This is a genomic window from Leptolyngbya sp. PCC 6406 (genome assembly GCF_000332095.2).
Taxonomy (GTDB): Bacteria; Cyanobacteriota; Cyanobacteriia; order Phormidesmidales; family Phormidesmidaceae; genus PCC-6406.
In genome coordinates this window covers 1,421,101-1,470,372 of sequence record NZ_KI913949.1, presented here as the reverse complement: position 1 = coordinate 1,470,372, position 49,272 = coordinate 1,421,101, and the positions used below count along the sequence as shown (strand labels likewise).

Below are 49,272 nucleotides of genomic sequence, written 5' to 3'. Positions count from 1 at the left end.
TCAACTCGGCTCTTGGGGGGTGTTGTCTCGTCAGCCGTGGCAGGTTCTTGTGCCCCTAGCCCCGCTGCGGTTTGTTGCGCCGATAGGGCATAGCCGGTCTTCTGCCCCAGATCAACCACCGCCACCACTGACCATTCCAACCCCCGTTCGGCCCGCTGCGTTTTGCCGTTGTAGAACCAGTCCAGTCCGTAGGTGTGACGACCACTTTTCTCAGTAAAGGTGCAGTCCACCACTGCAATCTGAGTGCTGGTGTCTGCAATCACCTGCTCAATTAAGGCTTGGTTCAAGCTTTCTAGGCCCAGTCCAGCCTCAAAATGTCGCCGGTAGGTTCGTTCACAGCGGTCGCTGTATCGACTCAGGTTGGTGTAGTTGACTTTGCCACAAACCACAAAAATCGTGGTCATCAGCGTCATCAGAAACTGGCGCTGCGGTTTGCTAAATGGCCTGCTGTCGTCAGCAGACCGGCTAAGATGCGGTTGAGGCTATCCATCGGTGCACCGTGTTTTTCGTACACCTGCACTCTATGCGGTGGATAGCTTTTCTCCAACCTACCCCGAAAAACTGTCCGGAGTGTTGTTTGAAGTAACTGATAGCTCTGCCTTAACACCTTCAGAACTTATCAGAAGATATGTATAATCTGACATTAGCTTCTCAGATAGTTCAACTCGCATACTCCCTGATCCACATAACCAGCCAGAGTGCTGCTGACGCACAACTGCACATCGCCCTAGCTCACCTCTCCGAGCCAAAATTAAATCACTTTCTTTAAGATGGTGTCTTGGTAGGCGCTCTTTTGTTTTCTCATCAACTGAGACATTTTGATCTGGTACTATTTGCCCTTCAATTATGTGAGCAGGGTTAATAAGGGGAATACCATTTTCAATATAATCCTCTGCATGTAATTGACTCCCAAAAGGGCCAGTCTGCATCAAGTTAGTCGCAAACTTGAATTGCATGACATCCCAATGGACGGGGACTTGGCCTAGCCACTCGACGCCGGAATCTTTCATGGGGGCGGTGGGGTCGAGACCCTTGGTGACAGCATGGGAAATCACCGCCTGCCGCTTTTCCTTGAGCAGTTCGATCAGCCGCTGCTGCTCCGCGATCAATGCGTCAATACGCGCCGTTTCATGGTCTAGGAAGTTGGATATTTGTATTTGCTCTGCCTGTGGAGGCAAAGGCATTTCAATATTCATGAAAGTTTCAGGGCGTACGACCTTTCTCAATCCGGTATAAAAAGGTCTTAGCCCTTTCCGTAAGTCAATATTGAAATAGTAATAATAAATAAAGCGAGGATCCGCATAAGAAAGTGCAGTTGCGACTGTATAAGCCCCGGTGATCATCCCAGAATTACTGGACAGCCCCACTGTTCTAGGAGTCTCATCAATATCAAACAAACAGAAAACTATATTTCCTGGCTCAACTATTTGATATGTATCAAACTCTGCTGGAAACTTTCCTTTTCCACTGTCAATATCTCTAGGTATTACACCACGAAGAGTCAATGATAAAAGTTGAAATTCCGTAGATTTTTTTCCTACAGTTTTACTCACGATATTAAAAACACGTTTGTTCCTGCTGATACCCCAATGCTCGGGCACTTCCCCCAACCATTCCACCCCAGAATCCTTATACGCCTCATACTTCGGAAAGCTCATACCGTTTCACTCAAAAAAATATCTTGTAGGTTGGGTGGCGCGTTAGCAGAACCCAACAAAATCCGGTCTGGTGTTGGGTTTCACTTCGTTTCACCCAACCTACCCTTACTTGCCAAAAATCAGCCGTTGTGAAGGATTTCATCCAGATCCCTCACATTATCAGCCGCAATATCAGCCTCAGCCCTGGCAATCAGGTGATCTAACCTACCTGCTTCTACATCAGAGGGTGTCTGAAAAGCTGGAATGTAGGTATGAATTAGCACGTTAGTCGCCTTAACATGACTCGAATATTGGCCACATAAATCCATGCCTCAGCGGTCTCTGGTAGGCGCTCATAGTCTTTACTCAAGCGGCGGCAAAAAGTAAACCAGCCAAATGTGCGCTCCACCACCCACCGCTTGGGTAACAGCACAAATCCCTGCGCACAGTCGGGGCGCTTGATCACCTCAATCACCCATCGAAAGCGGTCCATGATCTCTTTCATGAAATCGTTACCGCTATATCCCCCATCAACCCAAATGACACACAGGCGAGTGAACCACTGACTAACCTGATGCATTTTTTCTAGCACCTTTCGTGCGCCATCCCGCTCAGGGAGACTCGCTGCGGTAACCACAACCATCAGCACTAAACCCATTGTGTCGACCACCACGTTTCGCTTCCGACCTTTGACCTTTTTGTTTGCATCGAAGCCGACCGACTCCGAAATGTAGACATCGCTGTTCACCGACTGACTATCCATCACCGCTGCACTGGGAGACGCTTCGCGCCCCTCCGTTAACCGCACCAACTCCCGCAATCGGTGATTGATGTGTTCCCACACCCCATCATTGCGCCATTGGCGAAAATAATGGTAGACCGTTTTGGCCTTCGGGAAATCATGGGGTAAGCACCGCCACTTGGTGCTATTGTCCAGAACGTACAGAATCGCATTGACCACTTCTCGCATATCCGTGCTCCGAGGTCGTCCACCAGGCTTCGCCGGAGGAATCAAGAGAGAGAGAATATCCCATTGTTCATCAGTCAAATCGGTGGGGTAGGATAATCGCATTGCCCTCAAAAACCCTATCAAGTGTATTTACTGACTGATAGAGTAGCGTTTTTGAGGGCCTTTCTACTTCTCAGACACCCTCTCATCCTCAATCTGCCGATCCCACTGTTCATCCAGATAACTCTGCAACCACGTTGAGAGTTCTCGTACCTCTGCTTCCGGCAGTTCTTGAATAGCAGCAGCAATTTCTAGCAACGTCGTCATTGGCAAAACCTGCTGTGTACTGGTTCTATGGTATCCCTGCTTCATTGGCGTCCATACTCCCGCACGACAAAAACCGGTTGGCTTGCGCCGGGTTGATTTTTCCGCAAAACCCGCAACAAACGGTTATGCAAAGTCTCCTGAGCCGTGAGATAGTCGTGCAGCACCTTTCCTAAATCCCCAATATTGCTGTCGTCCTTACACACCACAATGCCGCTGTGGTCTACCCCACTGCGATGCAGGGCCAGAAAATCATCTCGATTAAACGTGAGCACTGCCCTACCATCAGTCGTTGCCGTGGTTAAGACCTGATCATCGGGAATGCGCTGATTAGCGTTACCAGCTTCATAAGAGGTCAAAACATCGTGGCCCAATTGCTGCAATGTCTCGACTAATTCCGCAGCCAAGTTTTCGTTGGCATAGAACCTAAACTGCATCCCAAGCATCCTCACTGTGATGAGAGGCAATCAGGGCATCAATTTCTGCCTGGTGAGCCTGGTAATAGACCCGAGCAGCCAAGAGGTCAAAGGGAGTTAGCCCAGGGAAGTTTTTGATCAGCCCTTCATCATTCATCCCTTGCTGAGCCAGAGAAATGAGCGTCCACACCGCGATTCGCGTGTTGCGAATACAGGCATGACCCCCAGCGACCCCCGGCGTTTTTTTCACCATGTGCTCCAGCAGTGCAGCCTGAAATCCCTGGAAGTCCTCCAGGGACAACGCCGATACAGCTTCTGCTAACGAATTGGCCAGTTGAGTATTCATGGGTCGTTTTATAGGAAAGTTTCTACGTCCTCAGTCGGCGATAGATTCACTGTTGTCTCGCAACCAATCTGCCAACTGCTGCATACAGATATCCTGGGTTTCACAACTTGCCGCTAGATTCCAAAAAAAGGTGGCGGCCTCGACCTCCGAAGCCGTCAGCTCCACCCCATTTACCGCCAAAAATGTGTACACCGCAATCAACGCGATACGCTTATTCCCATCCACAAAGCAGTGGTTTTTCACCAACCCATAGCCGTAGGCTGCGGCCAGATCGAACAGCGTTATCGCCTCACCGTAAAAATAGAGTTGCTTGGGCTTGCTGAGGGTGGCCTCTAGGTTCCCCTCGCTTAAAATCCCCATTGCGCCCCCCGACTCGGCGATAATTTCGCCATGAATGACCCGGACATCTGGCCCTTCTAGCCAGCATGGCTCCTTCATTTCGCTAGCTCATTCAAAGCATTACGATACTTCTTCATGCCGCGACGGGCTGCTTCGATTTTTTTGACAAACTCCGGATCATAGGGCGAAATTTCGTAACCCGTCGGCGTTTTTGTGACGAACAAGGTATCACCATCGTCTACCTGCATACTTGTCGCCATTTCCTTCGGAATAATGACGCTGAGAGAGTTGCCGCGTTTCCTGACGGTTAAATACATGATTGCCTCCAGAATAGGCGTTACCACAAATGTTGCAACATTAGACACCTCAATACTATCAAGCCGATAAATCTTCGATCATCTGTTTAATGCGATCGGTGCAAGCCTTGAGATCCTGGTCAATCTCCGCCAAGGGGCGCGGTGGCTGAAACACATAAAAATGACGATTAAAGGGAATCTCGAACCCGACAATGCCCACCTCTCCATCCAGGGCATCGCACTTGTCCCGATCGATCCAGGCATCGGGCACATGGGGTTTCACCTCCCGCTCAAAGTACTCATCGATCGACTCGCCTAGGGGCACATTCTCATAGTCTCGCAGCCCCGTATCTGGCTCCGGATCGCCCTGGGGCTTATCCTTCACCCGGCAAATCTCTGCCTCGGGGTGGCGCTCCCCAAAGGCATTCAGCAACACCTTCAGGAGGACCGCACTGGGGGTAACATCATGCACCGCTAGAGCCTGTTTCAGCAGCTTGCTAAAGGGGGCACGGCTGAGGTGAAGCGGCTCATCCTCCAGGGTTTGCAGCGCCGTAATTAGGTGGCTTTGGGCCTCGCCATCCAGCTTTTGCACCCCCTTTTCTGCCAGTACCGCCTTTACCCGTTCCGCCGTTACCTGAAAGGCCAGCCGCAGCGGGCGTTCAATGGTGATACGGCGATAGCCAAACGCCTCCACCGGAAAAATTTTGCTCTGGGGCGTTTCCTCAAACCGACCATAGAGGCGCACCAGCGCGTCAATTTGGGCCTCATTCAAAAACTGGCGCTTGCTGCCCAGGGATTTCCGCATTTTGCTGAACTGCTGGCTGCCGTCGATCAACTGCACCTGGCCCCGGCGTGGCGCTGGCTTGTGGTTCGACAAAATCCATACATAGGTAGCAATGCCGGTGTTGTAGAACATATCGGTGGGTAGGGCGACGATCGCTTCCACCAGGTCGTTTTGCAGTAGATAGCGGCGAATCTCTGACTCGCCACTGCCCGCCCCGCCGGTAAACAGCGGTGAGCCATTGAGAATGATGCCAATGCGAGAACCGCCCTCGTGGGGAGCGCGCATTTTGCTGACCAGGTGCAGCAAAAATAACAGTGAGCCATCCGACACGCGGGGCAGACCGGGGCCAAAGCGGCCTGCAAATCCCCGTTCTTGGTGCTCATCGGTGACCTGCTTTTGCACCTTCTTCCACTCCACCCCAAAGGGCGGATTGCTGAGCATAAAGTCGAAGTGGCCCCCCGCCAACTGGTCGTCTGACAGGGTATTGCCCAGCTTGATATTGCTCACCGTCTGCCCCTTGATCAGCATGTCTGCCTTACAGATGGCGTAGCTCTCGGGGTTCAGCTCTTGTCCGTGGAGCGACACGGTGACCTTTTCGCTGATCTGCTGAATGTACTCATCCCCCTCGGACAAAAAGCCCCCTGTCCCCGCCGTGGGGTCATAGATGGTGACAATGCCGTGGGGCTTAAGCTTGGGGTCTTGTCCAGTAATCACCAGGGAGGTGGTCAGGTGGACAATATCGCGGGGGGTGAAGTGTTCCCCGGCGGTTTCGTTAGAACTCTCGGCAAACTTGCGAATTAGCTCCTCAAAGATGATGCCCATGCCGAAGTTGGGGATGCTCTGGGGGCTCAGATCCGTCACGGCAAAGCGCTGCACCACCTGGTAGAGCAGGTCGCTGGCCGCTAGCTGCTGCACAAATTCCTCAAAGTGGAAGTGCTCAAAGATTTCTCGCGCATCGGTGCTGAAGGACTGGATGTAGCTGATTAGGTCATCAGCGGTCTGGGTATCCGACAGGGTGCCTAGGGTTAACGGCGAAGCGTTGTAAAACTGCTGGTCTGCCGCCCGTAGTAGCAGCTTTTCTCGAACCGAATCGGACTTGTCTTGATGTTTCTCGGCTGCTTTTAGGACATCCTTCTTGGTGGTTTCCAGCACACATTCCAGCCGTCGCAACAGGGTAAAGGGCAGAATGATGCGGCCATACTGGGACTGCTTGAAGTCGCCCCGCAGCAGATCGGCGATGGACCAGAGAAAGGCAGCGGTTTGGGAGTGGTTGATCGGATTCATGGCTTTGGCGCTGGATTTGCCCTGTCTTGATTAGATCAGCACGCTGCCGTTTGCCGCTGCTGTGAATTCATTTTGCTTCAAGCAATTTAGTGAAGACATGAATAATATCCTACCCAGCGGCATACTCCCCATGGAGCCCTAAGGAACCGGGAATACCGGCACGGGGCAGGGCGGGTTTTGCCAGCCCATTCCTGAATCACCCCCCCAATCCCGGCTAAACCCGCCCCTACAGTTCTTCCCTGTCACCTGTCACCTGTCACCTGCCACCTGCCACCTGTCACTCCCTGCATTGGGCGCGGCATCTCTACGGTGCATTGCTTCGCGTGGGCGAAGCCGCGCCTTAGCGCTATGCACCCTACGGGAAATTCAAAATTCAAAACTCAAAACTCAAAACTCCTGCCACCCCATCACCCCTAAGCCCTCCGGGCAGGCTAACTCCCAGGGAGTGGCTTCGCCAACGCCAACACCCCATCACCCCTAAGCCCTCCGGGCAGGCTAACTCCCAGGGAGTGGCTTCGCCAACGCCAACACCCCATCACCCCACCCCATCACCGGATTACTGTAGGATTTACCCATCTATCCCAGCCCTCTGCTCCAGTCCTCTGCAATTCAGTCCCGCACCTGAGTCTTGTCCCCATTTCAAGCCCGCCCCCGAAAACGTTTTGGCCAGCACTGGCTGCGCAGTGAGGTGATTCTGGACCGCATTGTGGCGGCGGCGGCGCTGGGCTTGTGCGATCGCGTTTTAGAGATTGGCCCCGGTACGGGCTTGCTGACCCAGCGGCTTATGGCTCAAGCCGGGTCGGTCGTGGCAGTAGAGGTAGATCGAGACCTGTGTCGGCGGCTCCGGAGTCAGTTTGGGGACCGTGAGACCTTTGAGCTGATTGAGGGGGATGTCCTCAAGTTAGACCTGCGGTCGATGCTAGCGGAACAGCCCAGGGACTCCCAGTTCAGGTCTGATCCCCATTCCAGCGCTAATCCCAGTCCCCATAAAGCCAGTCCCCATAAAGCCAGCCCCAATAAAGTTGTCGCCAACATTCCCTATTACATCACTGGCCCGATTTTAGAGCGCCTGCTGGGGACGATTGCCCAGCCCAATCCCTACCCCTTTGAGAGCATCGTGTTACTGGTGCAGCAGGAGGTGGCCCAGCGCCTCTGTGCCCGACCCCACAGCAAAGCTTTTGGAGCTCTCACGGTGCGGGTGCAGTATTTGGCGGATTGCGAAGTCATCTGTCCCGTGCCTGCCAAAGCCTTTCAGCCCCCCCCCAAGGTGGCCTCAGCGGTGGTGCGGCTCACCCCGCGTCCCATCCCCACCCCCGCCCAAAATCCCCAGCTTCTCGCCCAGATTGTTACCCTTGGGTTTGCCAGCAAGCGTAAAATGCTGCGGAATAATCTGGAGGGGCTAATCCCCCGCGATCGCTTACTTCCCCTTCTCGCTGCCCTAGAGATTCCCGAGACAGCCCGAGGCGAAGACCTCAGTATCGCCAACTGGGTGGCATTGAGTAATAAAATCCTGGAGGAACAATCCCCTTCCGGGGGAGCCGCGTCCTGAGGCGTAGCTCCAGTCTCTCTCCAGAGCCCTTAGGGACTTGCAGGAAAATAAACTACCCGCCGATCGGGCTTTCTCCCTTCGGGAGACGCTAAAGCGAACGACTCCGCTCAGCCCTCGATCACTGAAGGTTGAGCGAAGTCGAAACCTGGCCACTGGGTACACTATTAACCCGCAGATCCCTTAATATCCCCGTCCCCAAGGTGTAATGCGTCTGTATTCCCTATTGGCAGCGGCCAAAATCAATCTTTATCTGGAAATTATGGGCCATCGCCGGGATGGCTTTCATGAACTGGTCATGGTCATGCAAAGTGTAGACTTGGCCGACCGCGTCACTGTTCGCAGCCTACCCAGTTCCGAGATTCGGGTCCAGTGTGACCACCCCCTCGTGCCCCAGGATGCCACCAACTTGGCCCACCGGGCAGCGGCATTGATGGCGGCTAAATACCCCCAAGCCCATCACCACCACGGCGGCGTGGAAATCAGCATTGAAAAACAGATTCCCGTCGGCGCAGGGCTGGCGGGGGGCTCTGCCAATGCGGCGGCGGTACTGGTGGGGCTGGATATGCTGTGGCAGTTGGGGTTAACCCAGGGGGAATTGCAAACCCTGGGGGCAGAGTTGGGCTCTGATGTGCCTTTTTGCATCGGCGGCGGCACTGCGATCGCAACGGGTCGCGGCGAGCAGTTAGATTCCCTCCCGAGTCCCCCCAACCTATACGCCGTGCTGGGGAAATACCAGAGCCTTTCTGTGTCCACTCCCTGGGCCTATGGCACCTATCGCCAGCAATTTGAGGCCACCTATTTGCAGGGGGACGAAGCCCATAGCCGCCGTCGTCAGGCGCTCCATTCTGGTCCCATGGTAAGTGCGATCGCGCATCAGGATAGCCCTGCCCTGGGCAAAGCCCTCTACAACGACTTAGAAAAGGTAGTCCTCCCCGCCCATCCAGCGGTGGCGGATCTCAAGGCGGCCATGGTCGCCGCAGGGGGCCTCGGTACCCTAATGTCCGGTTCCGGCCCCACAGTGTTTACCCTCACCACGACACGGGAAGCAGCAGAGACGATTCAAGAACAGGTACGAGATCGCCTCGCCGACCCCGATCTAGCCCTCTGGGTAACCCGCTTCAGCAGTACCGGAGTACAGTTGACGGCGTAGTCATGGTGTTGTGACGATTATTTCCCACCGCCCCTATAGGATCCTCCCCCAGCTATGCAGGTGCAGTTTCGCGAATGCGACTTTTTCAATATTTGGATCTGGCTGCGATTTAGCAGCACCCCCTCTAATATGGAACGCCAATATATCGAAGAGGTCTTCGACTCCTGGTTTTTCCTCGGCAAGTTGGGGGGCTTCAATGCCGAAAACCTCCAAGTGCAGGAAGAGGGCATGGAGATCAGCTACTTTACCTACACCGATCCCGATAGCCGCGATACCCTGAGTTCCCTCATGCACAATATGGGGGAAATGGAATACGAAGGGGTCTGGGCACGATGTTGGTTTGACCTAGGCACCACAGATGCGATCGCACTAGACATTCTCATCAACGCCCTCACCCAGTTCAGCCGAGATTACGTCACGGTAGAAGAAGTCATCATTGGCGGCGACAATAGTGACTGGCCGATTCCCGACAGCTATCGCGCCGACTTCATCCCCGATACAGACGCTTAAAAGCCAGAGGCCCAGGGAGCGCGATGCGCTCCCTGGGCCTTTAATCCTGGGCCTTTAATCTTTGTAGCACTGCCCACCATTGGAGAAGATATAGCGGTTCCCTAATGTATGAGGTACCCCTCAACTTAACGACACTTCGGCAAACAAGGGGCTTAAGCCCCTTGCCTGTCCTTCACCCGATTGGAAAACCGCTATATTTTCTAGAAACCGCCTTAACGGAACATACTGCTGACGGAGCTTTCTTCGTGGATGCGCCAGATCGCCTCCCCAATTAGGTTGGCCACTGACAGCATGGTGAGCTGGGGAAAATGGTTTTCGTCCGGCACTGGGATGGTGTTAGTGACAATAACCTCCTCAAACAGGCCACTGGACAGGCGCTCAATGGCGGGCGGCGAAAAGACCGCATGGGTGGCGCAGGCATAGACCTCCCGCGCCCCTTCCTTCCGCAGCAGGCGGGCTCCTTCGCAGATGGTGCCAGCGGTGTCGATCATGTCGTCCACCAGTACGGCGGTTTTGCCCCGCACATCCCCGATCAAATTCATCACCTCCGCCACATTATGGGCCTGACGGCGCTTGTCAATGATCGCCAGCGGCGCATCGTCTAACTTCTTGGCAAAGGCGCGAGCACGGGCTACCCCCCCCACATCAGGAGAGACCACCACCAGGTCTCGAATCTCCTTGCGGGCAATGTAGTCAATGATGACGGGGGAACCGTACACATGGTCGCAGGGAATGTCGAAATAGCCCTGAATCTGAGCTGAGTGGAGGTCCATAGCCAGTACCCGACCCGCGCCACCCTGGGCTATCAGGTTGGCCACCAGCTTGGCCGTGATAGACTCCCGGCCAGCGGTCTTGCGATCGGCCCGTGCGTAGCCGTAATAGGGAATCACCGCCGTGATCTGTCGAGCTGACGCCCGACGGCAAGCATCTATCATGATCAACAATTCCATCAAGTGGTCGTTGACCGGATAGCAGGTGGGTTGAACCAGGTAGACATCACAGCCGCGAATGGATTCCTGGATCTGGATATAGAGTTCACCATCTGCAAATCGCTTGCGGACCATTGGCCCTAGGTCTATGCCTAGGTAGCGAGCCACCTCCCGAGAGAGGTTGACATTTGCCGAGCCCGAAAATAACTTCAGACGATTGTTATCGCTGAGGGTAGGCAGTGTCGCCTGGAGAGGCAGAGTTGCAGAGCCGATCACAACAAACCCCAAATCTAAAATCAATACGGCAATGCTAGCATCCTTGCCTCAAAACCTTCTGAGCATTTTTCCCGAAAAGTTTTTTCGCTGCTAGCCTGACCCAGCAGCTATGCCACCGGGCCACCTGCTCCCCTCCTTGTCCGCTGGAGTTGAGCCTAGGAGAGGATACCCCTCTACTCTTGAAATAGGGTTTCGAGTTCCTCTCGCAGGGTGGTGAAGTTGGCCACTCGACCCACAATCAGGCTATCCTCATCTGCCCGTTGAAACTCCGCTCGCCAATGGTTGATGGCTTCTCCGTGGCTGACCCAGAAGGAGACGATGTCATTCACGACCGCATCCCAGTCCCAGTCAGGTTTCTCGTGGATGAGATCCGTGGCAGCAATGAAGCTATCGAGGGTGCAGTGGTGGCTGCCTAGATAGGCGCGACTGCGGTGGGGGGTACTTTCAACCCGTTGCTGGTGGGTAAAAAAGTTCCACAGGGGGGAAATGCCGACGATTTCAAAGGTGTAGCTCATAGGACGGTTTTGAACACAGAATTACGAAGCTGACGGCCAGTATGGCTGCCATGAAAAATGGCACGGGCGAACCCGTGCCATAGGAGAGCTGTTTATCTGCAATAATCCCGTGACACAGTTCCCTGCGCCTAAGACCAACGGCGGTGCTAAGAACGAGAAACAGTGACAAAAGATCATAGGTATGAAACCAACTGCCTACACTGAATCTAGATTTCAGAGGGGTTTCCAGAGAGGAAGAGCAATACCTGCTCTAGGCAGCGATCGCACTTTCCTAACATTGGAGAACCCACTGGCGCTGATGCCTTGAATATTAGACAGATTGCCCTAGAAAAAGTGTTACTGACTAACTCTAGGGACAAAGTTTTGTAACATGCTCCGATAATGCAGTCCCCTTCTCTTCTCCTCATCCACCCATGTCAGTCAGCCCAATATCGATCACCCGCCCACCGGACAACCTCCCTTCCTATGCCTCCCCCAGTCGGCCCTTGAGCAAATAGGTGAGCATTTCCCCCTTGCCCTTCACATCGATCATGCCCCTAGACTCAAAGACATAGCGGTTTTTCAGGTGTTCGTAGACGGTTTCTGTGACCTGAATGTTATCGGCTATTCCCTGGGATTCCATGCGGCTGGCGACGTTGACGGCGTTGCCCCACAGGTCATAGGAAAATTTCTTCAGGCCAATGACCCCCGCCACCACTGGACCCGTGTCAATGCCGATGCGGAGGCTGAAGGGGATGTCATCGTGGCGTTTGAAGTGGGAAATAGCGTCCTGCATATTGAGGGCCATTTCTGCGATCGCTTCTATATGGTCTGGCATGGAGTTGGGAATGCCCCCCACCACCATGTAGGCATCACCGATGGTCTTAATTTTCTCCAGACGGTGGCGCTCCGCCAGATGGTCAAAGGTGGAGAAAATCTCGTTCAGCAGGTTTACCAACTCCGTCGGTGATAGGGCAGAGGAGAGGGCTGTGAAGTTGACGATATCGGCAAAGAGGATGGTGGCTTCCTCAAAGCGATAGGCTACGGACTTGGTGTCCTGCTTCAACTGCTCAGCGATGGAGACAGGCAGAATATTGAGCAGCAACCGTTCGGATCGCTCCTGCTCTACCCGCAGCGCCTCTTCAATTTCCTTCCGGTCTGTGATGTCGGTGAGAAAGCCCTCAATGGCAATGGGGTCGCGATCGCGGGAAAAGACCCCAATCCCCTTTTCCAGCACCCACTTTTCCTGACCATTGGCGGTGAGGATGCGGTAGGTCATTTGGAAATGGTGTCCATGGGTTAAGGCCCGGTTCATCTCCCCCTGGACATAGGCCCGATCGTCGGGATGCACCATTTGTTCAAAGGGCACCACATCATTCCCCAATAGGTCCGCCGGAGAATAGCCCGTCAGTTCGTAACAGCCATCACTGACGAACTCCAGCGGCCAATCGGCAGTACAGCGGCGACGGTAGGCCATACCCGCCAAGTTCCCCAAGAGGGTCGCCAGGGTTCGTTGGCTTTCCCTGAGCGCCTCCTCCGCCTGACGGCGCTGGGTAATATCCGCCATGGTGCCCTCGTAGTAGGCTAACTGCCCATGGGTATCCCGTACCATCCGCACATTTTCCGACACCCAAATCACCTTGCCGTCGGCCCGGTAGACGCGGGACTCAAACTCAAATACCGCCCCCTGGGTATGGAGCCGCTGGAGCATCATCCGTCGCCGAGACTCGTCCACATAGAGCTGGTCAATGTTCTGCACCTGCTCGATTACGTCCGCTGGGCTCAGGTAGCCATACATGCGAGCCAGGGCTGGGTTGACACTGAGGTAGCGAGCATCAGGGCTAGCCTGGAAAATACCCTCAGCGCTGTTCTCAAAGATACTGCGGTACTTTTCCTCCGCCTGTTGCAGGGCCACATCCGCCCGCCGCTTTTCGGTGATATCCCGTGCTACCCAGATCACCCGGTTGTCTGGCATGGGGGAGACGATGGCGGTGTACCAGGCGGTATTGTCAAAATTGTCAATTTCCGCCCGCCCACTGGCATCCCCTTCCCGATTCCACGCGCCAATGGGCAAGCTGTACTCTAGCCGCACCGGACGACGGGTATTGAGGGCCTGCTGGATGTAGCGCATAAATAGGGTGGCTTGGTAGGGGGGTAGCACCTCATAGACGGTGCGGCCAATACGCTCTATGCCGGGATTAAACAGAAGCTGGGAATTCGTAGACACGATGTTGAGGTAGCGACCATCGGCATCAAACACCGTGATCACATCCGTCATGGCGGCAAATAGTGCCCGCAGTTCCGCCTCGGAGCTGCGGAGGGCTTCGCCAATACGGTGCCGTTCGCGAATCTCTGACAGGAGCCGCTGGTTCGATTCCGTCAGGGCGGCGGTGCGGCGGGCGACGCGCTGCTCCAATTCCTCGTTGGCCCGTTGGAGGGCGGTCTCGGTTTCTTTGCGGTGGGTGATGTTTTCAACGGTGCCCTCGTAGTAGAGCACCTGGCCATCATCTCCGTAGACGGAGCGCGCATTCTCGGAAATCCAAATAATGGTGCCGTCTTTGCGGTAAACCTCGGACTCAAATTCCTGAATTGAGCCCGATTCCTCCAGATGCCGGACAAATTCTTCTCGGCGGGAGGGATCGACATAGAGCTGCTGTTGAATGCTGGTGAGGGACACCATCATTTCATCGGCATTGTCGTAACCGTAGATGCGGGCTAGGGCTGGGTTGGCGCTGAGGTAATGGCCTTCGGTGGTGGTTTGGAAAATGCCCTCGACCGCATTTTCGAAGATGTTGCGGTACTTGGCCTCCGCATCCCGCAGGGCGATCTCCGCTTGGTTCCGCTCGGTAATGTCGATGCCGACGGTGAAGGCGGCTTTTCCGTGATTGTACTTCTGGGCCACGATCAGGAAGCGCCGCTGGAGCCCCCCAACTTGGGCGCTGATTTCTCGGTAGGCGTCTGGCTGGCTGCTCTGGAAAAAGTCTTTGACGAACTGAATAAACTCGCCGCTGGTGTGGAGAAAGCCAATGTCCTGGTTTTGGAAGGCTTCCACTGGCATGTTGAAGGTCTTGGCCAGGTGCTTGTTGACCCCCAGGTAGCGAAGGTCGTCGCTGATCCAAGACACAATGCCAGGAACGGCATCCAGGATAGCTTGAAGTTGGTCTCGGGCTGACCGCAGGGCGTTTTCGGCCTGACTGCGTTCGACAATCTCCGCTACTAGGGTATCGTTCGATTCCCGCAGGGCTGCGGTCTGCTCCACAAACCGCCGTTCTAGGTCGGTGGTTCTTTGCTGGGTCTGCTCCAGGCTACGATTGCGATCGCTCAGGGCGGCACGCAGTTCCAGCACCTCCTGGCGCAGGCTTGCGACTTCCTGATGTAGATTAGGTCCGTCTGAGTTCCCCGAGGTCATATCCGACAAAGCATTCAGTTCTTTCTGGGCTAACGATCGCTCAGTCATGGTAGATGGAGTCCGTAGTCGAACAGCCGATGCAGCGGCATTCGTCTGTGGTCACAGAGAGTGTCTCCGATGAGGTTTGTCTCCACAGGTTCCCAGAAGCAGCCTCCTTGCGGGAAGTCAGATACTGGATGATCGGGGAGAATACCTCCGAAACTGCCGCCATTGGCCCTGGCTATTCCTTCAGCCCTCGGCAAAGCAGTCCGGTAAATCTGGTTAATGGTTGGATGATGCCGTGACCCAGATGAATGGTGTGCAGCCCTGAGATGTGCAGCCCTGAATCCGATTACTCGTCCCTATATTGTGACCTAAAGCCGCAAGCATTGGGATTTGCATAAAAACAGGGAAAAAATCCAGCCAATATTGCCTTAAATTTAGACCATCACCATGGGAGAATAGCGGCACTAGATTTTGTCGGAGGTTACTTTGTGAAAGCTCTTGTGATTGGCAGCGGCGGACGCGAGCACGCCCTAGCCTGGAAGCTTTTGCAGTCGCCTCGGATCACGGAAGTGGTGTGTATTCCGGGCAATGCCGGCACTGCTACCCTAAAGGGCTGTACAAATGTGGCCCTGAACCCCAGTGATTTTGAGGGTATTGCGCGGGTGTCTTTGGTGAATAACCTGGCCCTGGTGGTGGTGGGGCCAGAGCAACCCCTGGCTGAGGGAATTGTGGATGCGCTACAAGCTCAGGGGATTGCGGTCTTTGGTCCTACCCAGGCGGGAGCCCAGGTGGAGGCTAGCAAGGCTTGGGCCAAGGATTTGATGGCGGCGGCGGGTATTCCCACGGCGGCTTCGGCGGTGTTTTCAGAGGCGTCCGCTGCGATCGCCCATGTCGAAGCCCAGGGAGCCCCCATTGTGGTGAAGGCGGATGGTTTGGCGGCGGGCAAGGGGGTGACGGTCGCCCAGTCTGTGGAGCTAGCGAAAGCGGCTATCGAAGCGGCCTTTGGGGGGCAGTTTGGCTCCGCTGGGCAGCGGGTGGTGATTGAGGAATATCTGGTGGGCCAGGAGGCATCGGTGCTGGCGGTGACCGATGGCCGCACCATTCGTCCCCTGGTGCCTGCCCAGGATCACAAGCCTATTGGTGTGGGAGACACGGGACCGAATACTGGGGGGATGGGAGCCTATGCCCCAACGCCAGTGGTGCCGCCGGATTTGCTGGTCCGGATCCAGGAGACGATCCTAGAACCTGCGATCGCGGCTTTTCAGTCCCGAGGCATTGACTATCGCGGTGTGCTCTATGCCGGGTTAATGATCACCCCCGACGGTACGCCCAAGGTGGTGGAGTTTAACTGCCGCTTTGGCGATCCCGAAACCCAGGTGGTGCTGCCCCTCTTGGAAACGCCCCTAGACGATATCTTTATGGCCTGCATTGAGCAGCGCCTCGAAGATTTGCCCCCTCTAGAGTGGAAGTCCCAAGCTGCGGCCTGCGTCGTAGCCGCCGCTGAGGGCTATCCCGACACCTACCAAAAGGGGATGGTGATCTCGGGTCTGGCCGCAGCGGAGGAGGTCGGAACCCTAGTTTTTCATGGGGGTACCCAGCTTAAAGAGGGCCAGGTTATCGCTAATGGAGGCCGGGTTCTGGGGGTGACCGCCCTAGGAGATACGGTGGAGGCAGCGGTGGCATTGGCCTATCAGGGCATGGCAGAAATCCAGTTCGATACCCTCTATTTCCGTCCCGACATCGGCTACCGGGTGCGGGCAGAGAGCTAAGGGACTTGCAGGAAAATAAACTACCCGCCGATCGGGCTTCGACTCCGCTCAGCCCTCGATTACTGAAGGTTGAGCGAAGTCGAAACCTGGCCACTGGGTACACTATTAACCCGCAGATCCCTAAGGGTTTCGCGGTCAAATCCTACTCCGTTCGCGCACCATGTTAAGGATTGCCCCGGACCCTGGGCGTGATGGGGGCTCCGTGGTAATCTATCTGGGCTTGGCTTCGATGGGGATCAGCCATCGAAAATTCAGTCGCTTTAGGACAGGCAAATCCAGTCCTGGGGCACTGAATGGGGGAAAGTTCGGTGCAAGTCCGACGCTGTCCCGCAACTGTAATCCAAGGGGAAATCCCTTTTCCAGTGACTATCCGCCTGGGGCGCAACTGGAGGTAGGGAGCGAACTTGGTCAGTCAGAATGCCCGCCAGCCCTTACACAGTCTCGAAATCTGCGAGGTACAGATGACTAAACGGTTTTGGCAATCCCAGGGATCTGGGAAAGTTTTTGGCATGGGGATCGGACGGATGAGCACCGTTTCCCTCTTCGGCATGGGGCTGCTGCTGCTGGCTTCTCCTGCCTTTGCTCACCATCCGACAGGGGGTGAAATCCCTAGTACTGTCTTTGAAGGCTTTTGGTCAGGGTTGGCCCACCCTGTCATTGGCCTGGATCATTTCGCCTTTATTGTCGCTGTGGGGCTTCTGGCCACCATCCAGAGGGCCTGGGGCTGGGTCTTGCCCGTTGTCTTTGTGGCGGGAACCTTGGGGGGCACGGGATTGCACTTAGGACGTGTTGATCTGCCGGGGCTGGAGCTGGTGATTTCTCTATCCGTTCTGACCTTTGGGCTAATTTTGGCCCTGGGACGGGGGGTGAGTGGCATCACGATGGTCCCTTGGGTTCGGTCTCTGACCATCACAGTTCTGGGCGCGATCGCGGGTCTATTCCACGGCTATGCCTATGGGGAGGCGGTGATTGGGGCGGAGATGACGCCGATTTTGGCCTACCTGGCGGGGTTTGCCCTGGTGCAACTGGGAATTGCGATCGCAACCCTGACCCTAGCCCGTCGCTGGTGCTCAGCCCCCGAAGCAGCAGAACTTCCCCTCCGGTTTGCGGGCTTCACCCTGCTGGGCATCGGAGCCACCTTCCTCTCCAGCGCGGTATTGGGATAGATCACCATGCATAAAATCCCCGTTACCGTCATTACCGGATTTCTAGGCTCCGGTAAAACCACCCTGGTGCGCCATCTGTTGCAACACAACCAAGGGCGGCGCATTGCCGTCGTGGTAAATGAATTTGGAGAAGTGGGCATCGATGGTGACCTGCTCAAGTCCTGCCAGGTCTGCGATGAGGAGGGGAAAGCCCTTGACCCAGGGAACGCCCCCACCGCCAACATTGTCGAACTCACCAATGGCTGTCTCTGCTGCACCGTCCAGGAAGAGTTTTTGCCCACCATGGCGGCCCTCGTCGCTCGCCGAGAGCACATCGATTGCATCGTGATCGAAACTTCGGGGCTGGCCCTACCCAAACCCCTGGTTCAAGCCTTCCGCTGGCCCGAAATCCGCACCCACGCCACCGTGGACGGGGTGATCACCGTTGTGGACTGTGATGCCCTAGGGGCGGGCCGACTGGTGGGGGATTTGGCCGCTCTGGAGGCCCAGCGCCAAGCCGACGACAGCCTGGATCACGAAACCCCCATCGAAGAACTGTTTGAGGATCAGCTCAACTGCGCCGATCTGGTGCTGTTGACCAAAACTGACTGCGTGGATGAGACCACCCAACACCGCGTCACCACTTGGCTCCAGGCCCAAGCGCCCCAGGGCGTCAAGATTGTGCCTTGCGATCGCGGCCAGATCAGCCCCGATGTTCTCCTGGGGTTTAACGCCGCCGTCGAGGACCATCTCGATAGTCGTCCCAGCCACCACGACCCCGAAGAAGACCACGACCACGACGACCACATCAACGCCATCCCCCTCACCTTTGAGCAAGGGTTTGACCCCCAGGCTTTGGTCCAACGCCTAAAAGCCCTAGTGGAAACCCAGGAAATCTATCGCATCAAAGGCTTTGTCAACGTCCCCCATAAGCCCATGCGCTTGGTCCTGCAAGGGGTTGGTCCCCGCTTCGACACCTTCTACGATCGGCCCTGGCAGTCTGAGGAATCCCGCCAAACCCGGCTGGTTTTCATCGGCCATGACCTCGCAGAAGCCAGTTTACGGGCAGCGATTGAGGTGTAATGGATTACCCGGCACGGGGCAGGGCGGGTTTTGCCAGCCCATTCCTGAATCACCCACCCAATCCCGGCTACCCTCCCTACAGAGCGGCATCTCTGCGGTGCATTGCTTCGCGTGAGCGAAGCCGCGCCTTAGCGCTATGCACCCTACGGGAAATTCAAAATCCTGTCCCCTGTCCCCTGTCACTCCCTGCATTGGGCGCGGCATCTCTACGGTGCATTGCTTCGCGTGGGCGAAGCCGCGCCTTAGCGCTATGCACCCTACGGGAAATTCAAAACTCAAAACTCAAAACTTAAAATTCCTGTCACCCCATCACCCCATCACCCCATCACCCCATCACCCTCACACCCCTCCACCCTCACACCCCTCCACCCCATCACCTCCCTTAACGCGACTAACAACCGCCCATTCTCCTCCGGGGTTCTGACGGCAATACGGAAGTAGCGATCGCGCAGTTCTGGAAAGCTAAGGCAATCTCGAATCAGGATGTGATGGTTGACAAGGAGGCGGTGCTGGAGGTCGGGACCGGAAATGCCATCACCGCTTTGGGCCGATCCCTGACCATCGCACCGCACCAGCAAATAGTTGGCAACACTGGGGCAGGGTAAAAAACCGGGGATTGCTTGCAATCCGGTAGCGAGGGCGGCGCGGGCAGGGGGCAGCCATCGCCAGGTGGCCTGCTGGTAGTCGCTATCTTGTAAAGCTGCGATCGCGGCAATCTCCGCCAGCGTGTTCACAGGCCAGGGGTCGCGCCACTGCTGCCACCGCTGTAGACGCTCAGGCTGGGCAATGGCATAGCCCAGCCGCAGTCCCGGTAGACTATAAAACTTAGTCAGCGATCGCAGTACTACCAGATTGGAGTGGTCCGCCACCAGAGAAATCACACTCTGCTGCTGTTCTGGGGGCAAAAAGTCCATAAAGGCTTCATCCACGACGACCAATGCGAATTGGTCGAGCCAAGAAGCGATGACATCCGCAGGAATCAGCAGCCCTGTGGGGTTATGGGGTGTATTGACCAGTAGCCCCCAGGCTTGGGGAGACCTTTGAAGGGGCAAGCTGTGCTGTAGGACGGCCTGCCAGTCCACCATTCCCGCTATGGCCTGCTCTAGGGGCAGGGGGCAAGGGTGGGGGCGACCGCCAAAGGCCCGTAGCGATCGCGAATAATCGGCAAAGGCGGGGGTAATCAGGGCAGTAGCGTCCAAAGCTGCCAGGTCGCGCCCAATCCAGGTCAGCAGCTCCGCCGCCCCATTACCAGGTACCACCCAGTCAGGGTCAATGCCATGGTGGGCACCAAGAGCCTGCCGTAGGGCTCCATAGGTGGGATTGGGATAGCGGCTGAGGGCAGCTATCCCAGCTTGGATGGCCGCTAGGACCGACGGGGGTGGACCCAGCGGACTGACACTAGCGGAAAAATCCAACAACCCATGGGGAGAACAATTCGCAATCTGGGCTGCCCAGGCTACGTTGCCCCCATGGGTTGGTCGAGTATTGCGGGAGGGATGTGCCAACGGTTGAGAGCTACTCGCTAGCCGTTGCCGCCACTTTTTCCTTGAACTGTTTCCCGGCGGAAAATGCGGGGACGGTAGTGGCAGGAATAACCATAGTTTCGCCCGTTTTGGGATTGCGCCCTTCACGCTCTTTACGTTGGCGGGGCTCAAAGGAGCCGAACCCGACTAGGGTGACTTTCTCGCCCTCGGCAACGGTTTCGATGATGGCATCAATAGCCGCCGTGAGAACGGCATCGGCCTGCTTCTTGGTTACGTCGGTTTTTTCCGTAACCTTATCAACGAGTTCACCTTTATTCATATCGGTCAATCTCCTTTGGGGGACGTAGGACAAAAGGGGGCGATCTGGTGTGGAAACCAGTTATCAAGCGGCTATGGCCTGAAATCGCTGAAACCCCTAGAATTTCAAAATTTCACTGACCTATTCTAAGGGCTACTTTCTGAATATGGATCGCCAAAACCTTTAATTTATATAGATCCCGGCCTTTGTAACAGAAGGTAACGCAGCAAGGCCAGTTCTTAGACCTGTCTTAATCGAAAAAAGTGACACAAGGCCACCCCAACTGGTTTCCCCATGCCACTTCTCTTGTGAATAGTTATTTGGATGGTTGAGATTAGATGCAGATAACCGATGTTGGATTTACCATCAAAACATCTTTAGAAAAGATCCCAGAAAACAAGCGCTTCCCCCGTCAATCTTTCCACCATTCTCACCACAAAAGCTAAAAGCCATAGGGTGGGCAAAGGGCCTTAGCTGGTGCCCATCCTATTACTTCAGCTTCTGGGAACGGTGGTGAACACGCTTTGCGTTGTCAATCCTATGTACGACGACTATCTCTCTTGTTGAGGTGAACGATTAATCAGCTCCTGAACCTCTTCACTCGGTGTATAGCTATAGCCATACACAGATTGATCGGAATCATCTAGAACTTGCGGTGTAAGCAAAACGATCACTTCCCGTCTTTGAGTGTCGCGAATTGTACTGCGGAATAAAGCACCTAGAAGAGGTAAATCTCCCAGGATGGGGATCTTAGTTACATCTGTCCGATCGATTTCCTGAATGATGCCGGAAAGTATCAAGGTCTGACCATCCCGAACACGCACCTGACCAGAGGAGAGCTGACGCTCAGCGAGAAGGGTAAATGTACCTGCACCAGTGTCAAAGGTACTTGCAGGAGCCGATATGCTGGGTGCAACGGACAAAGAAACAAATCCATTGTCATCAATACGATCAACCTCCACTAGCAGGATTAGACCAGCCGGTGTCACTTCAAATTCACGGGTTGTCAGGGCAACGTTATTGACAACTTCCCTGGTTTCTGTGATAAGCGTAACAACATCTTCCGTAAGGGCAACGGTGGCTGATTGTCCTTCTTGAACAATTAGAGTTGGGTCCGTTAGGATTTTTGAATTTCCATTTCTAATTGTTCCCAGCAACTGAGCCAGAAAATTGGCTCCAACGTTGAAAGCAGTGGGTGCGCCAGCTCCGATTAAGGGAATAGGAGCTGCTCCTGGTACAGTCCTTGTTGCTCCAGGAAAAGGAGTGTTGCCACCCCCGAGGTTAACAATTCCAACCCCACCGGCACTAATGAAACCAGTATTACCTAGAGAGAAGGAAAAACTGGTGCCAAAAGCATCAATAGCATTGAGATTGATATCAATGACACGAACATTGATAGCAACCTGACGTTTCCTTAGATCCAGACGAACAAGTTGTTCGGTTGCTAAACTCAATAATTGAGGAGAACCCACTAAGGTGATTGAATTTGTCCGCTCTTCTCCAACAACTTGAAGTCCTCTAAAAATAGGGTTGATATCCTGATAATCGACCCGTTGAACTTCAACCCGTTGCTCAGTCGTTGTTTGCGTTTCTGTGATGGGAGGCGTGCCCTCACCGACAGAGACCGCGTTTACGCTGGTAACTAGGCGCTCGCGGCTGATGGCGCTTTCTGCACCCAGGGCGACGAGAAAATTGACGGCTTCACCGACGTTGATTTGATTCAGGCGCAGGCTACGGACGGAGACATCCTGGGCGGAAATGGGGAGGTCGGGGCCGACGTAGATAGTGCGACCGACGCGATTGGCTTGGAGGCCCGTGATGCGCAGAACGCTGTTGAAGGCGTCTTGAACTGATTCGTTTTGAATGTCTAAGGTAACCGGTGGCCCTTCACTGCTTGCGCCTTCGCCTTCACCGCCCACAAACACAAGGTTCAGGCCAGCGGCGCGAGCTAGGAGGGAGAGAACTTCCCGAGAGGGGGCGTTGCGTAGGACGAGGCGGGGTACCCGCTCGGCGGTGCCGAGGTCAATGGCACCGAATTGGGGCTGAAATTCGGAGACTGCAATGTCGCCAACGGGAGGGGCGACGGCGCGGGGGAGGAAGGGCGGCGCGATTTGGACCTGTTGGGGGGCGGCGACGGGGGTGCCGTCGATGGTGACTTGGGGGTTGGGAACCAGGACATCCGGCTGTTGCTGGGTTTGGACCGGACCTTCAGGGGCGGGTTGGGCCTGGGGTTCAGGGGCAGCTTGAGCGATTTGGGTGCCGCCAGGGCCAGGGACTGTGGTGATCTGGTCTGGGACCGGAGTGCTGGCCTGGGACGCACGGTTGCGGGTATCGATATCGATGACGATATTGCCATTGCGGGCTTCCGTCACGGAACTGACGGGGACATGGTCTTGACCATTCACCGTCAGGCGCACCCCGTCGTCCCCGACAGGGATGAGGGCGATGGACTCAATGCCGGGGGCCGGGTTGTTCTGGAGGAACTGATTGCGTCCCTGCAAGCGCAGTTCCATCTGGGTCAGATCGGTGCGGAGCGTTTTGCCTTCACTGATGGAGAACACCTGGGGAGTGCCGTCGGCCTGAGTGTTGAGGGTAATGCGAACACCGTTGTTCGTGGGGGCAACGCGCACCCCTGTAATTGCGGTGGCAGCCCCATGGGCGGGTTGGGTGACCAGAGCCAAGAGGGCTCCGCCGACTAACCAGTTGTCAAATCTCAATAGACGTTTCACAGTTCACTCCTTGGGCACAAATCATTAGGGCTGGCGCTATCCGATCGGTCTCGCGTGGGCTGGTGGAACTTGGGGTTAACCTCCCTCAGGCGGGGCTTCTCCCTCAGGCGGGGCTTCCCCTTCCGCTGGAACCCCCTCACCCTCCGCTGCGGGCGGCGGTGGTGGTGCCGGAATCTCGGTGGGATCGGCGACGGGCACCAAGACCTCTAGGGTGAAGCTGGTGGCAATCGGGCGCACCACTCGATTCAAGACATCTTCATCAATCTCATCAGGGGCAATCGCCCAGGTTTGGTTAAAGTCTCGAATGATGACTAGGGGTTCTAGGCGCTCCACATTCCGCAAGATGGCTTGGGCTTGGTCAAACAGGGAAACAAAACTGATGTTGACCGACTGCCGTTCTAACTTGCCGTCAAGCTCTGGGCCATAGGTACCATCCGTAATTAGGCCCGCATCTCCTGCGGGATTAAACTGCCGCAGATCCGCAGTGTAGAGCGCCCGCACTACGGGATCGGATGCCCCTAAAAGCTTCAGCGTCTGAACCGTTGTGGCTAAGCGACCTGCTAAGAGCTGGGTTAGCCCTCCATTACTGGCTTTGATCTGTTGGTTGATGTCCAGAAGTAGGGTGTCTAGACTGCTGGAGTCGCCTAGAAGGCCATAGATACCCACCCGTTGCTGAATGACTTGGTCAAGTTCGGCCTTGACCTCCTCCTGTTGGGCAAGGCTGGCTTGCTGGGATTCTAGTTGCAGTTCTTTGTCTGCAATGCGGGTCTCTAGCTCGGTCACGGATTGCTGTACTGGAGCCACAATCCGCGTGAACAAGACCACTGCGCCGACAATGCCTGCCACCGCGATCGCAATTCCCTGGACCTTGGGAGTCAGCTCAATACCAAAGGCTGTGGGGTAGGCTGGCCCTTCCCCTAAATCATCCATTCCCTCAACGGGGACAAAATCATCAGTAAAGGTCATGGCGTGGTACCTATTCCTGCGTCACGAATAGCCCGGATACGGGTGGCTAGACCCACGGCTCCTTGGCGATCCAGCACCTCCAGTAGCTCGTTGGCGGGGGTTGTGGTCATGTCTGCCCGGATGGTGAAGTCTACCAGAGCGGTCAAGGTGCCTGCGGGGGTTCCGGGACAACTACCATCGGTGGTGGGGTCCAGGAATTCCAACTGCCGTTGGGACTGACCAATGGCAACGGTATTGCTGGTGAGGAGGGGAGACTGCTGGAGGACCAAGACAAAGTCGTTCACATCATCAAAGGAGCAGGCTGTCCCGATAATTTCAACCCCTCCGGTAGGAGTTGGTGTTGCTTCTCCCTCCACTGGAGCCGCTGCTTCTGGAGCCGCTGCTTCTCCGCCACCCGTACCTGCGGTCTGGCGCATAGTTACGATGCGAATACGGGCAGGGGTGCGATCGCGGATTTCTTGCAATAGGGCTGACCAGGGCCGAATGCGGTTAAAAACGTTGGCAAAGGCCATATTTTCCGCCCGCACGATGTCAATCTGGGCGCGGATATTGGAAATTTCCTGAAGCTGGCTCTGGATGGCGGCAATGTCACTATCTAACTGTTGCTCCCGCGCCCCTAAACGCTGAAGCTGCTGTTGCAGCACGAGCCAATAGCCCCCCACCGCTGCTAGCGCCACTACTGCCACCACCAGCCCCAAAACGAGGGGTCCACGGTCACCAGGGGTCGCGGGGGCCGTCCCTGTCGTCGTGGCTATGGGGCGAATTTCGCGATCGCTGAGAAAGTTAATGTCAAGACTGTACATGGCTAAACCTCCCTCAGGCCGAGGCCAATCACCGTTGCTAGGCCCGGTCGCTGTTCTGGAGGAATCTCCTCCGTCACCTCCAGAGACAGGGCCGCTACTGGATCAATCTGACTGGCGGGCAAGCTCAGGCGTTGGGCAAAGAACTCATCCAGTTGCCCAATTGAGCCCCCCGGTCCCGCTAGCAGTAATTGAGCCACCTCCATGTCTTCTCCCTGATTCAAGTAGAAGTCGATGGAGCGTCGTAGCTCGTCCGCCAATTCCCCCAGAATCCGCAGCATCGCCGCCGTGCCGGGGTTGCCCCCAACCCCCGCCGACATCGGCTGGGGAGAGCCCACGGTGTCCATGGAGCCCGTGGGGACCGTCATGCCCTGGAGCAGATCGGTATTGCGGGATGGAGGCAAATTCATGGCCCGACTTAGGGCGCTCTGAATTTGGAAGGTGCCGATGGGAACCGCCCGAGAAAAATGGGGAATGCCATCCACAACAATGGAAATTTCTGTACTTTCAAAACCAATGTCTACGATGGCCGCTGCCTCCTGGGGAGTGAACTGGCGCAGTTGCTCCCGGATGGTCCGAATCAGGGCGAAGCTGGTGGTTTCCAACACATTCAAATTCAGCCCCGCCTGCTGGAATGTCTCCACGTAGGAGTCTGTAACCTCCTTACGAACGGCGACCAGCAACACTTGGACCTTCTCGATCCCGTCTTCGTCTACAAAGAAACCTAATTTCTGATAGTCTACGTCGGCCTCTTCTCGGGGAAACGGAAGGTATAGGCTGGCTTCTTGCTCCAGCACCATGGCCCTCAACTCACTCTCTTCCAACTCTGCCGGTACAGGGATCACGCGGGTAATGGCCCGCCCTGGAATCGCAGTGGTGGCGTACCTGACCTTCAAACGACTCTCCGCCATCACGGTTTGGATGGCTTCGGCCATAGCGGGCGCGTCCAAAATCTGCCCTTCTTGGAAAACGCCCTCTGGAATCTCTACCGAGGCCAAATTTTCCAGCTTGATCTTTTGCCCCTGCTTTTTCAACCGGGCCACATTTACCCGCTCAGGTGTGAGTTCAACGCCAACACCCCGCTGCTTCGATGAAAATAGGGACTTAAATATGTTCACCGCCGTCTCCGTTCACACCCGCATGAATCGTCCATCATATCCATCGCTAAAGCTAGAGCACATACTCTATGTCAACATCGCTGAAAGGGCGAAGTTTACAAAAATTGTGCTAACGCATGGTACACAATTTAGGCCAGAATCGCCATAGCGACGAACAAGACACAAACCTTAAGAAACCCCTGCTAAGATCCCCTCGATTTCCGAGGTGGAAGTCGGAATAGATCTTGGCGCGATCTCGGCTTCTCCCCATGCACCCCTACCCGTCTGGCTCTGGGTCGCTATGGCGTCCCAGAAAGCCGGATTCACCTGAGATAGTACACACAATTGCGAAAAGTGGGTCATCTCTTCTAAAAAAAGATCTGTAAAAAGATCGATAGTAGCCTCTGCACCATCCTGCGCCGACCCCTGACCTCAAGACAAACCCACAGGAGACTCCTATGGATCACTTCCCCTCTCACCTGGCTACATCCCCCTGGGGAGCACCGGGTTCAGATCAGGCTAAACGCTTGCTAATACTGGGTTCTGGCGAATTGGGCAAGGAGCTGGCCCTAGAGGCCATGGCTCTAGGCTTAGAGGTGATTGCCGTGGATAGCTACGCCAATGCTCCCGCCATGCAGGTGGCTCACCGTGCCTACGTCATCGATATGTTGGACGGGACGCGGGTGCGCTATCTGGTGGAAACGGAAAAGCCAGGATTAATTGTGCCGGAGGTGGAAGCCATCGCCACCGACACCCTGATGGATCTAGAGCAGGAAGGCTGGACCGTCATTCCCACTGCCCGCGCTGCCCGCCTGACCATGAATCGGGAAGGGATTCGCCGGCTTGCCGCTGAGGAACTGGGACTCCAGACCTCCCCCTATCGTTTTGCAGAAACCCTGGAGGAATACCGGGCAGCGGTTACCACCGTGGGGTTGCCCTGTGTGGTCAAGCCGATTATGAGTTCCTCTGGTAAGGGGCAAAGTTTGGTGCGGCAGGCCAGTGAAATTGATGCGGCTTGGGACTATGCCTGCAAGGCGGGGCGGGGCAAGGCCCAGCGGGTCATCGTGGAGGGCTTTGTCACCTTTGAAACAGAAATCACGCTGCTGACGGTGCGGGCTCAGGACGGCACCCACTTTTGCCCCCCTGTGGGTCACCGCCAAGAGGCGGGTGACTACCGGGAATCTTGGCAGCCCTGCCCCCTCCATGACGATACCTGGGCCGAATGTCAGCGCATGGCCGCTGCTGTCACCGAGGCGTTGGGGGGGTGGGGCTTGTTCGGGGTGGAGCTATTCATTGCCGGAGATGCGAGTCAACCCCAGACGGTTTACTTCAGCGAAGTGAGCCCCCGCCCCCATGACACGGGGCTGGTGACCTTGGTGAGTCAAAATATGTCGGAGTTTGAGCTACATGTGCGGGCGATCGCAGGATTGCCCATTGGCAAGATCACCCTCACCCAGCCCGCTGCCTCGGCGGTGATTCTAGCCACCGACAGTAGTGAAGCGCCGCGCTTTACGGGCATGGCGGAGGCGCTCCAGGTGCCCACTAGTAAGCTGCGCCTGTTTGGGAAACCCCGCTGCCACCGCAATCGTCGCATGGGGGTGGCCTTGGCCCTGGGGGATACGGTGGAGACTGCCCGCGATCGCGCCCGCACCTGTGCCAGTAAGGTACAGGTTTTGCTCTAGGCTAGAATCTTGCTCTGGTAACAGGTCTCAGGGTTGGCCATGGGAATTAAGGGAGGGTAAGGGAATGATGCGATCGCAACGGGCTTGGAAACGATTTGGACTGTTGGCCCTAATGGGACTTTTGCTGAGCTGGATTGTGAGCTGTGGCTCTCCCGGTGACAATGCCAGCGGTCCCGCCGAGGGCAGCCAAGAGGTGGAGTTTTGGACCATGCAACTCCAGCCCGACTTCACCGATTACTTCAACGACCTGATCGCCCAGTTTGAATCGGAAAACCCCGACATTACTGTGCGCTGGGTGGATGTGCCCTGGGCCGACATGCAGAGCAAGATTCTGACCGCCGTGTCAGCGGGCACCGCCCCCGATGTGGTCAACCTCAACCCCGACTTTGCCTCCCAATTGGCCAGCCGCAACGCCTGGTTGTCCTTGGACGATCGCATCGCCCCTGAAGACAAGGCCGTCTACCTGCCCAAGATTTGGGAGGCCAATACCCTCAATGGCAGTAGCTTTGGCCTGCCCTGGTACCTGACCACCCGCGTCACCCTCTATAACCAGGATCTGTTTGAGGCGGCGGGGGTGAGTCAGCCTCCCCAGACCTACGAGGAGCTGGCGACGGTGGCCAAACAAGTCAAGGACGCCACGGGTAAGTACGCTTTCTTCCTGTCCTTTGTGCCGGAGGACGCCGCCGATGTGCTCCAGTCCTTTGTGCAAATGGGGGTGCCCCTAGTGGATGAGGTGGGCAACGCCGCCTTTAATACCCCCGAGGGCAAAGCGGTGTTTCAATACTGGACCGATCTCTTCCAGCAGGAACTCCTCCCTCGGGAGGTGCTGACCCAGGGCCACCGTCGCGCGGTGGAACTGTATCAAGCGGGGGAAACGGCCATTCTCGCCTCGGGGGCGGAATTCCTTAGCACCATCGAGACCAATGCTCCCGCGATCGCAGCCGCCACCGCCAGCGCCCCTCAGATCAGCGGCTCCACGGGCAAAAAGAACGTCGCGGTCATGAACTTGGCCATTCCCCAGGGCACCGACAGTCCCGATGCGGCGCTCAAGTTTGCCCTCTATGTCACCAACGACGCCAATCAGCTCGAATTTGCCAAGGCTGCCAATGTCCTCCCCTCCACCGTCGCGGCCCTAGAGGATAGCTACTTCACCGATCCCCCTGCCGACGCCTCCCCGGTGTCCATTGCCCGCTCTGTCAGTGCTGGACAAATGCAGGACGCTGAAGTCCTGATTCCGGCCATGGAGGACATCAAGACGCTGCAAAAGGCCGTCTACGAAAATCTCCAAGCTGCCATGCTGGGCCAGAAGACGGTGGATCAAGCGGTCGCCGATGCCGCCGCCGAGTGGGATGGACGATAGGGATGGTAGGAGCGCACGGCTGTGCGCCCTCAGGGATGTACGCAATCCAACTACATGTCGCTATAAGCAATGAGGGTTTTATTAAGTAGGTGGGTGCAATTAAATAGAAGATGTGAGTGGGGGTGGAGGGGGTGAAGCCCCCTGCCTGGGGGCGCAGCCCCCAAACCCCTTCTTACAATTAATTAGACTTGGCTACTTAAAAGTCTTGTAGGTTAGGCATCCTGCCTGACCGTGGACAGCGGAGGCTCTGCCGGGATCAATCGTCTCGCTTGGGTGGCAAAGGCATGGCCTACGAGGTATAGGGAACCGCAGAGGACTGTCAGGCCAGAATTTTCATGGAAAGCTGCGGCTAATCCAGTTTCCAGATCCGGATGGGTGTGGCACGTAGCCAGATCGGGGCAGACGGTGGTCGCGATCGCGGCTAGTTCCTCTGGGGTGGCGGATAAATGACCAGGGACAGGAACGAGGTGGAGATGATCGCCGGGACGCAGGAGAGCCTGGAATACCTCGGTGTGGTCCTTAGTGCTGAGCATACCCATGAGCCAGGTGACGGCGGGGCCGACCTGGGTTTTCCCCCTAGCCTCGGGACTTGCCTCTTCCCTGATCTCGGCCCTAGTCTTGGTCCCGGTTTCGGCCCTGGTCCCCCCATTAGTTTCAGGACTGGGTCCAGGACCGCTCAGGGAGGGCAAGATCGTATCCACGTATTGGCGGAGAACGGCGGCAGCGGCGGGATTGTGGGCTCCGTCAATGAGCAGGGGATAGCATTCTCCCCTAGGAGCCTGCCAAGTCAGCCATTGTAGGCGACCGGGCCAGCGGGCTGCTCCTAGGCCAACGGTAATGGCGGTATCAGGGATAGCCCAGCCCTGATACCGCAGGAATTCTAGGGTCGAAACTGCGATCGCGGAATTAATCAACTGGTGCGCCCCCGGCAGCGGCAGGGGATAGGTCAGCGTCCCCAGTTGGGCCATCCCGTTCCCGAGGGCAACAGCGGGCTCAGGGCGACGCATGGGGCAGTTCAGGGCGGTGAGGCGGGCGGTGACCACCGCCTCCGCTTCCGGGGGCAGGGGACCGACAACAGCAGGGCATCCCGGCTTGAGAATCCCCGCCTTTTCCCTAGCGATATCCGCCAGGGTAGGGCCAAGACGCTGCCAATGATCGCGACTGAGGGAGGTGATGACCGCCACCAGGGGGCGATCGCCCACATTGGTAGCATCCAGACGCCCCCCCAAGCCCACCTCCATCACCGCCACATCCACCCGCTGTTGGGCAAAGTACAGCCATGCGGCGGCGGTAATCACCTCAAATTGGGTGGGGGCTTCCCTATCCGGCGCAATTGCCGCCTTAACCTGATCCAGTACCGTTGCCAATTCAGCCGGGGCAATGGGTCGCCCATTTAGGGTGATGCGCTCACACCAACTCACCAGATGGGGGGAGGTATAGCGCCCCACGCGATAGCCTGCTGCCGTTAGGACCGAGGACAGGTAGGCGCAGACGGATCCTTTACCATTGGTGCCCGCGACATGGATAAAGGGCACTCGCTGGTGGGGGTGCTCCAGAGCCGCCAGCAGGGTTTGAATCCGTTCTAGACCCAGGTGCACCCCAAAGCGACCGTAGGGCTCTAGTCGATCCGAGATGGCGCTATCGGCCAAGGGGATGGGGAATTCCCAACCCTCAGGATCAGGAGGCTGATGGGACATATTGCAACTTGCCGTGGAGTAGCCGACATTCTGTGGAGCACAAAAATTCCTCGCCCTATAGCGGTTCTCCCTCGGGTTAAGGACAAGCAAGGGGCTTAAGCCCCTTGCTTGTCAAAGTGTCATTAAGTTGAGGTGTCCCTCATACATTAGGGAACCGCTATATCTCTCCCGTAACCATTCTGGCGGAACCCAGAGGGAACATTAGTGAACAGGGAATTTTAATAAACGGGGAATTAAAATGCGATGGCCCCTTGGGGCCGGTCTCTGACCATCGCGCCCCCCTCCAGCCGGAAAAGGGCGCGACGGTAGAGATTACACTGCTGCGGTATTCTTTTCGCCCGTGCGAATGCGGATGATCTCATCCACAGGGGTTACAAAGATTTTGCCATCGCCGATTTCGCCCGTGCGTGCGGCAGCAATCACCTTTTCCACCACCATGTCTACCTGATCATCGTCTACGACGATTTCCAGCTTCAGCTTCTGCAAAAACTCCACCGTGTACTCAGATCCCCGGTAGCGCTCGGTTTGTCCCTTTTGACGGCCAAAGCCCCGCACCTCAGACACCGTCATGCCCACAACTCCAGCATTGACGAGGGCAATTTTGACCTCATCTAGCTTAAAGGGGCGAATAATCGCTTCAATTTTCTTCATTGCTATGCATAACCTCCCTATAGAACGCTGCACAATGGCAGCGCAGCCCTATGTCTATCGAGGCTGCCTGTTCAATACTGTAGCTTGAGATACGGTTCTCGCCCTAACGGTTGCCGCCCCCTGGGGATCAGGCTGACGGGCAACCACCCTACGGCGGCATCCTGCATTGGGTACGAAGCCTCGCGCCCCTACGGGATTTACCCCATCACCCATACACCCCATCACCCATACACCCCACCACCCTCACACCCCATCACATCCCCTAACGGTTCAGTAGGGGGCGCATGATCAAGAACCCTGCCCCAAAGGCGGTGAAAACCACCAGCAGAATTGTGGTTACTAGCCAGAGATTACCCAAATCTTGGGATCGGGGACTGGGAGCGTGGCTGCGGCGATAGTCGTCCCGCTGTTCAGTAAAAAGCTTGGGTTTGGGGCTAGAGACCTTGGGTCGGGGCCGTTGGCCGTCTCGGGGAGGACTTTGGGCCTCCCGCTCCCGAGGCACGATGGCAAGATCTTGGGGAATTACTGATGGGGCGGTAGCCGTCAGTTCCAGACTGGGGTCATCCTCTAGATTCTCTATCTCTACCCTCGGTATGCTCCGAGCTTCAGGAGCCACTGCCGAATCCTGGGGAACCAGACCCGCAAACTGCCCCAGTTGCTCCGCCGACTGGACAAAGCGGTAAATCTCATTGCGCAAGAGCTTGTTCTGCCGGGTCAACTGTTGATTTTGGCGACTCAGGGCATCCACCATAGCCTTGGTGGTTTGCAATTCCGTGGCCAGCTCTCGATACACCGAAATGGGGACTGAAGGGGCATAGTTGCCCGCCGAGCTGGCCTCAGTAGCGGTGGTGTAGGGCATGGAGTCAGACTTCAGGGAAGGGTTCATAGAAACTGAATGTTCTGAAATATTCTGAGGCGTGGATCGGGGCAGGAATGCCAATGCCGGGGCAGGGCTAACCATCTCAACGGCAGAGGTTATTTATGGGGGACTTTAGCAGCGACATAGACATTCGTCAAAAAAAGAGTAGTTCAAGTTAGCGCAAATAGAACACTTTCAGCTCAGAAACGTTCTAAAAGTTTTTGGCCAAGGTGCATTGCCCCCTAATGTTGGCCCCTGCACTACCCCGGAAAAGGTCGTTTTGGAACTTTATCTGGAAATTTCCTGAAACTTTTTCGAATTTTGGATTGAATTCTGGCTCCTAACCAGGGGAGATTACTATGGCAGTGATCCTTGTGAGTCCCATCGCGATCGCAGCCCATGCCCACCGTCACCTTTCCCCTGGCCTACCTGCAACGACTGACCCAGACCCCTCCCCAACAGTTGGCCCAACAAGCCTTTGACTATGGCCTCGACGCCACCCTCCACAATCAGGGGTTAGAGGTGGAGGTGACGGCGGAGCGGCCCGACCTACTAGCTGCCGAAGGCTTTACGCGGGCTATCAACATCTACAATGGGCAGCCCCGCAACCTGACGGATGATCTTGGTCCCTCGGGTCGCACCCTCCACGTTTCGGCTAACGTCACCCCCCTGCGACCCCACATCGCCGCCCTAGTCGTGGAAAACGCCTCCCTGCAAGCGGGCGGGCTAGAGGTGCTGATCCAGTTCCAGGAAAAGGTGACCCAAACCTTTGGCCGTCAGCGCAAGAAGATTGCCATTGGGGTTTACGACCTAGATCAGGTCACCGGAGATCTCTACTACACCGCCCTGCATCAGGATGAATTGTCTTTCATTCCCCTCCAGGGCCACCAGCCCATGACCGCCCGCCAAATCCTGGCGGACCATCCCGCCGGACGGCTCTATCGCCATACCCTGCCATCGGGGAATCTCGTCCCCGTGTTGCGGGACGAGACCAGCACCGTCCTATCCATGCCCCCCATCATCAACGGAGCAGGACCAGGACAGGTGAGCGCCGACACGCAAAACCTGCTGATCGACGTGACCGGGATTCAGCCCCAGACCGTTCTGGATACCCTTAATATCCTGGCCCACAACTTCCTGGATACGGGAGCAGTGGTCAAAACCGTAGTCGTCCGTACCGAGGAAACCAGCCAAGTCACCCCCAGCCTCACCCCCAAGGCCGTCCCCTTTTCCGCCAAATATTTGAATGAGATCATGGGCAGTGCCATTCCCAAACATGCCCTAGGGAAATACCTGTCGCGTATGGACTTGCATCCCACTGGAACGGATGTGGTGCTGGTGCCCACCTACCGCACCGACATTTTGAGTCAAGTGGACCTAGCAGGGGATCTGTTAGTGGCCATCGGTATCGACACGATGCGTCCTGACCCCACCGCTGTCCAGTTCTATACAGGAAAGGCCGATGTCCTGAAGGGGTTTGTGGCTCAGGTGGGGGATTTAGCCCAGCGCATGGGGCTGATGGAGGTGAAAAGCTTTATCCTCACGGACCCGGAACTGATGGCGCTGTTTGCAGATACCGAGAATCCGGGGGGAGTGAGCAACCCGGTGCAGATTGGCAATGCTAAAAGCCGCAGCTTCAGTACCACCCGCACCACCCTGCAAGCGGGGCTGCTGGAGATTCTCTCTCGCAATATCAACGCTCCCAAGCCCATCAATATCTATGAAACGGGTGAGGTGCTGCAATTGCGATGGTCAAGGACAGACCCAAAGGGGCCATTGCACCTTCCTAGTCCTACCGATGTGAATCCTGAGTCCCTGCCTACCATCACTGAAACCCTGTATTGGGGCTTTGCCAGCCTCGATGCCCGTGCCGCCTTCAGTGGTGCCAAGTCCTATGTGCAGACGCTGCTAAAGGCATTGGGGGTGTCCTATAGCCTGACGGAATGCCGTGCTCCCTACTACTTACCGGGGCGGGCGGCGACGGTGTGGATCGGGGACCAGCCTGCTGGACAGTTTGGCGAAATCCATCCCCGTGTGCTTCAGCACTTTTCCTTCCCCGAGCCCGTGTGTGCAGGGGAATTGGACTGCTCCGCCATCATGACGGCGGCTCAGGGGGCAGGAGGTGAAGGGGCAATGACCTCCGCTTCGATAATTTGACCCGGTTGAATCGTCACAATTTGGGGGCCTGTGGCGTAGCCTGTGGCGGCTCCTAGAACGGCTCCCCCCAACAGTCCCACCCCAGAAAAGCCAGACAGGACCGTAATGGCAGCGGCCCCAATGCCCGTATTGGTGAGTAGATTGCCGCCGCCCTGGGGTGTCCCCGGTAGGGTAGGAGAAGTGGCAGACAGGGGTTCGCGATTGTCTCCTTGCAAGATCACCTGGGAGACAAAGCGCTGCCCCCGGCGATTATTGCCCTCAAAGCGCCCCAGTACCGGAGTCCCCTCCGCGACCAACACCACTCCTGTTGTGGGATGGCGCACATCCTCCGCCACAATCAAAACCTCATACCAGGGATCGGGACGATCTAGCACTAGGGGGCTGCTGCCGGGGTAGCGCAACTGGAGACGGGTTCCCAAGGGTAGTCCCGCCTCTAGTCCCGCCTCTGGGGCGGGGGCAACACGTACCTGACTTGGTAGGGGTGCGCCAAAGGGAATGGTGTTCTCTGTAGCATCCCCACTCGGAGCGGGGCGGGGGGGCGGCGCTGGAGGTGTTGTACCAGTCCCTTCCAGGAAGGGGGGCGAGGAAGATAGGGGGGCAACGGTCGTTGGTGATGCGGGGGGTGAGGGCTCCAACTCTGGAGCTGCCACTGGGGACGCCGGGGGAGATTCTGGGGCGCTGGTCACCGCAGGACTGGGTCTCACTGGAGACTGGGGCGAAGTTAGAGGTTCAACGGCAGGGGGAGCCGTTGGCGGCGGCACCGCTAGCGTGGAGGGGCGCTCGGGGATTGGGGATGTCGGGGCTGGAACTGCCGAGGGAGGTGTTGCCGGAACCGGGGCTGCGGGAGCTACGGGAACGGTTGAAATTGGCGGCACCACAACCTGAGGGGGATTCGAGGATGGCGGGGCACTGCTGTCTAGGGTTGGCACCGTTACGATGGGTTGTCCCGAGGAGCCAAAGGGCGCAATGGGCAGCGCTTCCGGCGGCTGATCCATCGGAGTGGCGGATCCCAAGAGGGCACTGGCGTCGGTGCGGATGCCATCATCAGCGGTGTAGGCTGGGGCGATGGGTGACTGTGCTGCACCCACGGCGACAGCGGTTCCTGTTTCCGGCAGTCCCGGCAGGGCTGGGGAAACCCCACTGGATGCCGGAGCTGGGGTACTCGTGACCGGGCTAGGACTGGCAGGGCGTTCCGGGGAAGCCGGAGCCACAGTGGTAGGGGCTGTGGGCGGAACTGCCGCTGTCGGGGGTGTGGTCGTTGCCGGGGCAGTGACCGGGGGAGCAGCCGCAGGGGGAATTACGGGAATCTCGATCGGGTCAGGGGTGATGGAACTGGCGGTGTCAGGGACTGTCACCGGGGATGGGGTGGGATCTGGGGCGATGGTCACGGACTCGCCCAAGGGGGCGATTGCAGTTGGCCCAGGACTGGCACTAGGCGGTGGCGACACCGGAGTCGGGGGAGTCGAACTGGGAATGGCGGGGGGGGGCGGAATGGGCGTGGTCGCGGTTGGTGGTGCCGTCGCCACCGTCGCTCCCGCATCCGCGACTAAAGGTCGCAACACCCAGCGATTTCCGCTGGGGACGCTGGTAGAAGATAACTCTGCATGGCGTGGATCTAAAACGGTGTTGGGGGCCAGTTCCACCACGATGCGGGTGGTGTTGCCGTCAAACTGGGAAACCCGAATCCCCCGAATGGCTCCGCTGTAGTACCGCGATAGGGGGACATTGCCCAGTTGGGTATTGGGAATTGTCAGGACGATGCGGGCGGGTTCCGCCAGCAGGAAATAGGTGGGGGTGATGTTGCTGGGTAAGGTCAGTACCAGTTGGCGACTATCTGGGTCAAAGGACCAGTTCTCCAGCACCGCGCCCTGGGCTGGTAGGGTCAGGGTCACCGCCGCGATCGCACCTGCCATACCCAGCATCCAGGGCAGGTCTACGATCAATCCATATCTAGTTGTTTTGGCCCATGGATGGGGATACATTGCTTTACCCCTAGTGTTCCATTCCTGAATAGTGAGTTACTGGATAGCCCGTAGCCACCCCAAGCATACGCAGTTTATCTATAAATTCAAGAATTGCCTTTCCTCGTTACCCCTTGTAACTGATGGCAATTGGGGGCGAGAATAATTTTAGAAAGAGCTAGGCTAGCCAAACGCTAGGATAGTTCGGACAGGAAATTAGGGAATTAAAGAAGAGGCAGGGTCCGTGCTAAAGACATTGCAAGCGGATTTTCGGATCATTTTTGACCGTGACCCGGCAGCCCGCAACTGGCTGGAAGTCCTGTTCTGCTACCCCGGACTGCAAGCCTTAATCTTCCACCGGGTGGCCCATGGATTATGGTCGATGGGACTGCCCTTTTTTCCCCGCCTGATTTCCCACGTGGCGCGGTTCTTGACGGGGATTGAAATTCATCCCGGAGCCACCATTGGCTGTGGAGTATTCATCGACCATGGCATGGGGGTTGTGATTGGCGAAACCGCCATCGTTGGTAACTACAGCCTGATCTACCAGGGTGTCACCCTGGGGGGCACGGGCAAGGAAGTGGGCAAGCGTCACCCGACCCTGGGCGAAAACGTGGTAGTAGGGGCGGGGGCCAAGGTTCTGGGGAATATTCAATTGGGCGATAGTGTCCGTATTGGCGCAGGCTCCGTAGTGCTCAGAGATGTTCCTGCCGACTGCACTGTGGTGGGGGTGCCGGGACGGATTGTCTATCGCTCTGGAGAGCGGGTGGAGCCTTTGGAGCATGGTCGCCTACCGGACTCCGAGGCCCAGGTGATTCGGGCTTTGGTGGATCGGCTGGAGGCTCTGGAGCAGGAGATCGAAGCGCTAAAAACGGGAGATCTGCCGAGGGATCTACAAATGGGAAATCTGCCACAGACCGAGAAGGTGCTGGCAATGGCGGGGGCAGGGGATGTCTCCTCAAGCTGCCGCCTCCAGGATCGCATCATTGAGGAATTTCTAGGTGGCTCTGGAATCTAAACTAGGGTGTGTGGCGTAAATACTCTGACCGTTCCATCGTGGCACACTCGGCCCCTCTCCCTAGCCCTTTCCCAGGGGGCGAGGGGACCGGAAAATGTTGGGCTGGTGCAACAATAGTGGGCTGATTTACGCCCTGCGGTACTAGTTAATTGCTACCACTGCAAGGCTCAGTAATCCTCTAAACAAGCGCCGATGGTGGCGACGATGGATTGGGCTAGGGCCGAGTAGTCATAGCCTCCTTCTAGGCCAAACATGATTCGGGGCTGCACGTTTTGGCACAGACGGGTAAAGAGGCCATAGTCCTGGGGTTGTAGGGCAATGCTGGCCAGGGGATCTGCCTGGGTGGCATCATAGCCCGCACTGATGATCAGCAGATCCGGTTGAAAGGATTGCAGAAACGGGATCACGGCGGTGTCAAAGGCGGCTTGGTACTCTGTCACGGTGCTGCCGGGAGCCATGGGTAGATTCAAAACAGTCCCGTGGGGGCCGCGATCGCGGGCGGCTCCAGTGCCAGGGTAGGCCGGAAATTGGTGCAGGGAGCAGTAGGCGATGGCGGGATTGTTTTGCACTAGGGCTTGGGTGCCATTGCCGTGGTGAACATCCCAGTCCAGGATGGCGACGCGCTCAATACCGGCCTGGGCCAAGGCGTAATGGGCCGTGATCGCAGCATTGGCAAAAATGCAAAACCCCATGGCGCGATCGCTGAGAGCATGGTGACCCGGGGGACGAGCCAAGACAAAGGCAGGCTCCCCCGTCATCACCACCTGATCCACCGCCGCCAGCCAACCATTCACCGCCAGCAACGCCACCTCGTAGCTGCGGGGCGAAACGGGGGTATCCGGATCCAAGGAGCCGCCCCCAGTTTCCGCTAGATGCTCCACATCGCTGATGTAGTGCAGGCTATGGAGGTAACGAATTGCCGGCAGCGGATCCCGATCCTGTAACCTCGGGGGCAATCGCCAGCGCAATTGGGAGGCAAAAGGGGCAGCTTGGAGCGCCTGCACCACAGCGGTCAGACGACCGGGATTTTCGGGATGGAAGGAACCGGTATCATGCTCCAGAAAAACATCCGAGTAGAACACCGACAGCGTAGGGGGCATGGGGTAAAACCTCAGGAATAGCAACGGCTAGAGACCGGATAGGGCAAGAGCGATCCCCGCGATCCGCCACCCCCAAACCCTGGAAAATGTGATAGGATATTATACGCAGTAATGCAGTTTCTGCAACGTATTCGGTGCTATAGAGTCCTATCCGACTCAACTTCCGGACTTTTGACTGAATACTTGCGATTTTGGAGCTTTTTACCCCATGAGTATCATCCCCACAGATTTGCGGAACGAGATGTCTCGCTCCTATCTGGAATACGCCATGAGCGTGATCGTGGGGCGCGCTTTACCGGATGCCAAGGATGGACTCAAGCCCGTCCATCGCCGCATTCTCTACGCCATGCACGAACTGGGATTGACGGCGGATCGCCCCTTTCGGAAATGCGCCCGTGTGGTCGGGGAAGTGCTGGGTAAATACCACCCCCACGGGGATACAGCGGTATACGATGCCTTGGTGCGCATGGCCCAGGACTTTTCCATGCGATGGCCATTGATCAACGGCCACGGTAACTTCGGTTCCGTGGACAATGATCCCCCAGCGGCGATGCGATATACAGAATGTCGCCTCCAAGCCCTCACCACCGATGCCCTACTCCAGGATATCGAGTCCGACACAGTGGAGTTTGGCGATACCTTCGACGGCTCCCAGCAGGAGCCCTTGGTGCTACCGGCCCGGATTCCCCAACTTTTACTGAATGGCTCCTCCGGCATTGCCGTGGGCATGGCCACCAACATTCCCCCCCATAACCTAGGAGAACTGCTGGATGGGGTGATTGCCCTGATCCACAACCCGGAGATTACCCTAAATGAGCTAATTGCCCTAATCCCTGGCCCCGACTTCCCCACTGGGGCACAAATCCTAGGTATCAGTGGCATTCGCGATGCCTACACCACGGGACGGGGTTCCGTTACCATGCGGGGGGTAGCTGCCATTGAAACCCTGGAACAGCGGGGTCGCCCCGATCGCGATGCCATTATCATTACGGAGTTGCCCTACCAGACCAACAAGGCGGCGATGATCGAGCGCATCGCCGAAATGGTCAACGAGCGGCGATTGGAGGGCATTTCCGACATTCGCGACGAGAGCGATCGCGACGGGATGCGCATCGTCATCGAGCTAAAGCGGGACGCTTATCCCCGAGTGGTGCTCAACAACCTCTATAAGCAGACCCCCCTGCAAAACAACTTCGGGGTTAACATGCTGGCCCTGGTGGACGGGGAGCCCCAACTGCTGGGGTTGAAGCGGATGCTGGAGGTGTTTCTGGATTTCCGGGTGGAGACCATTACCCGCCGTACCCGCTACGAACTGCGGAAGGCCGAGGAGCGAGATCACATCCTCCAGGGTTACCTGATTGCCCTGGACAACATGGATGCCATCATTGCCCTGATTCGCCATGCCGCCGATACCCCCACCGCCAAACAAGAACTGATTAGTTCCTATGGCCTCTCGGAAATGCAGGCGGATGCCATTTTGCAAATGCAGTTGCGGCGGCTCACGGCCCTGGAAACGGACAAAATCCAGCAGGAACACGAAGACCTGCGGGCCAAAATTACTGACCTAGAAGACATCCTGGCTCGTCGGGAACGGATTCTAGGCATCATTGAAACGGAACTGGCCTACATTCGCGATCGCTATGCCAATCCTCGCCGCACGGTGATTGAGCGAGACGACTCCGAACTGACGGACATTTCCCTCATCGCCAACGAACAAGTGGTGATTCTGGTAACGGAATACGGCTATATCAAGCGGATGCCCGTCACCACCTTCGAGGCCCAAAGCCGCGCCACCCGTGGCAAGGCTGGAGCCCGAATCAAGGAAGACGATGGTATCCAGCATTTCATCACCTGTTGCTGCCACGACCATGTGCTGTTCTTCAGCGATCGCGGTGTCGCCTATTCCCTGCGAGCCTACCAAGTCCCCGAAGGCTCCCGCGCTGCCCAGGGAGTGCCCATTGTGCAAATGCTGCCCATCCCCAAGGAGGAGAAAATTACCTCCGTCCTCGCGGTACAGGGCTTCACCGATGACGAGTACCTGATCATGCTGACGCGGGGAGGCTTTATTAAGAAAACCGCCCTCTCTGCCTTTAGCAATATTCGTGCCAATGGCCTGATCGCCATTTCCCTAGAGGAGGGGGACGAACTGCGGTGGGTGCGTCTAGGCCGCACCAGCGACAGCATCCTGATCGGCTCTAACCACGGTATGGCCATCCACTTCAAGGCCGACGACGACCAACTGCGGCCCCTGGGGCGGCCCACGCGGGGGGTGCGGGCCATGAACCTGCGCAATGGGGATGAGTTGATCAGCATGGATGTGCTGCCCTCCCAAATTACCGATGCCGTGGCCCTGGCGGAGGCGGAGGGCAATGACGAAGACAGTGAAGAGGCGGCAGCCAATAGCCAAGGCCCCTGGGTGCTGGTGATCACAGCGCGGGGCATGGGTAAGCGGGTACCCGTTTCCCTCTTCCGTCTGCAAAACCGGGCCGGGATGGGGCTACAAGCCCTGAAATTCCGCCTGGATAATGACAGCCTGGTGGCACTACTGGTGGTGAATGAGTCGGAGGAACTGATGCTGGTGACCAACCGGGGCATCATCATTCGCCAGCGTATCAATGCCATCTCGATCCAATCCCGCGCCGCCCAAGGGGTACGGGTGCAGCGGTTGGATGAGGACGATGCGATCGCCGCCGTCGCCGCCGTGCCCCAGATTTTAGATGAGGATGAAGAGGATGGGGACGGAATTAATGGTGCTGATGTAGCCAACCATGGAGATAGTGGAGACGCGATCGCCCCGGATGTTGCCGTCAATGAAGAGTCCCCAGAATAAATCCAGGGAGATTAATCTAGGGACACTTCGACGAACAAGGGGCTTAAGCCCCTTGCCTGTACTTAACCCGCTTAAGCCCCTTGCCTGTACTTAACCTGAGTGAGAAAGGCTATCCATGGTCAGGCAAGATGCCTGACCCACAAGAATTACACATTATAAGGATCCGGGTTCCTAAGAATTCAGAATCTCCATCAGAGCTCGCCAGACCGCAATGTAGAAATTCCCATCCACCTCCCCCCGCAGTAGCTCAAAAGGCATCCCCTGACTGCCGACAAAGGGACGTAATCGCCAGCCCAACTGCATCCCTACCACGGCATAAATGGCCATCCAAATCCTCAACAGCGTGTTGTTAAGGGGCTGCTCCATACGAAAGGCAATGTAGGCAGAGCCACGATAGAGATAGCGCACGCCATAGACACCGCACAACCCAAAAATCAGGACGTGCAGCAGCAGTAAAAACTGGTAGTTATCTGGGGTGGTGAGGGTGAAAAAGAGGGCAATGGGGGCCAGACTTACGAGCAAAATGCTGGTGGTGGCCAGGGTAATCACCATCAACGCTAGGGTTTGGAGAAAGCGGAATCGTTGCCCCAGCAGCACATTGAAGGTGTAGAGGGAGGGCACACAGATCAACGCCGTCAGCAAAAATAGAATGGGCAACTTGATGCCGGAGGAAATGGCCTGAAAAAAGCCGTTGTAGGAGCCCATCACCACGCCGTACAAGCCCGAGAGCAGCATACAGAGCAACGCCATGGCGGGAATGATGCGCGGTAACTGCTTACGGCTGTGGATTTGCTCAAAGAGGGCGGTCTGCGCCCGCAAAATGTAGTCTAAAAAATAGAACGCCAACTGCACCAGGTGACTATCTTGGATCGCCCGCCGCAGAGCCTGGAGATCCTCTAGGGCATAGGTATAGGGGGGACTGTTGGCGGCGGATTTAGGGAGTTTGATCCGGTCTTCTAGGGGCTGGTGGCCCGGTCCTGATGGGCTAGCTAATGGACTGGCGAACGGCCCACCTAGTCTGTCGGGGGTTGAATCGAGTGCGAAGGCAAGCTCTGGTTCTAGCTCAGGCGGTAGCTCCGGATCCTCATCTAAGGATTTTTTAGAGGATGGCTCTGCCGCACCTGAAGCCTCTACCTGCCCCGATAGGGGGTGGTCATCACTGCTCATAGGATCTTCCTCAATGATTGTGGGGAGCTACCCCTTCTCTCCAGGCAATTACAGAATTTAGACCCAAAATCGATGGGGCGGGGTGGACAAATTTTTGTGCGGGATACTGATCGACGGTGGGCGATGCCCACCCTAAGCTTAAGTTTTACATTGGCAACACCGTTTTTTTTGGTTCACCCGATGGGGCATTTCAGATCAACATCTTTCTCGGGATAGGATTCGGATCAAAAATCGACGCCCCGCTTCAGATCAACGCCTTTCTCGGCATAGTGCTTGTGGTTAAATACCTCCGAAAAGGTGCTGGCCAGCTCAAAGTAGGCAGGGGGATTTTTGCAACGGCCTGTGATAATCACCTCCGTATCCCGAGGTTTCCGTAGTAGTGCTTGGACAATGGGCTCCTCTGGCAGGAGTTCTAGATCTACGGTGGGGTTGAGTTCGTCCAGAATGATGGTTTTGTAGAGGCCGGACGCGATGGCGGTGGTGGCCAGTTCCCACCCCCGCTCCGCCTCTACATAGTCGATTTCCTGCTGTTGGCCCCGCCAAACGATGGCATCTCGACCACAGCGCTGGTGATCTACCAGAGCGGGATAGCTCTGGCGTAGTGCTGCGATCGCGGCATCCTCCGTATACCCCTGTCCTCCCTTGAGCCACTGCATGATCAGCACTCGGTGGGATTTGTCCTGACTAATGCCGCGTCCAATGGCCTGAAGTGCCTTACCTAGGGCACTGGTGGACTTACCTTTACCGTCCCCGGTGTAAATTTCCACGCCCTCAATGCCGGGATAGTCAGCAGCACGGGGGTTGCGGGACTTCATTTCTGAATGGAGGGCGGCGATATCCAGTAAGGGTTGGGGGGCTCCCCGTCCCGTGGCAATAATTTCCAAGGTTTCTGGCTTGCGCTGGAGTGTCCGCACCACCTCGTCGATGGGTAATAGCCCTAGGTCCAAAACCGGGTTGATTTCGTCTAGCACTACCACAGAATAGAGGCCCGATGCGATCGCACCCTTGGCCACATCCCATCCCCTCTGGGCTTCCTGCTTGTCAAAGCGGGTAATGCCATCGGCATCAAAGAACTCTGCTCGCCCGGTGCGGACTTGATCAATTAAATGGGGAAATCCCCGCTGGAGGGCTTCAATGGCGGCATCTTCGTCATAGGTGCGTCCTGGACCCTTGAGAAACCGCAGCAGCAGCACCCGACTCTCCATAAAGGTCTGAATCCCCAGCCCAATGGAGCGCAGTACCACCCCCAGTGCCACCTGGGACTTGCCCTTGCCCTCTCCGTCGTAGACATGGAGTTGTCCTGCCAGTCGCTCGCTAGTGCGTTGGGCCGTGCGAATCCCGATGCCAGTTCTAACCATGCGCTCTAAAACCCTACAAAATCCCTAAACATCGATTTATCCTTACCCCAAAGCCCCAGTCCCAAATTCTAGCGAAACGCCTCCAGAGGAGATACCCTTATGCCTAAGAGTATTCCATCTAGAAAATCATCCCGTGGGTCGATTACGCTTACTGCTCTAGAGGTTGTATCCCTGGAGTTGTATCCCTGGATCGTTGGATGACCATGCTGGACAAGTCTTTAGCTGGGACACTCTCTGGGACACTCTAAGTAGGCTAGGGTGAGCCCTGGACCTTAGGGTGAGCCTTAGATTAGGGCAACAAAGCCTTAGATTAGGGCAACAAAGAGATGAGGCTCTCCTGGGTTCCTGAGCCATCGTACCTGGGGCCAAATGCCAAGAACATAGCCGCAAAGGCAAGGATGATACGGGTGTAACGGAGCGATGCCATTCGATTTACTGGTGAATGAGGCAGCGGTAGTACCGCTGCGGGCGGTGGTGTTCCAGAGCTTGTTGCTACTGGTTGCGATCGCACTGGAGGCAGGTATGCTGCGGCAAAGATTGCGGCTGGGCTTTCAACCTAGCATTCGCTATGCCGCCAGTCTGAATCTTTTTGCCACAGCACTGGGATGGCTGCTGTTTTTAAGCCTAGAACCCCTGGTTCCAGCAGCCCTACGCACCCAGATCATCAGCTACGTTCTATTTGGTCGATTTTACGACAACGCCTTGCTCAACAGCCTAACGCCCTTAGTGGTCGCAGCGGGCCTAGGCGTATTTTTTCTGACTTTTGGGCTGAAGGTTAAGGGTCTGGAGTGGTTGACCCAACTCCTAGGGGTTCCGATTCGTCCCACCCAAGCCCCCAAGTTATCTCGCCGACGAGGCTTTGGAGATTTGCGTCAGAACCCTCAGACTCAGAAGACAACCCCAGCCTACATCCTTGCCATTCTCCATGCCAACGCCTTAAGCTTCAGTGCCATTTTGGTACTGCTACTCCTGCGCCATCGTTTGGAGGGGGGCCTGTGATTAAGATCTTGCAAGACTTGTGGAACAAGATCACCGGTTTCTTTCTGCCCCAGCAGTACTTTGCTTGGCAGACCCTAATGTACTTGGCCCTGTTTTCCTGGGCCATGTCCTGGATTGCGCGCTTCTCTGGTACCACGGAGATCACCCAGTTCATCATCACCACCAGTAGTTGGGGCTTTTGGACCTTGGGCATCGCCTGGTTTCTAGAGGCCAGGAAGGTGCGCCCCTTCGGGATTCCCATTGCCCCTTGGGTAGCGGGGGCAATTGTCTGTACCTATTTTCATGATCTGATTCCCGGCGCTGAGTTTGCCAACGCTCTGGTCCTCTGGCCACTGGTGTCTGTGGGGTTGGCAGCCCTGCCCGTCCTCGTAGATTGGGAGCTTAAGCCTAAGAACCCCCTACCGGGAGTACGCCAGAAGTTGGTTTTGATGCTACTGCTAGCGGTGTTGTTTAGTAGTTGGTTTCAGTTTTATTTTCGGCTACAGAGTTGGCTCAAGGAATACCCCACCTTGGCTACAGACAACTTCACTGGCAGCGGCTTTGTCACACGCCTAGCAACAGACTCCGGAAGTCGATCTGGGGGTATTCCCCTGCTGATTGCCGCCGAAGAACGCATTAAAGCGGAACTCAACGACACTCCTTGGCCCTGGGTAGAACGCTGGCTGCTGAACTTGAATGGCCAGATGGAGAAAATTCGCGCCGAAACTCAAACTGTGTTGGTTAATTCCGCCGAGGGAGAGATGTGGCATCTCCAGGCCCGTCCCCATAGTCGGGAGAATGGCTATGACTTGTCTCTCATGGCAGTGTGGAACGGTCCTAGCTCCAGCCCTGAAGGGTACTATTTGGAGAAGATCTGTCTGATTCGTCCCCAAGCACCCCGACCCCAAGCCCCACGGTCCGAAGGATCGCCGCCGCCGCCGGACGCGCCGCCGCCTACGGTTTTGGCCCAGGTAACCTGTAATCTGGAAATTCCCAAACGTCTAGGTAAACCCCAGTCCATTGCAGGCTGAGGGGGATTAGGGAAAATGGGGGATGCTGGAGGTAGAAAGACACCCAGCTTTGATTGAAAATCAAGAGTTGAATATTACGTGACCATTTACGTGGCTATTGCAGTATGGCGATGACGGTATTGCGTATCTGGGTGATTGCCTGCAATGTGTTTCTGGAGGTAATTCGCGATCGCGTCCTCTACCTGGTGGCCCTCTATGCTTTGGTGATGGGGGCCGCAATGCTCCTGTTGCCGGAGGTGGCAGCGGGTGCCCACGACAAAATCACGCTGGATCTCGGCCTTGCTGGCATTCACGTTCTGGGGCTGTTGGTGGCCATTTTTGTCGGCACTGGACTCATCAACAAGGAAATCGAAAAGCGCACTGTACTGGTGCTGATTGCCAAACCCGTTAGTCGAGGAGAGTTTATCCTCGGCAAACACCTGGGACTGGCAGCGGTGTTAGTGGTGCTCTTGGGCCTACTGCTGGTGCTTTACTTAGGAGTCCTGAGCCTCAGTGCCATTTCCTACAGTTTCACTAGTCTGCTGCTGGCGGTAGTCTTCACCTTCCTAGAGATGGCCCTATTGACAGCGGTGGCGATGCTATTTGGCGTCTTCACCAGTTCTCTACTCGCCACTTTGATGACCTTTGCGGTGTATCTGATGGGGCACCTCAGCACCGATATCCTTGCCCTCGGGGAAATCAGCGAAAATCCGACCATCCAACGGGTCACCAGTGGCCTATATCTGGTGCTGCCGGACCTAGAGCGCCTGAACCTGCGGAATCAGGCAGTCTATGGCCTCGATCTATTGCCCACTACCGGGGAGTTGCTGGGGAATCTGCTCTACGGATTGCTGTACATTGCCCTGTTGCTAACTCTAACCAGTGCCATTTTTGCGCGACGGCAGTTTTAGAAGGGGTTCGTTAGGCTAGGCGGAAGACTGGAGTTAGGAGGTCAGCGGTGGGTACGGAAGCGGGCGCTAAGGAAAACAAAGCGAAATTAGCGGCACTGCGATCGCTATTGGCGGAGATGGGGCCAGTGTTAGTGGCCTATTCGGGGGGCATCGACAGTACCCTCGTGGCAAAGGTAGCCTATGACGTACTGGGACATCGTGCCCTAGCCATCACTGCCAATTCCCCCTCCCTGATGCCAGATGACCTAGAATCAGCCCAGATTCAGGCCGCAGAAATCGGGATTCGCCACGAGATTGTCCAGACCCACGAACTGGACAACCCCCAATACGCCAGTAATCCTGTCAACCGCTGCTACTTTTGCAAAAGTGAACTCCACGACACCCTCAAACCCCTGGCCTTAGACCGGGGCTATCCCTATGTCGTGGATGGGGTGAATGCCGACGACTTGGGAGACTATCGACCGGGAATCCAGGCGGCGAAGGAGCGAGGGGCACGTTCCCCTCTAGCTGAAGTTGGTATCACCAAGCTGGAGGTGCGAGAAATTGCCCGCGCCCTAGGGCTGCCCTGGTGGGATAAACCCGCCCAGCCCTGCCTCAGTTCTCGGTTTCCCTATGGGGAAGCCATCACTCCAGAAAAGCTCCAGCGTGTCGCTCGCTGTGAGCGCTACCTGCGGCAGTTGGGATTCCGGGACTTGCGAGTGCGATCGCAGGAGAATACCGCCCGCATTGAACTGCCCACCCAGGAGATTGTCACCTTTATCCAGAACACCGATCTCCCCGCCCTTGTTACCACCTTTCAAGGCTATGGGTTCACCTACATCACCCTCGATTTAGAAGGATTCCGCAGCGGCAAGCTGAATCAAACCCTCCCCACCGCTCTCCTGGCAAATACTTCAGATCACTGAATTTCCAACAGCCCCTCTCAGGTGCATTGCTCTGCTTTGCGTTTCGCAAGCGACATAAAAGGCGAAATCACGCCTTAGCGTGATTCACCGCTACGGAATCCCGAAAATCAAACTTGACGCTGTACCAGCCCCATATTTTCCGGTCCCCTCTCCCCTTGGGGCAGGGCTAGGGCTTCGGCGTGAGCTCAGCCGAACGGTGAGGGGCCGAGGTGTGCCGCAATAGAACGGGTAGAGTCTTTACACCGCCCAGGACTAGTCATCTTTAATCCTCATCAAACACCGTACCAAAGAACTGGATGGTGTCCTTCAGGGCGGTGATGAACAGGTCAATTTCCGCACAGGTGTTGTAGAAGTACAGGCTAGCGCGGGCAGTGGAGCTAACGCCGAGGATGCGGTGCAAGGGTTGGGTGCAGTGGTGACCGGAGCGAATAGCGATACCGGACTGATCCAGCAGGGTCGATAGATCCTGGGCATGAACCCCCTCCACGGTGAAGGTGGCCAGGGCAGCGCGGCCACTGCCATCGGCCTGGGGTGGGGGGCCGTAGAGGGTGAGGCTTGGAACTTGAGTGAGCTGTTGGTACAGATAGGCGGTCAGGTCATGTTCGTAGGCCGCGATCGCATCCATACCCACAGACTGTAAATAATCCACCGCCGCCCCTAGGGCGATCGCCTCACAAATCGCCGGGGTGCCTGCCTCGAATTTATGGGGCAGCTCTGCATAGGTGGCGCTCTCCAGAGAGACCTCAGCGATCATTTCGCCGCCTCCCAAGAAGGGGGGCATAGCCTTCAGGATGTCCAATTTGCCATGAAGAAACCCAGCACCAGTAGGGCCACACATTTTATGGCCGGAGGCGACCAACCAATCGCAGTCCAGGGCTTGCACGTCCAAGGGCAGGTGAGGGACACTCTGGCAGGCATCAATCAGTACCTTGGCCCCGTAGTGATGAGCCAGGGTAACAATTTCCGCCACCGGGTTGATGCAGCCCAAGGTGTTGGATACATGGTTCACCGCCACTAGCTTGGTGCGATCGCCTAGCAAGCTGCGAAACGCTTCCAGGTCAAATTCCTGGGTCTCCGTCAACCCCACAAACTTCAGCACCGCCCCCGTGCGCTGGGCCACGAACTGCCAGGGCACTAGATTACTATGGTGCTCCATCACCGACAGGATAATTTCATCCCCCGCTTGCAACTGGCTCATGCCCCAGGCATAGGCCACTAGGTTAATGGCCTCGCTGGCATTGCGGGTAAACACAATTTCATCCCGCGACGCAGCCCCCACAAAGGCCGCCACCTTATCTCGCGCCCCCTCGTAGGCATCTGTGGCCCGTCCACTCAGGGCGTGAACCCCCCGGTGGACGTTGGCATTGTCCTGTTCGTAGTAGCGCTGAATCGCCGCCAACACCGCCTGCGGCTTTTGAGAGGTAGCCGCATTGTCGAAATACACCAGGGGATGGCCATTCACCTCCTGCTTCAGGATGGGAAAGTCATCGCGGTATTGGGTGGCGAGGGTAGGGGTGGCGGTGAGGGGCATGGGAGTGGGGGAGTGGGGGAGTGGGGGAGTGGGGGAGTGGGGGATTGGG

The 49,272-nt window shown here is 56.6% G+C and carries 40 protein-coding genes, 1 pseudogene and 1 riboswitch; of the genes and pseudogenes, 15 read left to right on the top strand and 26 right to left on the bottom strand.

Features of this window, described 5'->3' with window-relative positions:
* The 9 genes and pseudogenes from LEP6406_RS34105 to LEP6406_RS0206685 form a co-directional block, all read right to left on the bottom strand.
* Window positions 1-413, bottom strand: a pseudogene (locus LEP6406_RS34105) (IS4 family transposase); the annotation flags it as partial.
* Window positions 414-548: 135 nt separating this feature from the next.
* Complete coding sequence (locus tag LEP6406_RS30030; protein WP_008315303.1) at window positions 549-1,658, bottom strand: restriction endonuclease subunit S; 1,110 nt, start codon at window positions 1,656-1,658, stop codon at window positions 549-551.
* Between the two features lie 256 nt (window positions 1,659-1,914).
* Entirely contained in the window at window positions 1,915-2,709 is a 795-nt protein-coding gene (locus LEP6406_RS0206715) for an IS5 family transposase (RefSeq protein ID WP_027268711.1), read from the bottom strand.
* Between the two features lie 63 nt (window positions 2,710-2,772).
* Window positions 2,773-2,913: a hypothetical protein gene (locus LEP6406_RS33530; protein WP_008316110.1), complete on the bottom strand. Its 141-nt coding sequence runs from the start codon at window positions 2,911-2,913 to the stop codon at window positions 2,773-2,775.
* A gap of 41 nt (window positions 2,914-2,954) precedes the next feature.
* Window positions 2,955-3,347 carry a DUF5615 family PIN-like protein gene (locus tag LEP6406_RS0206705; protein WP_008316112.1) on the bottom strand — a complete coding sequence of 131 codons (393 nt, stop codon included), beginning with the start codon at window positions 3,345-3,347 and terminating at the stop codon, window positions 2,955-2,957.
* Window positions 3,337-3,672: a DUF433 domain-containing protein gene (locus LEP6406_RS0206700; protein WP_008316114.1), complete on the bottom strand. Its 336-nt coding sequence runs from the start codon at window positions 3,670-3,672 to the stop codon at window positions 3,337-3,339. Before LEP6406_RS0206700 ends, LEP6406_RS0206705 begins: the two co-directional genes overlap by 11 nt.
* A gap of 30 nt (window positions 3,673-3,702) precedes the next feature.
* A complete protein-coding gene (locus LEP6406_RS0206695; protein ID WP_008316115.1) occupies window positions 3,703-4,110 on the bottom strand; it encodes a type II toxin-antitoxin system death-on-curing family toxin in 408 nt (135 codons plus the stop codon).
* Complete coding sequence (locus LEP6406_RS0206690; protein ID WP_008316117.1) at window positions 4,107-4,328, bottom strand: AbrB/MazE/SpoVT family DNA-binding domain-containing protein; 222 nt, start codon at window positions 4,326-4,328, stop codon at window positions 4,107-4,109. The genes LEP6406_RS0206695 and LEP6406_RS0206690 overlap by 4 nt, the downstream gene beginning before the upstream one ends.
* A 58-nt stretch (window positions 4,329-4,386) precedes the next feature.
* A complete protein-coding gene (locus LEP6406_RS0206685) occupies window positions 4,387-6,375 on the bottom strand; it encodes a type I restriction-modification system subunit M (protein ID WP_008316120.1) in 1,989 nt (662 codons plus the stop codon).
* Window positions 6,376-7,003: 628 nt separating this feature from the next.
* Between LEP6406_RS0206685 and rsmA the strand changes: the two genes are divergently transcribed.
* From rsmA to LEP6406_RS0206670, 3 genes are all read left to right on the top strand, one after another.
* Entirely contained in the window at window positions 7,004-7,924 is a 921-nt protein-coding gene (rsmA, locus tag LEP6406_RS0206680; protein ID WP_008308849.1) for a 16S rRNA (adenine(1518)-N(6)/adenine(1519)-N(6))-dimethyltransferase RsmA, read from the top strand.
* Window positions 7,925-8,129: 205 nt separating this feature from the next.
* On the top strand, window positions 8,130-9,074 hold the full coding sequence (ispE, locus tag LEP6406_RS0206675) for a 4-(cytidine 5'-diphospho)-2-C-methyl-D-erythritol kinase (RefSeq protein WP_008308851.1): 945 nt from the start codon (window positions 8,130-8,132) through the stop codon (window positions 9,072-9,074).
* A gap of 54 nt (window positions 9,075-9,128) precedes the next feature.
* A complete protein-coding gene (locus tag LEP6406_RS0206670; protein ID WP_008308853.1) occupies window positions 9,129-9,584 on the top strand; it encodes a DUF3531 family protein in 456 nt (151 codons plus the stop codon).
* A gap of 212 nt (window positions 9,585-9,796) precedes the next feature.
* Here LEP6406_RS0206670 and LEP6406_RS0206665 read toward each other — a convergent pair whose 3' ends face one another.
* From LEP6406_RS0206665 to LEP6406_RS26860, 3 genes are all read right to left on the bottom strand, one after another.
* On the bottom strand, window positions 9,797-10,786 hold the full coding sequence (locus tag LEP6406_RS0206665) for a ribose-phosphate pyrophosphokinase (protein ID WP_225886665.1): 990 nt from the start codon (window positions 10,784-10,786) through the stop codon (window positions 9,797-9,799).
* A gap of 176 nt (window positions 10,787-10,962) precedes the next feature.
* Complete coding sequence (locus LEP6406_RS0206660; RefSeq protein ID WP_008308857.1) at window positions 10,963-11,304, bottom strand: hypothetical protein; 342 nt, start codon at window positions 11,302-11,304, stop codon at window positions 10,963-10,965.
* 463 nt (window positions 11,305-11,767) lie between these two features.
* A complete protein-coding gene (locus tag LEP6406_RS26860) occupies window positions 11,768-14,740 on the bottom strand; it encodes an adenylate/guanylate cyclase domain-containing protein (RefSeq protein ID WP_008308859.1) in 2,973 nt (990 codons plus the stop codon).
* Window positions 14,741-15,165: 425 nt separating this feature from the next.
* Here LEP6406_RS26860 and purD point away from each other — a divergent pair, with 425 nt between their 5' ends.
* The 3 genes from purD (at window position 15,166) to cobW (ending at window position 18,674) form a co-directional block, all read left to right on the top strand.
* The gene (purD, locus tag LEP6406_RS0206650) at window positions 15,166-16,446 is read left to right on the top strand and encodes a phosphoribosylamine--glycine ligase (protein WP_008308861.1); all 1,281 of its coding nucleotides are present in this window, start codon (window positions 15,166-15,168) and stop codon (window positions 16,444-16,446) included.
* Between the two features lie 259 nt (window positions 16,447-16,705).
* Window positions 16,706-16,890: riboswitch (cobalamin riboswitch) on the top strand.
* A gap of 80 nt (window positions 16,891-16,970) precedes the next feature.
* Window positions 16,971-17,612, top strand: coding sequence for a HupE/UreJ family protein (locus LEP6406_RS0206645; RefSeq protein WP_225886443.1), 642 nt, complete (start codon window positions 16,971-16,973; stop codon window positions 17,610-17,612).
* Between the two features lie 6 nt (window positions 17,613-17,618).
* Window positions 17,619-18,674 (top strand): cobalamin biosynthesis protein CobW, encoded by a 1,056-nt coding sequence (gene cobW, locus LEP6406_RS0206640; protein ID WP_008308865.1) that lies wholly within the window; start codon window positions 17,619-17,621, stop codon window positions 18,672-18,674.
* Between the two features lie 317 nt (window positions 18,675-18,991).
* On the opposite strand, the gene cobD is transcribed toward cobW, so the two are convergent.
* The 6 genes from cobD to pilM form a co-directional block, all read right to left on the bottom strand.
* Entirely contained in the window at window positions 18,992-20,179 is a 1,188-nt protein-coding gene (cobD, locus tag LEP6406_RS26855) for a threonine-phosphate decarboxylase CobD (protein ID WP_008313252.1), read from the bottom strand.
* Between the two features lie 10 nt (window positions 20,180-20,189).
* A complete protein-coding gene (locus tag LEP6406_RS0206630; protein WP_008313254.1) occupies window positions 20,190-20,477 on the bottom strand; it encodes an HU family DNA-binding protein in 288 nt (95 codons plus the stop codon).
* A 530-nt stretch (window positions 20,478-21,007) separates the two neighbouring features.
* Window positions 21,008-23,185: a type IV pilus secretin family protein gene (locus LEP6406_RS0206625; protein WP_008313255.1), complete on the bottom strand. Its 2,178-nt coding sequence runs from the start codon at window positions 23,183-23,185 to the stop codon at window positions 21,008-21,010.
* 75 nt (window positions 23,186-23,260) lie between these two features.
* Window positions 23,261-24,151 carry a hypothetical protein gene (locus LEP6406_RS26850; protein ID WP_008313257.1) on the bottom strand — a complete coding sequence of 297 codons (891 nt, stop codon included), beginning with the start codon at window positions 24,149-24,151 and terminating at the stop codon, window positions 23,261-23,263.
* Entirely contained in the window at window positions 24,148-24,954 is an 807-nt protein-coding gene (locus tag LEP6406_RS0206615) for a PilN domain-containing protein (protein ID WP_008313259.1), read from the bottom strand. The genes LEP6406_RS26850 and LEP6406_RS0206615 overlap by 4 nt, the downstream gene beginning before the upstream one ends.
* 2 nt (window positions 24,955-24,956) lie before the next feature.
* Window positions 24,957-26,069 carry a type IV pilus assembly protein PilM gene (gene pilM, locus LEP6406_RS0206610; RefSeq protein WP_008313261.1) on the bottom strand — a complete coding sequence of 371 codons (1,113 nt, stop codon included), beginning with the start codon at window positions 26,067-26,069 and terminating at the stop codon, window positions 24,957-24,959.
* 437 nt (window positions 26,070-26,506) lie between these two features.
* Between pilM and purT the strand changes: the two genes are divergently transcribed.
* Complete coding sequence (purT, locus tag LEP6406_RS0206605; RefSeq protein WP_008313264.1) at window positions 26,507-27,730, top strand: formate-dependent phosphoribosylglycinamide formyltransferase; 1,224 nt, start codon at window positions 26,507-26,509, stop codon at window positions 27,728-27,730.
* 64 nt (window positions 27,731-27,794) lie between these two features.
* Complete coding sequence (locus tag LEP6406_RS0206600) at window positions 27,795-29,090, top strand: ABC transporter substrate-binding protein (RefSeq protein ID WP_008313266.1); 1,296 nt, start codon at window positions 27,795-27,797, stop codon at window positions 29,088-29,090.
* 212 nt (window positions 29,091-29,302) lie between these two features.
* Here LEP6406_RS0206600 and LEP6406_RS0206595 read toward each other — a convergent pair whose 3' ends face one another.
* The 3 genes from LEP6406_RS0206595 to LEP6406_RS0206585 all read right to left on the bottom strand — a co-directional run bounded on the left by LEP6406_RS0206595 (window position 29,303) and on the right by LEP6406_RS0206585 (window position 32,324).
* A complete protein-coding gene (locus LEP6406_RS0206595) occupies window positions 29,303-30,787 on the bottom strand; it encodes a bifunctional folylpolyglutamate synthase/dihydrofolate synthase (RefSeq protein ID WP_008313268.1) in 1,485 nt (494 codons plus the stop codon).
* A 312-nt stretch (window positions 30,788-31,099) separates the two neighbouring features.
* Complete coding sequence (locus LEP6406_RS0206590) at window positions 31,100-31,438, bottom strand: P-II family nitrogen regulator (protein WP_008313271.1); 339 nt, start codon at window positions 31,436-31,438, stop codon at window positions 31,100-31,102.
* 262 nt (window positions 31,439-31,700) lie between these two features.
* Window positions 31,701-32,324 carry a hypothetical protein gene (locus tag LEP6406_RS0206585; protein ID WP_008313272.1) on the bottom strand — a complete coding sequence of 208 codons (624 nt, stop codon included), beginning with the start codon at window positions 32,322-32,324 and terminating at the stop codon, window positions 31,701-31,703.
* Between the two features lie 372 nt (window positions 32,325-32,696).
* On the opposite strand from LEP6406_RS0206585, the gene pheT reads away from it, so the two are divergent.
* A complete protein-coding gene (gene pheT, locus LEP6406_RS0206580) occupies window positions 32,697-34,454 on the top strand; it encodes a phenylalanine--tRNA ligase subunit beta (protein WP_008313273.1) in 1,758 nt (585 codons plus the stop codon).
* Here the strand turns inward: pheT and LEP6406_RS30025 are convergent.
* Window positions 34,406-36,436 carry an AMIN domain-containing protein gene (locus tag LEP6406_RS30025; protein ID WP_008313274.1) on the bottom strand — a complete coding sequence of 677 codons (2,031 nt, stop codon included), beginning with the start codon at window positions 36,434-36,436 and terminating at the stop codon, window positions 34,406-34,408. The two genes, pheT and LEP6406_RS30025, sit on opposite strands and share 49 nt — an antisense overlap.
* A 223-nt stretch (window positions 36,437-36,659) precedes the next feature.
* Here LEP6406_RS30025 and cysE point away from each other — a divergent pair, with 223 nt between their 5' ends.
* Window positions 36,660-37,433, top strand: a complete 774-nt coding sequence (gene cysE / locus LEP6406_RS0206570; protein WP_008313276.1) for a serine O-acetyltransferase — start codon at window positions 36,660-36,662, stop codon at window positions 37,431-37,433.
* Between the two features lie 167 nt (window positions 37,434-37,600).
* Here the strand turns inward: cysE and LEP6406_RS0206565 are convergent, their stop codons facing one another.
* A complete protein-coding gene (locus tag LEP6406_RS0206565) occupies window positions 37,601-38,533 on the bottom strand; it encodes a histone deacetylase family protein (RefSeq protein WP_008313277.1) in 933 nt (310 codons plus the stop codon).
* 208 nt (window positions 38,534-38,741) lie between these two features.
* On the opposite strand from LEP6406_RS0206565, the gene gyrA reads away from it, so the two are divergent.
* Window positions 38,742-41,363 carry a DNA gyrase subunit A gene (gene gyrA, locus LEP6406_RS0206560; RefSeq protein ID WP_008313279.1) on the top strand — a complete coding sequence of 874 codons (2,622 nt, stop codon included), beginning with the start codon at window positions 38,742-38,744 and terminating at the stop codon, window positions 41,361-41,363.
* Between the two features lie 171 nt (window positions 41,364-41,534).
* On the opposite strand, the gene LEP6406_RS0206555 is transcribed toward gyrA, so the two are convergent.
* Together LEP6406_RS0206555 and LEP6406_RS0206550 are read right to left on the bottom strand one after the other, a co-directional pair.
* Window positions 41,535-42,530, bottom strand: a complete 996-nt coding sequence (locus tag LEP6406_RS0206555; RefSeq protein WP_008313280.1) for a hypothetical protein — start codon at window positions 42,528-42,530, stop codon at window positions 41,535-41,537.
* Between the two features lie 224 nt (window positions 42,531-42,754).
* A complete protein-coding gene (locus tag LEP6406_RS0206550) occupies window positions 42,755-43,888 on the bottom strand; it encodes a cob(I)yrinic acid a,c-diamide adenosyltransferase (RefSeq protein ID WP_008313282.1) in 1,134 nt (377 codons plus the stop codon).
* A 420-nt stretch (window positions 43,889-44,308) separates the two neighbouring features.
* Between LEP6406_RS0206550 and fraC the strand changes: the two genes are divergently transcribed.
* The 4 genes from fraC (at window position 44,309) to larE (ending at window position 47,692) form a co-directional block, all read left to right on the top strand.
* Window positions 44,309-44,887, top strand: coding sequence for a filament integrity protein FraC (gene fraC / locus LEP6406_RS0206545; protein ID WP_008313283.1), 579 nt, complete (start codon window positions 44,309-44,311; stop codon window positions 44,885-44,887).
* A complete protein-coding gene (locus LEP6406_RS0206540) occupies window positions 44,884-45,897 on the top strand; it encodes a DUF5357 family protein (protein ID WP_008313285.1) in 1,014 nt (337 codons plus the stop codon). The genes fraC and LEP6406_RS0206540 overlap by 4 nt, the downstream gene beginning before the upstream one ends.
* Before the next feature lie 110 nt (window positions 45,898-46,007).
* A complete protein-coding gene (locus LEP6406_RS0206535) occupies window positions 46,008-46,787 on the top strand; it encodes an ABC transporter permease (protein ID WP_027268904.1) in 780 nt (259 codons plus the stop codon).
* A gap of 47 nt (window positions 46,788-46,834) precedes the next feature.
* Window positions 46,835-47,692 (top strand): ATP-dependent sacrificial sulfur transferase LarE, encoded by an 858-nt coding sequence (gene larE / locus LEP6406_RS0206530; protein ID WP_008313288.1) that lies wholly within the window; start codon window positions 46,835-46,837, stop codon window positions 47,690-47,692.
* 262 nt (window positions 47,693-47,954) lie between these two features.
* On the opposite strand, the gene LEP6406_RS0206525 is transcribed toward larE, so the two are convergent.
* Entirely contained in the window at window positions 47,955-49,223 is a 1,269-nt protein-coding gene (locus LEP6406_RS0206525; RefSeq protein WP_027268903.1) for a SufS family cysteine desulfurase, read from the bottom strand.
* Between the last annotated feature and the right edge of the window lie 49 nt (window positions 49,224-49,272).

What these genes read in the sequence shown, in the direction of transcription:
- LEP6406_RS26850 (WP_008313257.1), bottom strand. Translation starts at nt 24,151, where the DNA reads ATGACCTTTACTGATGATTTTGTCCCCGTTGAGGGAATGGATGATTTA.
- LEP6406_RS0206690 (WP_008316117.1), bottom strand. Translation starts at nt 4,328, where the DNA reads ATGTATTTAACCGTCAGGAAACGCGGCAACTCTCTCAGCGTCATTATT.
- LEP6406_RS0206685 (WP_008316120.1), bottom strand. Translation starts at nt 6,375, where the DNA reads ATGAATCCGATCAACCACTCCCAAACCGCTGCCTTTCTCTGGTCCATC.
- LEP6406_RS0206565 (WP_008313277.1), bottom strand. Translation starts at nt 38,533, where the DNA reads ATGCCCCCTACGCTGTCGGTGTTCTACTCGGATGTTTTTCTGGAGCAT.
- LEP6406_RS0206615 (WP_008313259.1), bottom strand. Translation starts at nt 24,954, where the DNA reads ATGTACAGTCTTGACATTAACTTTCTCAGCGATCGCGAAATTCGCCCC.
- purT (WP_008313264.1), top strand. Translation starts at nt 26,507, where the DNA reads ATGGATCACTTCCCCTCTCACCTGGCTACATCCCCCTGGGGAGCACCG.
- LEP6406_RS30025 (WP_008313274.1), bottom strand. Translation starts at nt 36,436, where the DNA reads ATGTATCCCCATCCATGGGCCAAAACAACTAGATATGGATTGATCGTA.
- LEP6406_RS0206535 (WP_027268904.1), top strand. Translation starts at nt 46,008, where the DNA reads ATGACGGTATTGCGTATCTGGGTGATTGCCTGCAATGTGTTTCTGGAG.
- LEP6406_RS30030 (WP_008315303.1), bottom strand. Translation starts at nt 1,658, where the DNA reads ATGAGCTTTCCGAAGTATGAGGCGTATAAGGATTCTGGGGTGGAATGG.
- LEP6406_RS0206630 (WP_008313254.1), bottom strand. Translation starts at nt 20,477, where the DNA reads ATGAATAAAGGTGAACTCGTTGATAAGGTTACGGAAAAAACCGACGTA.
- gyrA (WP_008313279.1), top strand. Translation starts at nt 38,742, where the DNA reads ATGAGTATCATCCCCACAGATTTGCGGAACGAGATGTCTCGCTCCTAT.
- ispE (WP_008308851.1), top strand. Translation starts at nt 8,130, where the DNA reads ATGCGTCTGTATTCCCTATTGGCAGCGGCCAAAATCAATCTTTATCTG.
- LEP6406_RS33530 (WP_008316110.1), bottom strand. Translation starts at nt 2,913, where the DNA reads ATGACGACGTTGCTAGAAATTGCTGCTGCTATTCAAGAACTGCCGGAA.
- LEP6406_RS0206700 (WP_008316114.1), bottom strand. Translation starts at nt 3,672, where the DNA reads ATGAATACTCAACTGGCCAATTCGTTAGCAGAAGCTGTATCGGCGTTG.
- LEP6406_RS0206670 (WP_008308853.1), top strand. Translation starts at nt 9,129, where the DNA reads ATGCAGGTGCAGTTTCGCGAATGCGACTTTTTCAATATTTGGATCTGG.
- LEP6406_RS0206525 (WP_027268903.1), bottom strand. Translation starts at nt 49,223, where the DNA reads ATGCCCCTCACCGCCACCCCTACCCTCGCCACCCAATACCGCGATGAC.
- LEP6406_RS0206550 (WP_008313282.1), bottom strand. Translation starts at nt 43,888, where the DNA reads ATGGTTAGAACTGGCATCGGGATTCGCACGGCCCAACGCACTAGCGAG.
- LEP6406_RS0206660 (WP_008308857.1), bottom strand. Translation starts at nt 11,304, where the DNA reads ATGAGCTACACCTTTGAAATCGTCGGCATTTCCCCCCTGTGGAACTTT.
- LEP6406_RS0206600 (WP_008313266.1), top strand. Translation starts at nt 27,795, where the DNA reads ATGATGCGATCGCAACGGGCTTGGAAACGATTTGGACTGTTGGCCCTA.
- pheT (WP_008313273.1), top strand. Translation starts at nt 32,697, where the DNA reads ATGCCCACCGTCACCTTTCCCCTGGCCTACCTGCAACGACTGACCCAG.
- LEP6406_RS0206705 (WP_008316112.1), bottom strand. Translation starts at nt 3,347, where the DNA reads ATGCAGTTTAGGTTCTATGCCAACGAAAACTTGGCTGCGGAATTAGTC.
- LEP6406_RS0206590 (WP_008313271.1), bottom strand. Translation starts at nt 31,438, where the DNA reads ATGAAGAAAATTGAAGCGATTATTCGCCCCTTTAAGCTAGATGAGGTC.
- LEP6406_RS0206595 (WP_008313268.1), bottom strand. Translation starts at nt 30,787, where the DNA reads ATGTCCCATCAGCCTCCTGATCCTGAGGGTTGGGAATTCCCCATCCCC.
- cobW (WP_008308865.1), top strand. Translation starts at nt 17,619, where the DNA reads ATGCATAAAATCCCCGTTACCGTCATTACCGGATTTCTAGGCTCCGGT.
- LEP6406_RS0206555 (WP_008313280.1), bottom strand. Translation starts at nt 42,530, where the DNA reads ATGAGCAGTGATGACCACCCCCTATCGGGGCAGGTAGAGGCTTCAGGT.
- LEP6406_RS0206645 (WP_225886443.1), top strand. Translation starts at nt 16,971, where the DNA reads ATGAGCACCGTTTCCCTCTTCGGCATGGGGCTGCTGCTGCTGGCTTCT.
- LEP6406_RS0206695 (WP_008316115.1), bottom strand. Translation starts at nt 4,110, where the DNA reads ATGAAGGAGCCATGCTGGCTAGAAGGGCCAGATGTCCGGGTCATTCAT.
- LEP6406_RS0206585 (WP_008313272.1), bottom strand. Translation starts at nt 32,324, where the DNA reads ATGAACCCTTCCCTGAAGTCTGACTCCATGCCCTACACCACCGCTACT.
- LEP6406_RS0206715 (WP_027268711.1), bottom strand. Translation starts at nt 2,709, where the DNA reads ATGCGATTATCCTACCCCACCGATTTGACTGATGAACAATGGGATATT.
- LEP6406_RS26860 (WP_008308859.1), bottom strand. Translation starts at nt 14,740, where the DNA reads ATGACTGAGCGATCGTTAGCCCAGAAAGAACTGAATGCTTTGTCGGAT.
- fraC (WP_008313283.1), top strand. Translation starts at nt 44,309, where the DNA reads ATGCCATTCGATTTACTGGTGAATGAGGCAGCGGTAGTACCGCTGCGG.